The 52875-nt window shown below is 59.5% G+C and carries 43 protein-coding genes (1 of these 43 cut by a window edge); 26 read left to right on the top strand and 17 right to left on the bottom strand.

The genetic code is table 11. The features are described from left to right. The 6 genes from NG895_RS09400 to NG895_RS09375 form a co-directional block, all read left to right on the top strand. Positions 1-910: FHA domain-containing protein (locus NG895_RS09400; protein WP_252852228.1), on the top strand; the 910-nt coding region annotated here is incomplete at its 5' end. Positions 911-1104: 194 nt separating this feature from the next. Then, positions 1105-1539: a zinc ribbon domain-containing protein gene (locus NG895_RS09395; RefSeq protein WP_252852227.1), complete on the top strand. Its 435-nt coding sequence runs from the start codon at positions 1105-1107 to the stop codon at positions 1537-1539. Between the two features lie 49 nt (positions 1540-1588). After that, positions 1589-2296: an RING finger protein gene (locus NG895_RS09390; RefSeq protein ID WP_252852226.1), complete on the top strand. Its 708-nt coding sequence runs from the start codon at positions 1589-1591 to the stop codon at positions 2294-2296. A gap of 268 nt (positions 2297-2564) precedes the next feature. Continuing rightward, on the top strand, positions 2565-3575 hold the full coding sequence (locus NG895_RS09385) for a S1C family serine protease (RefSeq protein ID WP_252852225.1): 1011 nt from the start codon (positions 2565-2567) through the stop codon (positions 3573-3575). After that, positions 3572-4327, top strand: coding sequence for a ubiquitin-conjugating enzyme E2 (locus NG895_RS09380; protein WP_252852224.1), 756 nt, complete (start codon positions 3572-3574; stop codon positions 4325-4327). Before NG895_RS09385 ends, NG895_RS09380 begins: the two co-directional genes overlap by 4 nt. A gap of 16 nt (positions 4328-4343) precedes the next feature. Continuing rightward, positions 4344-4850, top strand: a complete 507-nt coding sequence (locus NG895_RS09375) for a DUF2752 domain-containing protein (RefSeq protein WP_252852223.1) — start codon at positions 4344-4346, stop codon at positions 4848-4850. 91 nt (positions 4851-4941) lie between these two features. On the opposite strand, the gene NG895_RS09370 is transcribed toward NG895_RS09375, so the two are convergent. The 8 genes from NG895_RS09370 to NG895_RS09335 form a co-directional block, all read right to left on the bottom strand. After that, a complete protein-coding gene (locus tag NG895_RS09370; RefSeq protein WP_252852222.1) occupies positions 4942-5463 on the bottom strand; it encodes a hypothetical protein in 522 nt (173 codons plus the stop codon). 70 nt (positions 5464-5533) lie between these two features. Beyond that, positions 5534-6202 (bottom strand): hypothetical protein, encoded by a 669-nt coding sequence (locus NG895_RS09365; protein ID WP_252852221.1) that lies wholly within the window; start codon positions 6200-6202, stop codon positions 5534-5536. A 50-nt stretch (positions 6203-6252) separates the two neighbouring features. Beyond that, positions 6253-9429 carry an efflux RND transporter permease subunit gene (locus NG895_RS09360; protein ID WP_252852220.1) on the bottom strand — a complete coding sequence of 1059 codons (3177 nt, stop codon included), beginning with the start codon at positions 9427-9429 and terminating at the stop codon, positions 6253-6255. A 20-nt stretch (positions 9430-9449) separates the two neighbouring features. Then, the gene (locus NG895_RS09355) at positions 9450-10820 is read right to left on the bottom strand and encodes an efflux RND transporter periplasmic adaptor subunit (RefSeq protein WP_252852219.1); all 1371 of its coding nucleotides are present in this window, start codon (positions 10818-10820) and stop codon (positions 9450-9452) included. A gap of 177 nt (positions 10821-10997) precedes the next feature. Beyond that, a complete protein-coding gene (locus tag NG895_RS09350; RefSeq protein ID WP_252852218.1) occupies positions 10998-11408 on the bottom strand; it encodes a hypothetical protein in 411 nt (136 codons plus the stop codon). Positions 11409-11810: 402 nt separating this feature from the next. Beyond that, positions 11811-14936, bottom strand: a complete 3126-nt coding sequence (locus NG895_RS09345) for an efflux RND transporter permease subunit (protein WP_252852217.1) — start codon at positions 14934-14936, stop codon at positions 11811-11813. A 33-nt stretch (positions 14937-14969) separates the two neighbouring features. After that, on the bottom strand, positions 14970-16214 hold the full coding sequence (locus NG895_RS09340; protein ID WP_252852216.1) for an efflux RND transporter periplasmic adaptor subunit: 1245 nt from the start codon (positions 16212-16214) through the stop codon (positions 14970-14972). A gap of 2 nt (positions 16215-16216) precedes the next feature. Further along, on the bottom strand, positions 16217-16591 hold the full coding sequence (locus tag NG895_RS09335) for a MarR family winged helix-turn-helix transcriptional regulator (protein WP_252852215.1): 375 nt from the start codon (positions 16589-16591) through the stop codon (positions 16217-16219). A 497-nt stretch (positions 16592-17088) separates the two neighbouring features. Here NG895_RS09335 and NG895_RS09330 point away from each other — a divergent pair, with 497 nt between their 5' ends. Beyond that, on the top strand, positions 17089-19143 hold the full coding sequence (locus tag NG895_RS09330; protein WP_252852214.1) for a rhamnogalacturonan lyase: 2055 nt from the start codon (positions 17089-17091) through the stop codon (positions 19141-19143). A 20-nt stretch (positions 19144-19163) separates the two neighbouring features. Here the strand turns inward: NG895_RS09330 and NG895_RS30485 are convergent, their stop codons facing one another. Together NG895_RS30485 and NG895_RS09315 are read right to left on the bottom strand one after the other, a co-directional pair. Beyond that, entirely contained in the window at positions 19164-21179 is a 2016-nt protein-coding gene (locus NG895_RS30485; RefSeq protein ID WP_279676095.1) for a rhamnogalacturonan lyase family protein, read from the bottom strand. Positions 21180-21191: 12 nt separating this feature from the next. Beyond that, positions 21192-24272: a rhamnogalacturonan lyase family protein gene (locus tag NG895_RS09315; protein ID WP_252852213.1), complete on the bottom strand. Its 3081-nt coding sequence runs from the start codon at positions 24270-24272 to the stop codon at positions 21192-21194. 605 nt (positions 24273-24877) lie between these two features. On the opposite strand from NG895_RS09315, the gene NG895_RS09310 reads away from it, so the two are divergent. Next, on the top strand, positions 24878-25249 hold the full coding sequence (locus NG895_RS09310; RefSeq protein WP_252852212.1) for a hypothetical protein: 372 nt from the start codon (positions 24878-24880) through the stop codon (positions 25247-25249). Positions 25250-25320: 71 nt separating this feature from the next. Further along, positions 25321-27351 (top strand): rhamnogalacturonan acetylesterase, encoded by a 2031-nt coding sequence (locus NG895_RS09305; protein ID WP_252852211.1) that lies wholly within the window; start codon positions 25321-25323, stop codon positions 27349-27351. A gap of 7 nt (positions 27352-27358) precedes the next feature. On the opposite strand, the gene NG895_RS09300 is transcribed toward NG895_RS09305, so the two are convergent. From NG895_RS09300 to NG895_RS09285, 5 genes are all read right to left on the bottom strand, one after another. Then, positions 27359-29782: a glycoside hydrolase family 2 TIM barrel-domain containing protein gene (locus NG895_RS09300; protein WP_252852210.1), complete on the bottom strand. Its 2424-nt coding sequence runs from the start codon at positions 29780-29782 to the stop codon at positions 27359-27361. Positions 29783-29813: 31 nt separating this feature from the next. Then, positions 29814-30227, bottom strand: a complete 414-nt coding sequence (locus NG895_RS09295) for an L-rhamnose mutarotase (protein WP_252852209.1) — start codon at positions 30225-30227, stop codon at positions 29814-29816. 63 nt (positions 30228-30290) lie between these two features. Then, on the bottom strand, positions 30291-31649 hold the full coding sequence (locus NG895_RS09290) for a glycoside hydrolase family 28 protein (protein WP_252852208.1): 1359 nt from the start codon (positions 31647-31649) through the stop codon (positions 30291-30293). Between the two features lie 137 nt (positions 31650-31786). Next, positions 31787-31975 (bottom strand): PEP-CTERM sorting domain-containing protein, encoded by a 189-nt coding sequence (locus NG895_RS30855; RefSeq protein ID WP_425267216.1) that lies wholly within the window; start codon positions 31973-31975, stop codon positions 31787-31789. 15 nt (positions 31976-31990) lie between these two features. Then, positions 31991-32344: a hypothetical protein gene (locus NG895_RS09285; protein ID WP_252852207.1), complete on the bottom strand. Its 354-nt coding sequence runs from the start codon at positions 32342-32344 to the stop codon at positions 31991-31993. Between the two features lie 687 nt (positions 32345-33031). Between NG895_RS09285 and NG895_RS30850 the strand changes: the two genes are divergently transcribed. From NG895_RS30850 to NG895_RS09250, 8 genes are all read left to right on the top strand, one after another. Then, positions 33032-33265, top strand: coding sequence for a PEP-CTERM sorting domain-containing protein (locus tag NG895_RS30850; RefSeq protein WP_425267215.1), 234 nt, complete (start codon positions 33032-33034; stop codon positions 33263-33265). Between the two features lie 107 nt (positions 33266-33372). Beyond that, on the top strand, positions 33373-35349 hold the full coding sequence (locus NG895_RS30560; protein WP_252852206.1) for a sulfotransferase family protein: 1977 nt from the start codon (positions 33373-33375) through the stop codon (positions 35347-35349). A 44-nt stretch (positions 35350-35393) separates the two neighbouring features. Next, positions 35394-36284, top strand: coding sequence for a hypothetical protein (locus NG895_RS09275; RefSeq protein ID WP_252852205.1), 891 nt, complete (start codon positions 35394-35396; stop codon positions 36282-36284). A gap of 80 nt (positions 36285-36364) precedes the next feature. Continuing rightward, positions 36365-37609: a purple acid phosphatase family protein gene (locus NG895_RS09270; protein WP_252852204.1), complete on the top strand. Its 1245-nt coding sequence runs from the start codon at positions 36365-36367 to the stop codon at positions 37607-37609. Then, a complete protein-coding gene (locus NG895_RS09265; RefSeq protein ID WP_252852203.1) occupies positions 37587-38768 on the top strand; it encodes a S26 family signal peptidase in 1182 nt (393 codons plus the stop codon). Before NG895_RS09270 ends, NG895_RS09265 begins: the two co-directional genes overlap by 23 nt. Before the next feature lie 236 nt (positions 38769-39004). Further along, a complete protein-coding gene (gene lepB / locus NG895_RS09260; RefSeq protein WP_252852202.1) occupies positions 39005-40861 on the top strand; it encodes a signal peptidase I in 1857 nt (618 codons plus the stop codon). A 120-nt stretch (positions 40862-40981) separates the two neighbouring features. Further along, on the top strand, positions 40982-41722 hold the full coding sequence (lptB, locus tag NG895_RS09255) for an LPS export ABC transporter ATP-binding protein (RefSeq protein ID WP_252852201.1): 741 nt from the start codon (positions 40982-40984) through the stop codon (positions 41720-41722). 207 nt (positions 41723-41929) lie between these two features. Next, a complete protein-coding gene (locus NG895_RS09250) occupies positions 41930-43222 on the top strand; it encodes a Gfo/Idh/MocA family protein (RefSeq protein WP_252852200.1) in 1293 nt (430 codons plus the stop codon). Positions 43223-43243: 21 nt separating this feature from the next. Here the strand turns inward: NG895_RS09250 and NG895_RS09245 are convergent, their stop codons facing one another. Further along, a complete protein-coding gene (locus NG895_RS09245) occupies positions 43244-43771 on the bottom strand; it encodes an STAS domain-containing protein (RefSeq protein WP_252852199.1) in 528 nt (175 codons plus the stop codon). 208 nt (positions 43772-43979) lie between these two features. Between NG895_RS09245 and NG895_RS09240 the strand changes: the two genes are divergently transcribed. From NG895_RS09240 to NG895_RS09220, 5 genes are all read left to right on the top strand, one after another. Beyond that, the gene (locus NG895_RS09240; protein WP_252852198.1) at positions 43980-44765 is read left to right on the top strand and encodes a cyclase family protein; all 786 of its coding nucleotides are present in this window, start codon (positions 43980-43982) and stop codon (positions 44763-44765) included. A gap of 110 nt (positions 44766-44875) precedes the next feature. Next, positions 44876-45361: a hypothetical protein gene (locus NG895_RS09235; protein WP_252852197.1), complete on the top strand. Its 486-nt coding sequence runs from the start codon at positions 44876-44878 to the stop codon at positions 45359-45361. 147 nt (positions 45362-45508) lie between these two features. After that, a complete protein-coding gene (locus tag NG895_RS09230; RefSeq protein WP_252852196.1) occupies positions 45509-46054 on the top strand; it encodes an REP-associated tyrosine transposase in 546 nt (181 codons plus the stop codon). 210 nt (positions 46055-46264) lie between these two features. Continuing rightward, the gene (locus NG895_RS09225; protein WP_252852195.1) at positions 46265-47203 is read left to right on the top strand and encodes a DMT family transporter; all 939 of its coding nucleotides are present in this window, start codon (positions 46265-46267) and stop codon (positions 47201-47203) included. Positions 47204-47285: 82 nt separating this feature from the next. Continuing rightward, on the top strand, positions 47286-48014 hold the full coding sequence (locus NG895_RS09220; protein WP_252852194.1) for a methyltransferase family protein: 729 nt from the start codon (positions 47286-47288) through the stop codon (positions 48012-48014). A gap of 6 nt (positions 48015-48020) precedes the next feature. Here NG895_RS09220 and NG895_RS09215 read toward each other — a convergent pair whose 3' ends face one another. Further along, positions 48021-49988 (bottom strand): SpoIIE family protein phosphatase, encoded by a 1968-nt coding sequence (locus NG895_RS09215; protein WP_252852193.1) that lies wholly within the window; start codon positions 49986-49988, stop codon positions 48021-48023. 265 nt (positions 49989-50253) lie between these two features. Here NG895_RS09215 and pyk point away from each other — a divergent pair, with 265 nt between their 5' ends. From pyk to NG895_RS09195, 4 genes are all read left to right on the top strand, one after another. Beyond that, a complete protein-coding gene (gene pyk, locus NG895_RS09210) occupies positions 50254-51681 on the top strand; it encodes a pyruvate kinase (protein WP_252852192.1) in 1428 nt (475 codons plus the stop codon). Between the two features lie 219 nt (positions 51682-51900). Beyond that, positions 51901-52155, top strand: coding sequence for a GlsB/YeaQ/YmgE family stress response membrane protein (locus NG895_RS09205; RefSeq protein WP_252852191.1), 255 nt, complete (start codon positions 51901-51903; stop codon positions 52153-52155). 121 nt (positions 52156-52276) lie between these two features. Beyond that, positions 52277-52603 carry a hypothetical protein gene (locus NG895_RS09200; RefSeq protein ID WP_252852190.1) on the top strand — a complete coding sequence of 109 codons (327 nt, stop codon included), beginning with the start codon at positions 52277-52279 and terminating at the stop codon, positions 52601-52603. Continuing rightward, positions 52590-52875 carry the 5' portion of an RNA 2'-phosphotransferase gene (locus NG895_RS09195; protein ID WP_252852189.1) on the top strand. It continues 284 nt past the right edge of the window, so 286 of the gene's 570 nt are visible here — the first part of the coding sequence; it begins with the start codon at positions 52590-52592; the stop codon falls past the right edge of the window. The genes NG895_RS09200 and NG895_RS09195 overlap by 14 nt, the downstream gene beginning before the upstream one ends.

Raw genomic sequence — 52875 nt, 5'->3', positions numbered from 1 at the left:
TATTTGCGCGATGCTCGGCGGTCTTGCCGGGTGGGCTCTGCTGGAACCTTGGTTCGACGACAACCGCTTGGACGACGAGCCTGACATTGCCGCCCTCCTGTTGTTCCCAGTAGTGGCCGCCGGCATTGGCTTGTTTCTGGGGGCGGCCGAAGGCATCATCTGCCGCAACCCGCTACGGGCCGCCAAGTGTGGGGCCATCGGCTTGGGAATTGGCTTCATCGGTGGCTTCATCGCTCTGATTCCAGCCGGCATCGTTTTCTCGGTGATGGCCGAAATTGCCTTTAGCCTGGATAAGAACCCCAATGCCGAAGGTATGCCCACAGGCATTGCGTTGCTGGTTCTAATGATGGCCCGTTCGCTGGCCTGGGCGTTGGCCGCCATTCCCGCGGGCATGGGGCAAGGAATCGCCCTGCGCGAACGCAAGGTGGTGATCAATGGCGTAGTGGGAGGTGTACTGGGCGGACTGGTTGGGGGACTCTTGTTCGATCCAATCTCCATTTTCCTCACCACCGCGGATGGGCAGGCCAGTTACAGTCGGGCGGTGGGGTTTGCGGCGATTGGCTGCTTCGTCGGACTATTTGTGGGATTGGTCGAAGGATGGACGAAGACGGCCTGGTTGTTGATGCAGAAAGGCCCATTGGCCGGAAAACAGTTTATCCTGTTCAAGGACACCACCGTGTTGGGCAGTTCGCCCAAGGCGGATGTCTACCTGTTCAAAGACGACGCTATCGAGCCTCGCCACGCCCAGATAATCAATCGTGGCGGGCGATTCGAAATAGAAGACTGCTCCACGCCTGACGGAACCTATGTAAATGGCATCCCCATCACTCGGCACGTGCTCCAGGATGGCGACCAAATTGTGCTGGGTAAGACCGTACTGGAGTTTTCCGTCACGGAGACGTCGAGGTAGTCACATTGCTTTTCAGGCCATTATTCTAATCGTGTTGTTCGCACACTTGCACTGCAGAGTTTCATCAGATCTCGGAGGTTCTCATGTCGATCAAGGTAAGTTGCCCATCTTGTAGCAGTGCTTTTAAAGCGCCTGACAACGCCGCTGGCAAGAAGACCAAGTGCCCACAGTGTGGCGGTACCATCGAAATCCCGATGCCGAAGCCGGCCGACGACATTTTGGATGCTGAGGTCGCCCCCGACTGGGGCTTCGACGACGAGGACTTCGACGTCGAACCGCCTGCCGCCACCTCCTCTGCCGGCGGAGGCGAAGATCGCAAACCCTGCCCCATGTGCGGCGAAATGATCGCGCGCGACGCGATCAAATGCCGCTACTGTGGCGAGGTGTTCGACCCGGCGCTCAAGAAGAAAATGAAGAAACGGGGAAAAAGCTATGACGCCGACGACGAGGATCTGAGCACCGGCGACTGGGTAATCGCGATTCTTTGCTCTGGTATTGGCTGCATCGTGGGCATCGTCTACATGATCCAAGGAAAGCCTAAGGGAGGAAAGATGATCGGCATTTCAGTCCTTGCTGGCATCCTGTGGAATGTTGTCAGCGCCGCTCTCCAGATGATGGCCAATCCGTAACCGAAGTGCACCCGTTGCCGCTTGCTTACTCCATTGCTTGTTTGCGTCTATGGACACCCCGATTGTTTCCTGCCAATGTGGCGCCAAGATGCGCGTGCCTGCCCAAGCGGTGGGGCGGGCCATACGTTGCCCAAAGTGCAAGTCGCGGATTGACGTGCCCGACCCGGCAACGGCGGTTCCAATCGCTACGCAGGCGATCGACCTGAGCGATGCCTCGGAGTGCCCCATTTGCCAGACGAAGATTGCGCCGGGCGAGCCGACCAAGTGCTGCCAAAAATGCGAGCAACTTCACCATCTGGATTGCTGGGACGAAGTTGGTGGGTGCAGCACCTACGGCTGCGAGAATGCTCCCGCTCCCGAGGAGGAAAAGGCCGCGCAGACCCCCCTGTCGGCCTGGGGTGACACGAAGAAGTGTCCCGCTTGCGGGGAGATGATCAAGGCCATCGCCGTACGCTGCCGGTACTGCCAGACCGAATTTGATTCGGTCGACCCGCTATCGGTCGCCGATTTGAGGCGACAAGCTGGCAAACAAGCCAAAACCGACAGCAGCAAGCAAGTTATCGTGGGGATTTTTGTCCTCTCGATGGTTGGGTGCCTGGCACCAGTCATGCTGGCAATTTCGCTTGCGTACGTGCTACGGAATCGCGAAACGTTGGCCAAAGCCGGTCCGCTTTTTGTTATTATGGGATGGATAGCCGTGGCATTGTCGGGAGTCTACTCCCTGCTGATGGCTTTCTTCCTGTTGATTGGAGGGTAAACCGCGAGCCATGAACGGAAGCCTCCCCCGAATCCTGACAGCCGGCGAACGGGAAGCCGGGGGAACATGCGCCCATTGCAGAATGGCCATTCAATACGGGCAAGGGGTTGCTGTCTGCAACCGATGTGGCGAGCTGCACCATGAGTCCTGCTGGCAATTGAAACAGCATTGCGGTTCGTATGAATGCGCGCAAGCCATTCGCTCCACCGACTCCGCGCAGGCTGCATCGCTGGTCATCTCTCGCGACGATCTGAACACCGTCGTCCCCATGCCATCGCGTTCCAGTACGGCTTCGTCCAGCCAAGACGCGTCGGCCGCTTCGGGGGCGAAACGCTGGAATAAGGGAAGCATCTGGGCATTCGTAATCTCGCTGATTGGCATACCGCTGTTTGGCATCGTCACGGGACTGGTCGCCATTCTCGTGGCCTGCATTGCATTAGTAGGGCACCGGCACAACCAGCGCGGCCTGGCACTTGGAGTGCTTGCCATCGTGATTGGCATGGCAGATGTGGTGGGATGGGCTGTCGGCATGTCGTATTATGTCGGTTCGTCCCAAACCATGGTATCGCTCCAGGACATGGCCATCGACCTGGAGTCGCTGGACGATCTGCCCGACCACTTGGCGCGGGCGATGCGGGCGAACGTGGTCGTGCATTCGGCCGTCTCATTGGGGCGCGAGTCGATGGGGAGCGGTGTCGTACTATCGATTCACGACAAGTTGGCCTACATTGTGACCAACCGCCACGTGGTTGATCCCGAATACACAGGCGAAAACTCGCCTCCGCCCGACGATCTGTCGACATTCGACCGCATCTTCATCAGCACACTCGAACACGCGACGCTACCGGCCAAGGTCGAGTGGATCGCGCCTGGTGGTGTCGATCTTGCCATCCTGTCCACCAGCGTGCACGGCGACGGTGTTCGTGCCGCTCGCTGGAGCCTCGACACCACGCCACACATCGGCGACAAGGTATTCGCCATCGGCAACCCCCATGGGCTTGGTTGGACTCATTCGTCAGGCGACATCTCACAAATCAGGGCTCGCTCGCAAGGCGGCTATCGTGTTCGCATCCTGCAAACAACCGCAGCCATTAATCCTGGAAACAGTGGAGGCGGTTTGTACGACGAGAAGGGCCAATTGATTGGTGTCAACACGCTCACGGGCGACAAACGCGTTGCCGAAGGCCTGGGGTTTTCCATCGCCTTGCCGACCTTGCTTGATTTGGCGCCCAAACGGCTGGCCACTCTAACGAAAGATACTGAAGCGAGTTCCGAATGAGTGCGGTACGACGACGTCGCCTGGCGGCTGATTTTGAGAAACTGACCGACTACGTCCGCCAGCACGCCCGCGTGCGGTTGGTCCAATCGGCCGGCGATCCGCCGGATCACTACCAATTGGAGTACCGCATCCGTAGTCTGCGGATGGTGCACGAGGAGCTGCAGCCTGTTGATAAACACCTGGTGGAGATCAAGTTGCCGCTCAACTATCCCCGGGTCCCACCGCAATGCCGGATGCTCTCGCCGGTGTTTCACCCCAACATCGCGCCGCACGCCATCTGCGTGGGCGATCATTGGAGCGCCGGCGAGTCGCTGCAGTCGATCGTTGCCCGCATTGGCGAGATCCTGGCGTACCAAAGTTACAACGTGAAGAGTCCGCTGAATGGCGAGGCCGCACGGTGGGTGGACGAGAACAAAGGCCAGCTTCCGCTTGATCGGGTGAGCATGTTGGTCGAGGAAGAGCAGCGGCAGGACAGCACTCCGCAAAAGAGTCCGCAGGCCACGGCGGCCGCGACCTCGCCGGCAAGAACGGCGGCTCCGGCGCCGACTGCCCCGCCCACTCCGGCTGCTCGCCCGGCATCCGTCGCCGCGCCCGCTCCAGCGGCCACTTCGGCTCCGCCAGCGCCGGCCAACTTGCCTTCGTCGATTAGCTGCCCCGGCTGTGGTACTTCGTTCCGAATGTCTCCGCAGTTATTGGGCAAACGCGTCCGCTGTACCAAGTGTCAAAACCAATTCCAGGTTCCCGAGCAGTAAGCTAGGCCACTTGAAGTTGTCCGGAATTACTCATATCGATACCGACATCGAATTGCGCGCACTCCCTCGCACGGGCGAGGATGCTCGTCGAGAGCGAATTATGCGCGATCGACATCGCTTTATGCTCACCGTTTCGATTGGAGTGATCCTTCTCTCATGCATGTTGCAGGTTGGCGACGGCCAACGCGTGCAGTCGAAGCTGTTGCCGGATATCAAAATGCCAGGCATGTGTGGCAGCCGCGCGTTATTCGGAATTGATTGCCCCGGCTGTGGTCTGACGCGCAGCTTTGTTTCGTTGGCCGGTGGCGACCTGCGCAGTTCGCTGGCCTTCCATCGTCTAGGGTGGTTGCTTGCCCTGTCAGTCGTGGCGCAGATTCCCTACCGCCTGTATCTGTTGCGGGAGCTTCGCTACCGCATTCCCGATCGACGCTGGCCGGTGTGGTACGGCAACCTGCTTATTGCATTGCTCATCGGAAACTGGCTGATCAATCAATCCGTCGCCCTGGGCCTGGTTGCGTTCTGAACGATCCCAATCGCAGCTTTGCCCCCGGGGCGGGTGTTCGTCGCCCTGCAGCGGCGAAGAATCCCAGCCCCGTGAGCGAGCTACCTAACCGCTAGTGATCGTCTTCATGGTCGTGATCGTGCTGCAGGGTCCCACGGAACTGTTTGCCGGCCACGGATACCACCAGTTGGACATCCGCATGATCGTGGTCGAGTTCTTCACCCAATTCCGCGTCGGTTGACACAAACCTGGATGCCTTCCCCGCCGGGTCGCCGGCGTCCGGATCGGCCGCAAGCGCGAATTGCTCGGCCTGTCCATCGTGACTAAGGTTTACCGTGATTTTCTGGGCGTCGATCGGCACCGCCTTCTTGGCAGTCGAGTCGAGTATATAGATTGTGACCCCGCCCGTGTCCTCATTGTGCAACATCTCGGCGTGATACTCATCATTGCCTAACTCTACCAGGCTGCCATGATGGGGCCCTTCAGTCGGGTGGTCGTGAGCACCTGCAGCCGCCGGTGGCGCGGAACTCTCTACGCCGTCGTCGGTCGATTCGGTAGCGCAGCCAGCGATGCCAAAGCTCCCGATCAGGAGCATACTAAACAGGGCAGTGAACTCTCTTCGGTTAGTAGTCATATCTCGATTCTCTTTCAGGTTAAGGTTTCAAGGTCTAAAGAAACGAATTCGGCGGCCCAGGCCGCCCCAACTAGTGACTGTGTGCAGCCGGGCTCGCGTAGGCGTTATGCTGGTGACGTGCCTGGAAGCCGCGACTTGCGAACCACTCTGTCCAGGCTGCAGCAGCTTCGTGTGTTGGAAACTCGACGGCCGTCCATTCCGGGCACCGGAAGCGGACGTCCGTGTGTCCGCTGTGGTCCGCCTTCTGCACTTCGCACCGCAGTGCCTCGGCGATAACGGCAAAGTCCGCGGCGTCAGCCGCATCGCCGACGTGTTGACTTACCCAGCCGGTCGTACGAACAAGAACCACTTCGGCTGGTGCGTGAACGAGGTCGTGCCCCGCCGGGTCCTGATGGACGTGATCAGGGTCGTGACCGTGAAGGGTTTCGAATCCCGACTTCCTGAGCCAGTCGTTCCACGAATGGGCCAGGTCGTCGGTTTTCACGCGCAAGGCCTTCCAGCCATTAGTGCGGTAGCGAACGTCGATATGGCCTTCGTGCTCGTTGATACGTACCTCGGCACCCATTTTCTTCACCGCCTCCGCGTGCTCCTTGGCCTGGTCCGAATCGTCAAAATGCATCGACTTCCATTCGGGTAGACGAAGGGCGACGACAAAGTGTCCCGGGGAATTTTCCGCCCCCACGGAAACGCGAGTCGCGAGGGTGGCCATCAGCCCTACGAGTATCCAACACCACTTCATGCCATTGCTCCTTCCGTTAAAGTTGTTGCCCACGCGGGGCCATTCCATTTTCAGTCGACATCCTCTTCGACCACTAGCGATACTTGCTTCCGTGTATCTTCCACCACTCGACGGGCGGCCTGCTGGCCGAGTTCCCAGAACAACGCGGGCCGCACCAAAAACTCCAGCAGCGTGCTCGTAATCAAGCCACCAATGATTACGGTAGCGACCGGATAAAGGATCTCTTTACCTGGCTCGCCTGCTGCCATTGCCAGTGGTACCAGGCCAATGCCCGAAGTCAGCGCCGTCATTAGCACCGGGGCTAGTCGATCCTTGCCAGCACGAACCACCATCCCGCGTGTCCATTGTTCGCCTTCGTACTTGACCAGGTGCAAGTAATGGTTGATCAAGAGAATGCCATTGCGCGATGCGATGCCACACAGCGAGATGAATCCCACCATGCTGGCAATGGTGAGCGTTTGGCCAGTGAGGTACAGAGAGGCAACGCTACCAATAAAGGCCATTGGCAGTGCTACCATGACTTGCAGGGCCAGGTTCGCCGAGTGGAACATTTTGTAGAGCACCAGAAACATGGCTACCAGCGACACGGCAAAGAGAATGCCAATCATCCTTGAAGCAGACTGCTGGCTCTCGAACTGTCCGCTGTACTCTACAAAATATCCAACCGGCAACTCGGCGATAACCGGTTTGAGCTTCTGTTGTATGTCGTTCACCACATCCACCAGGCCGCGGTCTGATACGTTGCACTGCACGACGATCCGACGCCGCACTTGTTCGCGATTGATCGTATTGGGGCCGGCCGATTTGTAGATATTTGCCACATCCTCCAATTTCACCGTTCCACCATCGGGAAGGTCGATACGGAGTCGACGGAGGGCGTCGATGTCTTCGCGGTACTGCTCTCCAAGTCGCACCATCAGGTCGAATGTCCGCTGACCGTCGAGCACCTGCGAGACAACCTGTCCCTGCATAGCGGTTTCGACGAACGCGTTGACGTCGCTCCGTCGCAGGCCGAACAGCTTCAGCTTCTCGCCATCCGCCTCAATCCGCAATTGGGGTATGATGACCTGCTGCTCGACCTGCAAGTCGCGGATGCCTGGCACGTCGGCAATCGCCCCGCGAATTCCCTCGGCCTGTCGGCGCAATTCGTCGAGGTCGTCTCCGTACAGCTTGATGGCCACCTGGGCTTTCACGCCGGAAAGCATGTGGGAGATCAGGTGGGCGAGCGGCTGTTCAACGGCGGTGACAATTCCCGGCACGTCCTTCAGGGCTTCGCTAATCTCCTTGATCACCTCTTCTCGTGTGCGATCCGAATTCGGGTCGACCGTGGCGACGAACTCCGTGATGTTCACTCCTTCAGCGTGTTCGTCCAACTCGGCGCGTCCAGTCTTGCGCACGAAGGCTACCAGGTCGTCGATCTCCGCCAGGCGTTGCTCAACTCGCCGAGCCACGTCATTCGAGGTAGCCAGTGAGGTGCCCGGCGGCAGGACAACGTTCACCTGCACCGCCCCTTCGTTGAAGGGAGGCAAGAAATCACTTTCCAGCCTCCACATCGCTCCAGCAGCTACGGCCACCGCGATGCCCGCTGCTGCCAGCAGCGGCCAGGAGAACCTCAGGCTGAAACGTATCACCGGATCGGCAATCGCCTTTAGCGATTGCAGCAGCAATCCGTCTCGTTCCTCGCCACCGTCTGCCTTTCCGCTCAGTAGCCAGTAGCTCAGCACAGGTGTCACGGTAAGCGACACCAGGAGCGACGAGACCAGCGATACGATGTACGAAACGCCCATTGGCCGGAACAATTGACCTTCCATGCCCGATAGCGCAAACAAAGGCACAAACACCAGCACCACGATCACGGTGCCGTAGACGATTGAGTTGCGAATCTCGACACTTGCCTGGAACACGACGAGTAGCGGGTTGGCCGGATTGGTGGCCTGTCGGTTTTCGCGCAGGCGGCGGAAGATGTTTTCCACGTCCACAATGGCATCGTCTACCAGTTCTCCTATCGCGACGGCCAGGCCGCCGAGCGTCATGGTGTTGACAGACAGTCCGAACATAGCAAACACGAGCGCCGTGATGACGAGTGACAGCGGGATGGCCGTGAGCGTGATGAGTGTAGTCCGGAAGTTCATGAGGAACAGGAACAGGATGATTACCACCAGGAACGCGCCGTCGCGAAGGGCTTCCTTCACATTGTCGATGGCCAGATCGATAAACTCTTTCTGTTGGTACAGTTCCGGCATCAAGTGAATGTCTGCAGGCAGCGACTCCGTCATCTCGGCCAGAGCAGCGGTCACGTTGTCGGTGACTTCACGAGTATCAGCCTGAGGTTGCTTCAGAATCGTGAGGGCCACCGCTGGCCCCCCCGTCATTTGTCCATCCTCGCCGCGAACGAAGGCGGAACTATCGCCGCGCTTGACTTGGGCGCCTTCTCGCACTTCCGCGATTTGCGCGAGGGTAATCGACTGCCGCTCGCGTTGTTTGACGACAATATCACCGATCTGCTCGACTGTTTTGACACGACCGAGGGAACGTACGAGGAATTCGTTTGGACCTTGTTCATCCAAGTATCCGCCAGCAGTATTCTGATTGCTGTCTTCCAAGGCTGTTTTGACGTCGTCAAGCGTCACGCCAAAGCGCAGCAGCAAGTCGGGGTCGACGAGAACCTGAAACTGCTTTCGTTCGCCCCCCATTACGATGACTTGGGAAACGCCTGGAATGGTAAGTAGCCGCTGTCGGACAACCCAGTCCGCCAGCGTTCGCAACTCAAGCGGGCTCGTCTCTCCATCGGAGGTCATGCCGATGACCATTATCTGCCCCATGATCGACGAAATAGGCATCAGTTGTGGTGTGACGTTTGGCGGCAAGGTGTCCCCAGCCAGGGCTAATCGCTCGGCGACGATCTGCCGATCGTTGTAGATGTCGGTGCCCCAGTCGAACTCCACGTAAATCACCGACAGACCGATGCCCGAAGAGGTCCGCACCGCTTGCACACCGGTCGCCCCGTTCAGCACGGTTTCGATCGGAAACGTAACGAGAGTTTCCACTTCCTCAGGCGCCATGCCTGGCGCCTCGGTCATGACGACCACCCGTGGTCGATTGAGATCGGGAAACACATCGATGGGCAGTTGAATCGCTTGCCAGGTTCCGTACCCCAACAGAAACACCGCCAGCGCGATCACCAGCACGCGGTTGTGGAGTGAGAATCTTATGATGGAGTTGAGCATGAATCGAATCCCCGTGCTTACTAGTGGTTGTGTCCCGCGTGGGGGTCGATTGCGCCACCCGACTTGTTCTTGATCGCCAAATGCAACTGATAGGCGCCGTTGCCGGCGATGACATCGCCTGGGAACAAGGCGCCATCGTTGGCGACGACCACTGCTTTTTGATCGCGCTGCAGCACGTGGACAGGAGCCTGTTCAAAGGTGTCGCCGTTCTGTCGATAGGCGTACGCCTCTGCCCCTTCGTCCACGACGGCCGTGGTGGGTAGCACCAGTTGATTCTCCCAAGTCTCCACGGGCACGCTCAGCTGCATACGCTGACCTGGCTTGTACTTCCATTCCAGAATCTGCTTGCCAGAAGGAAGGGTCTTGTCGAGTGCGACTTCGTTGGGCAAGCGAACGTACACCTTGAAAGCCCTCGATATTGGATCGATCTGGCTGGCAACGTAAGCCACCTGCAGTCCCTCGAGCCGGTGTTGTGCTGGCCTGGAATCGAGCGGGTTGGCGGTAACGTTGCGATTGTTCTCCGCGGCAGTGCGGATCGCAGCAGCGTCATCTTCGAAGGCCAGGGCCTCGATATGCAACTCGCAATGGTCGGCCAGTACGGCGAGTTCCTTCCCCAGGTCGACATGCTCTCCCTTGGCCACGCTCAGGCTTTGAATGGTGAACAAGTGTGGGCCCTGGCAGGCCTCGTCGGCGTTGCCATGTTCGGGTGCACGAATGGTGATCGTCCGAAATAGTTGGCCGGTAGATTGTACTTTTTCAATCTGGTCTTCGTTCAGCCCGTGCAGCAGCATCGCCTGTTCGGCGGTTCGCAGATTTACCTCGATGCGCTGCTTTTCGTACTGCTGTTCAAGGATTCGTTTGCCGGCAACGACCCCTTCGTTCAGTCCCTGCAAGCGGGCGAGTTCCTTCTCCACGATGTTGAGCTTGGCGAGTGACTCGAGAAACTCCTTTTGAGCCGCCACCAGCTCTTCGTGGGTCAGCCGAAGCTCGAACAGTGGTGCGCCGGTGTCGACTGCCTCGCCAGTGACTGCGTGAATGGCCGTCACGATGCCGGTAAGTGGCGCCGTGACGTGGATCTGCGATCTGCCTGGCCGCTCGACCACGATGGCGGGCAGCGTTAAGTCGCGCTCGTAACTGGTTGGAGCGACAACGAACGGTTCGAAGCCGATGTTCTTGAGCCCACGTTCCGTGAGCCTGATGTTCATGGCACTTTCGTGGCCTTCGTGCGTGTGGTCGTGTTCATCGGTAGAGTCTTCCGCCGACTGCTCTGACGGCAGGATCAGTGGAAGCCAACGCGCCCTCGTTGCCAACGCAGCTATGGCTATCGCCGTAACGACGAACAAGCAGACGACCGTGATGAGCAGGCGTCGAGGTGGTTTGGTGACAGACATGCGACAGACTCCTCCCAAATGCGCGCGGCACTTCGGAAGTTGATGTTTCAGGCAATGATTCAGTGAGCTTCAGACGATAGCGACGCATGCCAGCAGGAAGACAATAGAGAGAATGGGTCCCTATTTCCTGCTACGCCTACGCTCGGCGATCGTTACACGATTGGGCCAAGAGATGGCTCAAATCAACAGCACGCTCTTGAGGAGGTGCGAGCGCACTGGTGGCGCAATAGACGAGTTGCCAGCAAGTGCTTCCGGCAACGATGGCGAAGATACCGCGAACGTGCAACCTGCTTCGCACAGCACGGGCAGCGTGACGCAGTCGACAAAGGCGTTTGCCCACCCCGCGCCCCAAACTTCGGGAGCGTGCCAGGCACATCGTGGGTGTTGACAACTATGGGGAGCATTGTGGTTGGTGGTGGCCGCAATGACTGCATGGCAGTTCGAAGCCACCGCGTGGTCGAACCCGGTCTCACCTCGATGGTGCGGGTGCTCTGCATGGTTCGAGCTGCCACCCGCTTCGAGGTGCTCGCAATGGGCATCATGATCGTCGTGGGCAGCGTGCGCACAGCAGCCAAGGATGCTATGCATCGCGATGGCTGCTGCGGTCAGTATGCCTGTGAGCGAAGTCATGAAAATCGGCGAGACTCGAGGGTAAACCAAATGGAACGCCCCACGTCGCACGGGGGACAAATTTTCTTGACGCAAATGCGATGCCTAGACGCAAATGAGATAAGGTGGTCGTCATCAAGTCTTACACATCAGCGCCAAAAGACCAACACCAACCTCGCAAGTTGGCGGATTACTGCGAGCAGAGTGTGGTCACTTTTGCTCACTGCGCCATCAAAAACGCGACACTTCTACTGCATCTTCGTGTGGTTCTACCTCGCCTGGAGGGGGCCAGATTTCCGGCCACGAGCGCCCAGTTGGCCGATTAGGGGGCGGATCAGTTCACATCGCGGAGCTGCGTATTGCGAACGCCGCGGCTCGAATTCACTCAGCTGATTCTGGAGCTTGCCGGTGCCCCAGGAACTCGTCGAGTCGCTGGAACATCACGTAGAAGATGGGGACGAAGAACACGGCCAGCACCGTCGATGCAATCATGCCGCCGAAAACCGCGGTGCCTAGCGCACGCTGGCCAGCCGCTCCCGGTCCGTGAGCAAATACCAGCGGTGTTACGCCGAGAATGAACGCAAAGGACGTCATGATGATGGGGCGGAATCGCATGCCGGCGGCCTGTACGGCGGCCTCGAGAATTGACTTTCCGCTATTGCGCAGATCGCGAGCGAACTCAACAATCAGAATGGCATTCTTACTTGCCAAGGCGATAATCAGCACGATACCGATTTGTGTATAAACATTGTTGTCCATGCCCCGAACGGCCACTGCGACCACTGCTCCAAGCAAACCAAGCGGCACTACCAGAATGACGGAGATCGGCAAAATCCAGCTCTCGTACTGAGCGGCAAGTACCAGGTACACCAACAGGATGGCCACCGAGAAGACGAATATCGACTCGCCGCCGACCTTCTTTTCCTGATACGCCATGCCCGTCCAGTCGTAATCAATTCCCACCGGCAAGGTCTGTTCGGCAAGCCCTTCCATGATCTTCAGCGCGTCGCCCGAACTGTTCCCTGGCGTGGCTTCGCCGGTAACGCTGGCAGCAGGGTAAAGATTATATCGATTGAGCACTTGCGGCCCGAGCGTACGGTGCACTGTGGCGAGGGCGCTCATTGGAATCATCTGACCACTGCGATTACGGACTTCGAGTCGCTGTATGTCGTCTGCCTCGGCTCGGAACTGCTGGTCCGCTTGGACGCGTACCTGGTAAGTTCTGCCGAATTTGTTGAAGTCATTTACATAAGCCGATCCGAGATAGGCTTGCAGCGTCATGAACACGTCGCTGAGGGGTACGTCCAGCGTCTCGACTTTCTCGCGGTCGATGTCAACCCGCAATTGGGGAACGCCAGCGCGGAAAGATGATCGGACGGCGGTAAGTGCCGATTGCGAGTTGGCGTTCTCAACGATTGTCTGCGTCGCGGCCTGCAATGCGTCGAGACCGACATCGCCGCGATCCTCAACCTGCATTTCGAAACCACCTCGCACCCCGAGGCCGCGAATCGCCGGTGGGGGAAAGGCGAATGCTAGGGCTTCCCGGATTCCACCCAGACGTTGTTGGATCGATCCGAGGATCTTTTCCTGAGAAAGTCCTTCTTCTTCGCGTTCGTCGAAGTCGGTGAACGAAACGAACACGGTGCCCGCGTTGGGGGCACTACTGTTGTCCAGCAGCGATAGTCCGCCGATGGTAACCCAACTGGATACGCCGTCTGTCTCCGCCAGAATGGCGTCGATCTTCGACATCACCTCACGGGTTCTTGTTTGCGACGCGGCATCGGGCAACTGGACCGACATGAGAATGTACCCTTGATCCTCCGTGGGAATGAAGCCGGTCGGAAGTTGCACATACCACCATCCTGCCAGCCCTAGCAGCACGGCGAATACCATTAAACCGAGCCAGACAACCTTCACCAAGCGGCGCACAATGGCCAGATAAATTCGTTCGAAAACGCCATAGACCGCTTCGAACCAACGAAAGAAGAACCACTTCTTGTCCCTGGTTGGCTTGAGCCACAAGGCGCACTGAGCCGGCTTGAGCGACACAGCGTTGACGGCGCTGATCAGAGCCGTGGCGGCGATCGTCAGGGCGAATTGCCGGTAGAGCTGCCCCGTGATACCGCCCAGCGTCGAGGCCGGAATGAACACGGCCAGCAACACTAGGGTGATGCCGATAATGGGCCCCAGCACTTCACTCATGGCGCGTATCGTGGCTTCCTTTGGCGGTTCGCCACGTTCGATATGGTGCACGGCGTTTTCGACCACCACAATGGCATCGTCTACCACGATTCCAATGGCAAGGATCAGCCCGAACAACGTGAGCATGTTGATCGAAAAACCCAGCATCATCATGGCTGCGAACGCACCAATGATGGTAACGGGCACCGTGGTAGCTGGGATGAGGATAGCCCGCCAGTCCTGCAGAAATACCAGGATTACCGCGAGAACGAGCAGGCCGGCCTCGAAGAGTGTTTTGTAAACCTCATGGACGGAAGCCTCGACGAACTCCGTAGTATCCAGCGGTATGTCGTATTGCATGCCGGCCGGGAACTGCTGGCTAAGCCGCTTCAGAGCGGACTTCACTTCCTCGGCAACCTGCAGTGCATTGGCGCCGGGAAGCTGGTAGATACCAACGTTGGCGTTGGCCTGACCTTCTTTCTCTGTGAACTGATCATACGACTGGCTTCCAAGTTCGACACGGGCGACGTCTTTCAGGTAGACCAACCGTGTGCCCCGCCCTGATTTGACGATGATGTTCTCGAACTGCTTGGCGTCGCTGTACCGGCCTTGCGTAGTTACCGAGTATTGAAATTGGCCGCTGTCGGGTGTGGGAGGTTGCCCAATCTGTCCCGCCGCCACCTGAACATTCTGTTCGGCCAGGGCGGCATACACGTCGCTGGCAGTCATGTTCCGCGCTTTGAGCTTCTGCGGATCAAGCCAAATTCGCATACTGTAGCTGGCGGTACCAAACACGGTGACCTCGCCGACCCCTTTGATGCGGCTGAGTTCGTCACGCAGTCGCAGGGTGGCGTAGTTAGACAGGTACAGCGTGTCCATTCGGGGGTCGTCGCTGGTGAGCGACAGCACCAGAATAATATTGGTCGATTGCTTCTTTACCGTTACCCCCTGCCGCCGTACCTCTTCGGGAAGCTGTGGCTCGGCGATGGCGACCCGGTTTTGCACCTGAACCTGGGCGTCGTCGAGATTTGTGCCGATTTCGAATGTCACCGTCAGTGAATAGGAGCCGTCGCCCGAACTGGTCGATTGCATGTAGAGCATGCCTTCGACACCGTTGACCTGCTGTTCAATGGGGGCAGCAACGGTATCGGCCACGGTTTCTGCCGTTGCGCCGGGATAAACTGTGCTTACGCGAACGGTGGGGGGAGTGATCTCCGGGTACTGCTCAATGGGCAGTTCCCACAAACAGACGGCACCGACCAGCATGGTGATCACCGCGATCACGTTTGCAAAGACGGGGCGTTCGATAAAGAACTTCGAAAGCATGGAGTAAACCTACTGGTGGATCGTCGTCTGCTGCTATTGCTGTTCTGGGGAAGAATCGGCTTCGACCTCGTCGGCATCGGTCCCTTTAGCCGCGGGCTTCTTGGCGGTTTCCTCCTCCGGGGTAACCGGATTGCCGGGGCGGGCCCTCTGCAGCCCGGCGACAATCACCTGGTCGTCGGCACGAACTCCACTCAGGATGACTCTTTCGTTACCCAGGGACTCGCCCAGTTCAACTGGGCGAAATTCAACGTTATTCTCGGCGTTGACGACAAGCAGATAGTCACCACGTTGATTGGTTCCAAGAGCGTTCTCCGGTACCAGCATTCGCTGCTGGGGGGCGCCCACTGGCACTCGCAGGTGAACGAACAACCCCGGCTGCAGGCGTCCGTCTTCATTTTCGAACGCCGCGCGGCATTCGGTGGTGCCGGTTCCAGGATCGACGCCAAACTCGCTGAAGTCGAAATGGCCGTGATACGCGTAATCGTCGTCCGTGCCAATCGACATGTCGACTGGTATTACTCCTTCAGTCTTGAGCTCACCAGACTCTTGCATCTTGATGAAACGCAGCAAATCGGCCTCGCTCACCGTGTAATAGGCGTGCATCGGAGTGACCGATTCGATAGTCGCCAGCAAGGTAGATGCCGGCTGTACCAGATTGCCGAGGTCGACTTGGTGCCTGCCGATGCGTCCAGCGAACGGGGCGCGAATCTCCGTGTAGCCCAGGTTCAGCTTGGCATCACGCAGGGCCGCTTTTGCAGCTTCTACATCGGCTTCGGCCGCATCGCGATCGGCAATCGCTTGATCGAGTTCGCTCTCGGCGACCGCGTTGCGTGATACCAGCGGCTTGGTCCTGCTGAACTGTCGATCGGCCAGCTCCTTGTTCGCTTCTGCCTTGGCCAGAGCCGCTTCGGCCGACTGCACGGCCACCTCGTATGGTGCCTTGTCGATGACGAACAGTAACTGGCCCTTCTCGACCAGTTGTCCATCTTCGAAGTCGATGGCGTCGAGGTATCCGCTGACACGTGACATCAGTTCGACCCTTTGCGCCGCCCGTGTCTGTCCGACGGCTCGAAAATACTCTTGCACCGGTCGCTCGACTGGCTTTGCAACGGTCACGACCGGTGGGGGCGGCGGCGCGTATTCGTTCGATGCTTCGCAACCTACCATCACCAACGCAGCGATGGCGGACAGCGAAGCGGCCACCCTGCGCCCGCAGTGGCCTCGATTGGGTTGTTGAAGGCAAGCTTCCTCTTGTTCCCGTGATAGTTCGGATTTCATAGTCAGCTGATGCTCTGATGCTCTTCCAAGTTCGTATGCATCCGCTCGAGTAGCGAACGCAGTTGCGCCAATTCGGCTTCCGTCAGCCCAGCAGTGGCGCATTTCTTAACCTTAGCTCCACACTTCACCACACGGCTCCAAACCGGCTCCGCCGCCGAAGTGGGGACAATGCGGTGCTTGCGACGATCATCGGGGCAAACCGTTCGCTCGATTAAACCGTCACGCTCCATACGGTCCACAACTGCCACAATGGTCGAAGGTTCGACGCCGCAGCACCGGGCCAACTCGATTTGCGAAAGTTGTCCTCTTACTGCCAGCCACGCCAATACCTGAAACTGTCGAAATGAAATGCCTTCGCTCGCTAGTTCGGCATTCATCAAGATTTCGAATCGATGGGCGCACATGTGAACCCAGTATCCGACATCGGACAGAAAGTCGTGCTTCAGCACTTCCACCCTCAATTTTGATAGCCTATTTAATAATTAGATACCTAATTATATGCCTGTAATGTGACTCGCAAAGCTCGGTTATCCGCTGCTGACAAACGAGTTGACGCACCTCTCGGATGTCCGAAGTGGCGTCTGGTTCTACTGACTCTTCGAGATTCCGCCGTGCCCGAATCGTGTTCTTGGCGCATATCGATCGTGAGGACTAATTGGGCTTCGCATCGCAGCGCGGGGCGACGTCGGCGCACGCTTCGAGGTGCTGATGACAGAGTGACATCGGCCGGGCCTGCGAAAGAACGCCGCTCGATTGCGGAAATGGTCCCTGTGGCGAGGCGTTCGAAGCGACGCGTTGAAAGTAAGGCAGCTTGGTTTCAGCTAGAATGCACGCTAACGCTAAATGGAGTTGTGGACCCAAAGGTGTTGTGATCATGCCTGCTATCCGTCGCGCGGTCGCGCTTGTCGCCATTACAACTTGCTTTGGCTGTGCATTGGCAAAGTCGGAGCCAACGCAAGCAGAACTGAATCGCGGTGTGGTGGCCGTTCGCCAGGCGGACGGTTCGGTGTTCGTTAGTTGGAGGCTGCTCCCAGCCGAAGCTAACGGGGTCGGATTCAACATCTATCGCCGCGCCTCGAGCGGAGGACCAGAACTCGTGCACCAAGTTCAACCGTCGGAGGCAACGAACTGGGCCGATGATCGCGCGCCGGCAGATCCGTCGCTGCAGTACTCGATTCGAACGGTGGTTGGTGGGGAGGAACGAGAGTCGTCTTCGCCAGCGCACGTTTGGAGCGATGGCTACTTGAACATCGACATCGACACCATCGAAGGGTACCGGCCGGGCGACGCGTCGATCGGCGACCTGGACGGCGATGGACAATGGGAGATCGTGCTCCACCAAGCATCGCGTCCCCGCGACAACGGCTCCCCTGGTGTGACGGGCACGCCCATTCTCGATGCGTATCGCCTGGATGGCACGAGGTTGTGGCGAATCGATCTCGGCAAGAACATTCGCGATGGCGAACACTATACACAGTTCATGGTGTACGATCTCGATGGCGATGGTCGTGCGGAAGTAGCCTGTAAGACGGCCGATGGCTCCGTGGATGGCACTGGCCGGGTGATTGGCGATCCCGACAAGGACTGGCGGACACTGGAAGATGGATCGCTGCGTAACGGTCGGATCCTTGACGGACCGGAGTATCTAACAGTGTTCGACGGGCGAACCGGAGCAGCCCTAAGTACCGTGGACTACATTCCCTCCCGCGATCCGATTGCAGGTTGGGGAGGTATCGGCGGTAACGCCGGAAACGACAATTATGGAAACCGATGCGACCGCTTTCTGGCGTGCGTGGCCTACCTGGATGGCGAGCATCCCAGTTTGATCATGTGCCGCGGCGTTTACGGCCGGATCGCGATTGTGGCCTGGGATTGGCGCGATCAAGTACTTTCGCACCGCTGGACCTTCGACACAGGTGTCAGCCGTCCTCCGTTCAGGAATGCATCGCCCTATTCCGGCATGGGAGGGCACAATTTGTCGGTGGGCGATGTCGATCACGATGGACGTGACGAGATTGTCTACCAGGCAATGGTCGTCGACGACGATGGTACGGGGCTCTATTCCACGGGGCTTCGGCATGGCGACGCGATGTTCATCAGCGATCTCGATCCCGCACGTCCGGGGCTGGAAGTCTTCACCGTGCAGGAGAATGAGGAACACGCCGAAGAATTTCAGACACCCGGCGCTGCTTTTCGAGACGCGCGTACGGGGAAGATTTTGTGGAGTCACAGCCCCGCGATCGATGTTCCCAACGGAATGGCAGCTGACATCGATCCGAGGCACTGGGGATTCGAAATGTGGGGCGGACCCGGCGGGCTTCGCAACGCCCAGGGCGAATCCATTGGGGCCGCGCCGCGCGAGACCCGGTGGAGCATCTGGTGGGATGGTGATCCCTTGCGCGAGCTCCTCTCGCCGGGGCGGGGTGGCTGGCGCGGCCGCTCGCGACGGCGGGCGTCCACAACTTCGCCCGCCAACTCGAATCCTGGCAGTCAGTCCGACAGCAGCAGCCCGCCTGGTAGAGGTCGGCGAAACGACTCGGCCGAGCGACGCGGTCCCCCAAGCTGGCGTTTTGAGCCGGTGCCCACCCGCATATCGAAGTGGAACTGGCAGACACAAACTACCGACACCATCGACGAGCTCGAAGGCATTGCCGCGGCGCGCGGCCCTGCCTTGATGGGCGATCTGCTGGGCGACTGGCGGGAGGAGATTCTGTTGGTCTCGCCGCAGGGAGATTCGCTGCAACTCTACTCGACGACTCATCCCACGGACCTGCGCTTGCCCACGCTGCTGGCCGACCGACAATACCGCTTGGGCCTGGTCTGGCAGAACGTGGTCTACAACAAGCCTTGCTACCCAAGTTATTACCTGGGAGCAGACCGATCGGAAGCATCGGCCGACCCCTCCGCGGACACAACCACTGGCGAGTGACCATCGTGGTGAACGACGGGCTACGCTCGCCCCCAGTCCTCGAAAGCGCGACGTAAGGCTGGCCCCCTAGTCGGATCAGCATGCCAGGCCAAGCGGCTTGGCATTTCGTCCTCCGAGAGTGGAGAACCTTCGGACCGAGTGTCAGGCCTGTGTTGATGTGCCAAGGTGACCGACAGTTCCGCCCGCTGTGGAGCGTCGCTCGCGGTGTCGTCGGGTAGCAGGGTTTTGCCCTCCGCTGGCTGCGCTTTAGTTCTTGCTGTCGGCAACCCAGCGAGGGTGGGCGGCAGATTCGAGCCGGCTGTCGAACTCGCGGTGGCTTCCGTCGTCGACGAGCTTTGGGCAGCGGTGGGATATGCCTGCAGCATCGGGAGTGCCGCGGCGCTGGTGGCTCCAAAGTTCGTTTTCCAAACCAAGTAGTCCCCCTGATCCACGGTACCATTGTGGTCGCCATCGGCGGCCAGGTTCTCCGTGCTGCCAAGGCGGTTGCGCCACACGGTATAGTCTGCCAGGTCCACGGCGCCGCTGTTGTTATAGTCGCCAGCGAGTTCGCCACCAAAGTACAGCGGCGGACGCGGTGCCTCGCCCATGCCGGCGCCAATGAAATAGCTGGGATGCGGCGGCTGGTTGTAGTAGACGTTCTGCCAGGCGACCGCTTCTCGATATTGCAGATCGTGCATCAATGTGGGCAAACGCATATCGGTCTGTATAGTGGTCGACCAAATTTGCAGAGCCGTGTTGTCGCTCCGCCGCCAGACGACTTCCTCGCGCCAATCACCAAACAGGTCGGCGGTGAGAGCCGGAGTCGACTTCGTGCCGTTGTTGCTGGAAAGGGCCGCGCTGTTGTTAATCCCCGAATTTGCGTATGAAACGAGATTCTGCCTGCCAGGATTCGCCCACTCGTAGTCGCCGTCTCCGTCCAGATCGCCAACGCTGGCGTCGTTGGCCGTGTAATTGTGCCACACCCCGTCGGACGTCTGGACGGGATCAGGAATCTGTAGTGGCACCTCGATAAACTGCTGCGCGGGCTGGTTGGCTGGAACGATGTACCGCTCGCTGTAGTCGCCCGCCAAGCCGTTTACCACCGGTTGCACGTAGTACTCGTACTGCACGCCGGTGGTGACGGACTGATCTACGAAATTCGTCGAGTTTGTGATCGGCACCGTCGTGATCCTTGAAGGGCGACCTCCATTTGAAGAGCGATAGACGTTAAATGCGATGTCTGCCGGATCGTTCCCTAGTAGTCGCCAACCGACGTAGATCTCGTTGCTGGCGCGCCGCATGGCGATCACGCCCAGATCGAGCCACTCCATCTGACGCGGCAACACTACCGGATCATCGGGATAGGGGTCGGGCAGGGGATCGTTGGGAAACTCCAATTTGAGTGTGGGTCGGGCAGCGGGGTCTTCGTTCTCTCGTGTGCCGAACGCATAGCCCCGCGTGTTGCCAGCTTGCACGTAAGTGACGAATGTCACCTGGCCTTCGGCGTCGGCTCGTTGGCGAAGAAATGTGATCAGGTCGTCGCCGGTGATCGAGGCAGCACTGCCATTAGCATTGATGACCGATTCGAACACGTTGGCGCCGCTCTCCTGGTCGAGGTTATACAGCCGCGTTGCGTCGAGCCCCTCTGCGGCCAGCGGAGTGTACTCGGCGCCCACGTTCCCTTCGGCCAGGGTGGCCTCGTCCCACGCCTGCGCGGTGTTACCAGGCAAATCGAGCAAACCGTATACATCAAAGCGATCGGTAATAAGAAAGTCGTCGCGTCCGCCCGCGACATTGGGTTGCTTGATGAGTGACAAAGTGGCGGTTTGCAGTTGGTCGAGATCGAGGCCCGAAAGATCGAACCGGATGTAACCGACTTGGTCGGCGAAGGTTGTGTTGCCGTCGAGCAGGTCGAGCACGGGAGCCATCCCGGCGTTTACCCCCGCCTTGGTATAGGTGTCGGCGACCGCTTGTAGCGTGACGGTAGAGAGTACCGTTCGCGGATCCAACGTCTCAAACCGCAAGCGGGTCGAAGTACGGACTTGGGATTGTCTCATGATTTCCAACAGCTACCGGCCGCTCGTGGCGAAACGCAGGGGAGAAATCATGGCCTGTAACACCTCGTCCCAGTCGTGATCCTCGAGCGATCGCCATCCGTGTCGCAGGTCGTTTGTTGTGGTGGTAGATCGTGCCTGATGGCGGATGCCGCGAGAGGTGTCGCCTGCATCCGAATCGCCAGAGCGCGCCAGCAGTAGTAAGTTGGCCTCTTGCTGGGGAGCGGACGCCTCAGCACGGGGGACCGAGGACGACTGGCGGGAGGCCGGCGGAGTCTCGTCTCCCAGCAACGCGAAGGCGACGCCCAGAGCGGTGTCGCCACTCGACGAAGCGGCAGGGGCGGGTTCCTCCGTGGCGAGATTACTGCCGGTGGAGGAAGACGCCAGTGCTGCCGCGGTGGTCGACTGGGGGGCGGTGGCGCCGATGTTGTCTTTCCAGAGCTGGTAGTCACCGACGTCGACCACGCCATTGTGGTCGCCGTCCGCGGCCAAATTCGAGGTGCTGCCTAGTGTGTTTCGCCACACCGTGTAATCGGCCAGGTCGACAGAGCCATCTTCGTTGTAGTCGCCCGTTAGACCGCCAGCGTAGTAGATTAGTGGTTGGTCCGGCGTGGTCATGCCATCGCCGATCCAGAAGCTCGGATGCGAGGGTTGGTTGTACGCCACGTTCTGGCCGACAATCGACTCGCGATACTGGATGTCATGCATCAAGGTCGTGAGGCGCGATGTGGCTGGAATCGTTGTACTCCAGATCTCCAAAGCCGAGTTGTCGCTGCGACGCCAGATGACTTCCTCACGCCAGTCACCCAGAATGTCGGCCACCAGGGCGGGCGTGCTCTTGCTGCCATTGTTGCTCGCCAAGTGCGAGGTGTTGTTCAGACTGTTGTTATCGCCATACCACAGAATGTTCGTGCGGCTCGGGTTGTTCCATTCCGAGATCGTAGTTCCGTCTAGCAGCTCACGTGACAGGTCGGCGTCCCACCACACCAGGAAGTTGTACATCATGTTGCCGGGCGTGGGGTACAACGCCTGGCCCGAGACGTTGTAGATCATCCGCTCCCCTTCGTTGGTGGTGGCCCAGAATTCGTACCCGGGATGGTTGGGGTCGATGTCACCAGCCACACCGCGGCCAACGTCGTTGTTCGAGGGAATCTGGAACAAGAGTTCGCCAGTTTGGGCGTCGCGCAGCTCACCGCCAGCGTCGCGTCCTTGCGATTCATAGGCGTATGGCGACTCGTGGACCATGAAGACTTCCAGCCCAGGATTCGATGGATCCATGTCCGATACATGCAACGCGTCGCCGTGTCCCAGACCGGTGGAATAAAGTGGAGAACCATCGTGATCGAGCGCCGCAGCGCCGTGAATGATCTCGTCGAAGCCATCGCCATCGACGTCGGCCATCACCAGGGCGTTGGAGCCCTGGGCGATGTACTCGGGATAGTCTCCGTTGGTCGCTGCGTTGAATCGCCACACCTGTGAGAGCTCACCGTCGCGCCAGTTGAGAGTGACCACCTCGTTGCGGGCGTTAAACCCCGATTGCGGACCGTAGTAGCCACGCGCCCACACGATGCTGGGGCGGACGCCATCCAGATAGGCAACCCCCGACAGATAGCGGTCGACTCGGTTTCCATAGGAGTCGCCCCAGGTGGAAGCACTGATCCGTTCGAGCGGGAAGTCGATCGTTGCTAATTCGGCGCCGGTGTAGCCTTCGAACACGGTAAGGTATTCGGGACCTGTGAGGATGTAGCCACTGGAGTTGCGATAGTCGGCGTTCGGATCGTCTCCGTCGAGGATCACATCGTTGCCCATTCCGTCCTTGGTGCCCGGCGCGGTTTTCAGTACGACTTCGGATCGTCCATCCCCGTCCAGGTCGTAAACCACCATCTGCGTGTAGTGGGCTCCGGCGCGAATGTTTCGGCCCAAGTCGATGCGCCACAACCGTTCGCCTTCTAGCGTGTAGGCGTCGACGTACACGTTGCCGGTGTAGCCGCCTTGCGAGTTGTCGTGCGAGTTGGAAGGATCCCACTTGAGAATCACTTCGTACTGTCCATCGCCATCCAGGTCTCCCACGATGGCGTCATTGGCGCTGTAGGAGTAATTGTCGCCAATTGGAGTCACGCCGCCGGGCGGAGGACTCAGGGGGATATCGAGGTGTTGCTGGCTGGGCGTGCTTGATGACAGCGTATAGCTCTCGCTGGGATCTTGTTCCAAGCCATCGATTACCGGGCGGACGAAATAGGTGTAGCTTGCCCCCGAGGTAGCCGTGTTGTCCACAAAGTCGGTGGTTTGCGTGATTGGCGTCGCATTCAGCTTAACGATGTTCCTGCCATTGGTGGTGCGATACAGATTGAAGGCAATATCCTGCGGATCGCTGCCCACCATTCGCCATCCAATATAAGCCGTATTGCTGGAGGTCCGCAGGGCGACAACACCGCGGTCGAGTTGTTCCACCTGTCTGGCGAAGCGAATTGGGTTCTCGGGATATGGGTCCGTCTCGGTATCGGCTTCGCTGTAGGTAATGTCCAATTGGGGATGCAGCGAAGAGTCAGCGTGTTCTTTGCTGGCCAGGCCGTAACCGCGCCCATCCGTGGCTTCGACTGGAATAACGAAGGTGACGAATCCATCGTCGTCCACTCGCGCATTTAGAAATTTCACCAGATCGGGGCCAGTGAGCACTTGAGGAACGTTGGTGCCGTTGGTGACCACTTCGGTGACATTGGCGCCATCTTCGGCATCCAGGTTGAACAGCCGCGCGCGATCCACTCCGTTGAGCGCCGCGTCGTCCACCCATTCGCCGCCCGAGTTTGCCCCCCCGACCAGCGTTGCTTCGCTCCAGTTCTGCGGAGTGTTTCCCGCTAGACTGGGCAGTCCATAGACGGCGAAGCGATCGCCGTTGATGCTGTCGTTGCGGGCGCTGGCCACCTTCGACACCGTGAGCGTGGCCGAGCTAACCTCGTCAATGTTCAAACCCGATAGGTCGAATTTGATGTAGGGTACAAAGCTGAAACGCGAGTCGAGCGATGCGTCCCCGCCGCCGTTCTGGCCGCTGCGCAAAAACGTGTCGGCCGCTGCACCGAGCGACGCTGCTGCAAGCATCTGGCGGGTTTCGAGGCACTCGAGTCTCAACCTTCGGTTACGGTCGACGTTATGGCGCGGTGCTGAGAAGGGCTTCATTTAAACCAGTGATGTCAGATTTCAGGCAAGCTCAACCAGACTTGGCCGCGCGGCACTCGTGCCGCGAAGCTACTGGGAGCCGGGTGAAGTTGAACGCGAAGGGCGACTTTGCTGGCGACTCGTGGCCACCTGTGACACGGCATTCCGCAGCAGGTGTCTCGATTGCCCTGAGGCAGGCAAGAGGGGGGAGTACCTGTTCCTTTGAAGCGATCCGCACACTTCCATAATAGCAGCGGGCTGGAATACTAGCTGGACCTTGTAACGCAATCTCGACGTCGTTTGACGCAAACCAAATCGCATCGAATTGCGGGCTTTTTGCCGCTGCGTTAGCGTACGAGATGAGGATGTCGTGTATCGCTTCTACTATTGCCCCGCGTGACCACTCCCCACCCGGCGAGTGTCCCTCCGATTCTGATTGCTCAAGCGGTTTCCTCCCAGGCTGACCTTTTCCAAGTATCGATTGATCGTCTAGATCGTTCCCGGTCGTTTGTGGCTTGCCGCCACTGTTGCCAAGTGTTTACGGAGGATTGCATGTTGCCTTTGCATGCCAGCTTCAACGGAGCCTGTGCCGTATCGGCAGCGGTTTCACGCTGTTCGTGCCCAAGGGGGGCGGGCCGTCGGCCAAGGGCGAAATTCAGCCCGACGGCGCCTATCAACTCAAGACCGAAGACGGCTATCATGGTGCTGTGCTTGGCTCCTATTATGTGGCGGTCATGGCTTTCGAGGAAAAGGGCCGTTACCAGCCAAATTACGACTCTCCTGACATTCCTCGCGGATCGGCTAAAGACTCGGGCGAGCTCGTTCCGGCCCATTACATGGATCCAACCACATCGAACATCACCTACGAGGTGGAGTCGGGCAACAACGACTTCACCATCCGATTGTCGTCCAAGAAGTAGCGATGTCGCCGCGGCCGTTTTCATCGGCCTGTCATAAACTGGCCATCCAAGCCTGCAGGAGTCGCACCGCCATGATTTTGTGCTGTCCTTTTTTCTCTCATCTCCGCGGCCAATTGCTTGCGGGGCTGCTGTCCCTGGCCACCGTCGCGACGTACGCCGAGCAGGTCGAGAGACCAGCGAAGCCCACGCTCTACCTGATCGGAGACTCCACCGTTCGCTGTGGCCGCGGCAACGGCGAAGGAGGAATGTACGGTTGGGGACAGGTGCTGGCACCACATTTCGACACCGCCCAGATCAACGTGGTCAACAAGGCCATCGGCGGGCGAAGCTCACGCACCTTTCTCACCGAAGGTCGCTGGCGGGAGGTGCTGGAGCAACTGCAGCCAGGCGATTTTGTGTTGATGCAATTTGGCCACAACGACGGTGGCGAGATGTTCAACGGGAGCCGTCCGCGGGCTTCCATCAAAGGCAACGGCGACGAAACGCGTGAAGGCGTCGTCGAGGCGACGGGCAAGCCCGACGTCGTGCACTCTTACGGATGGTACCTGCGAAAGTACTGTGAGAACGCCAAGCAGCATGGCGCCACGCCGATCGTGCTGTCGCAGATCCCGCGCGACCGTTGGCAGGATGGCAAAGTCATCCGCGCCAGCAATGACTATGGCAAATGGGCACGCGAGGCAGCCGAGCAGGCGGATGCACTGTTTGTGGACCTCAACGAAATCGTCTCCCAGCGATACGAGCAGGACGGCCAAGTGAAGGTGCATGCCGACTATTTCACACCGCAAGACCACACGCACACCAGCCTCGAAGGCGCGTTGGTGAATGCGGAGTGCGTGGCCGATGGTATCTCTCAGCTAGATTCCTGCGAACTGCGGGACTACCTGCTTCCACCCGATCAGGTGCCTGCGAGAGAGGACGGCAAGTTCACCGTCAAGCGATTCGACTTCGGGGCGGGCGAGGTAGCTCGTGGTTACTATCCAGTAACCGCGGATATGACCTATACGCCCGAGCGTGGGTATGGTTTCGAGCCCACGATCAAAGTCGAGAACGCATCGACGGACGACGATCCCCTCGCGGGCGACGTCTGCCAAAGTGATAAGCCGTTTTATTTTTCGGTCGACCTGCCTGAAGGCAACTACCGCGTCTCCATCGCAACTCCTAGAGTATCACCCAGCAATCCAGTTACCGTAAAGGCCGAACTGCGGCGGCTGATGGTCGAGAGGAGTGCCGAGCCCACGCATGAGATCATTGTCAACCTGCGCCGTCCCGAGCTGCGCGATGGCGGCCAGGTGCGGCTCAAGGGACGCGAGAAGACCACCGAGGCGTGGGCGTGGGATAATCGACTTACACTCGAGTTCAATGGCCCTCAACCGGCTGTCGCGTCGGTGATTATCGAGCCGGCGGATGACGCGCCGACCGTCTTCCTGGCCGGTGACTCGACCGTGGCCGATCAGCCTCGCGAACCCTGGAACAGTTGGGGGCAGATGCTCCCACGGTTTTTCCAGCCGTCTGTCGCCGTGGCCAATCACTCGGAGTCGGGTGAGACGGTGCGGGGTTCGCTTGGTGCCCACCGCTTCGACAAGATCTTCGAATCCGCCCAGCCGGACGACTATCTCTTCATTCAGTTCGGGCACAACGACATGAAGATCAAAGACGCCGATGCTCTGGAGCAGTATCGTAGGTCGCTTGAACAGTTGGTGGAGCGGGCACGCGCCCAGGGAGTGCATCCGGTGCTGGTTACTTCCATGGAACGGCTGGGCGGCGCCCAGCATGAGACCTTGGGCAAGTATCCTCAAACCGTGCGGCAGGTGGCAGCGGATCTGGATGTGCCACTGATCGATCTGAATTCGCAGAGCCGCCTGCTGTACCGTGCGCTAGGCGACAACCTGGACCGGGCGTTCGTCGACAAGACGCACCATACTAGCTATGGAAGCTACCTCCTGGCACGCAAAGTCGTTGCCGACATCCGATCGCAGCTTCCTTCCTTGGCGCCCCACCTGACTCAAGATGCACCCTATGGCGACGAGGGAGTGATTCCGTATGAAGAGTGGAAACTGCCTGCCAGCCCCACGCGTGATCTGGCTGCTTCAGAGAGTTCGTAAGTTTACCCTACGGGCTGGCCCTAAGATTCGTCTTGGCCGTGGCCGGGTTTTCTCCCAAGCCATCGCACTCCGCCACCAAGGTGATTTCGCCTTCTGAGCCCGTTGCTCGAACGTAGGCGAAGCACTGGCCGCCGATCGTTTGGCGTCTCGGCTCATGGAACGATTCGAGGCTCACTATGGAAGCATTATCGACTGCCACCAGCTCGCCGGGGCCTTCGACGCGGAACTTTATATCGTAATTGGCCGTCGGACAAAGCTCTCCCTTGGCGTCGACCACATCAACCTGAATGGTGGCTACCTCGTCCCAATCGGGGCTGAGTTCCTGTTGGTTGCTCGTCAGCTTCAGGGTGACCGGCTCTCCGGCAGTGCGCAGGCGATGCCTTGCCACTTCTTGGCCATCGTTTAATCCTATGGCTACCAGTTCACCGGGCTCGTACTTCACCTGCCACGTGCGGGGACGAGCATCCGGGGGCAACGACTTGGTGCCGAGATCCCGCCCGTTAAGCTCCAGCCGTACTTGTTCGCAGTTGCTGTAAACTTCTACCCTTTCCTCATTGGGTGCGCGATTCTTGTAACTTGGTGTCCAATCGTCGAACAGCACCTTTTTTCGAACCCACTCAGCTACCTCATAGCCAGGATCGGCGGGGGTAGCTTCGGTGGGCGAGGTGCGTCGAAAAGCTCGCACCATCGGTTCTTCACTCCACCAGCTCTGCCGTTCGTAGCCCCGCGGGTGTGGGCGAGCGGTGCGGTCAATCAAGCCGGAGTCGAACGTCGTGACCGGCCAGCGTCGGGACTCGCCCAGGTAGTCGACACCCACCCAAAGAAACTGGCCACTGTGCTGTGGGTTATCGCGGCAGGCCAGCCAGGTGCCCCGCTCGTGCGCTTGCTCCGTACCGACGATGCGACGGCCGGGCTGATCGCGCCAGGCTTGCAGCAATTCTGCATCACGATAATTGGTGCCAATTACGTCGAGCAAGTCGGCTAGGCCATTGTCGTAATCGTGAGTGGTATTTGGTCGGAACAGGCCTTGGGTTACGCACCGGGTGGGGTCAGTGTTGTGGCACACCTCGACCAGGCCGGCGAGCACCTGCTTGGCGTGTTCCGCGCGATGGGTGTCACGAATCTCATTGCCCACGCTGTACAATACCACGCATGGATGGTTGCGATCGCGGCGTATCGTATCGGCCAGGTCGCGATGAGCCCATTTTTCAAAGTAAAGATGATAATCGTACTTCCGCTTACCAACGGTCCAGCAGTCGAAGAACTCGTCCAACACCAGTATTCCGAGTTCGTCGCAAAGGTCCAGCAACTCCGGCGATGGTGGGTTGTGGGCCGTGCGAATCGCGTTGACGCCTAGCGATTGCAGACGCTTCAGGCGGTCGCGCCAAATGCTGGTCGGCACCGCCGCCCCGAAGGCTCCGCCATCGTGGTGCAAACAAACTCCCTTGAGCTTGATGTTCTGCCCGTTAATCCAGAATCCCGTATCGGATTTGAATTGAACGTCGCGGATACCAAACCGGGTTTCGGTCTGGTCTCGAACTGTGTCGCCCACTGTTAGTCGTTGCACGGCCACGTACATGTTGCCATCGCCGACATCCCACCGCTCAGGGTTAGCCACGCTTAGCACGCTTTGCACCGCACGCGAAGCCCCGGCAACTACCTCCAACTGCTGCTCGTCCGAGGCGACCTCCGCCCCGCTTGGATCGAGCACGGTGGTGTGCAGCTTGCACTGCTGTGCCTGCTGGGAATCGTTGACCACGACCGCGTTGATGCGAACGTTGGCTTTGGCCGCGGAGACTTCCGGCGTGGTCACAAACGTATCGAGGTCGTTTAGATGCACTTTGTCGAACACGAGCAGCCGAGCCTTGCGGTAAATGCCGCTGCCCGTGTACCAACGCGAGGCCACTTGCTGGTGGGTATCGGTTTGCACACAAAGGGTATTGGTTGCTGCCGGATCGCTGTTCAGGTGCTCGGCAAGGTCGTAACGGAAGCTGACGTAACCATTGGGTCGGTGTCCCAGGTGATGACCATTCAGCCAGACATCGCTATTGGCCATTACCCCATCGAATTCCACCAGCACCTTCCGCCCCTCGGCACCAAGGTTTTTGGGAAGCTCGAGCCGATACCAGCCAATTCCGGTCGGCAAGAAGGCCCCGTCGCCACCGGCGGGATTCGATTTCTCGAAGGGGCCCTGAATGCTCCAGTCGTGCGGGATGCGGACATCTCGCCATCCGGAATCGTCGAATTCGACGCGCTCGGCGCTCGCTTGTGGCCCGCGAGCGAATCGCCATCCTTCCGACAGCTCGATCGACTGTCGTGGCGGGGCAGCGGATGCTTCCTGCGATGGAAAAAGAGTGACAAGTAGTCCGAGCGTCAGGAGCAGTGGCATCCCGGCCAGCGGGCGGCAGAAGAGAGGCGAGGAGATGGACATTCCTATCCCAGTCGGTTTGAGGTGTCGTGGTTCAAGGCAGGTGCATCACCATTTCGCCGGGCAACCATTGTTCCCCTTCGGGTGTGCCCTCGATTCGCGACTGGCAGGCGTCGGTAATGGGCCACCACTCATCGCGCGTCGTTGGATCCTGGCCAATACTTGCAAAGTCGCGTTTGGGGTCGTCGCCCACGTACTCGAAATACTGAAACAAGTACTTCTTGCCACCCAATTCGAGCACGTGAATGCTATAGTTCTGGATGTTGGCCCGCTTGAGTGCTGCTACCACGTCCGGCCAGACACTGGCGTGCAATTCGCGGTACAGTTCTTCTTTCTCTGGCAACAGTTCGACCGCAGCGCTATAGCGCTGAACTCCCTTTTCGGCTTGTTCGGCGGGCGAAGGATTTGTGGAGCCGTACTGCGGCCGCGTGGCATCGGAGAGAGACATCGTGAAACCTCACATATCGGAAACGGGCAGTGTTTTTCACATTCCAAGCTACCCGATTGCTGGCTAATCTTCCACACGGTAGGGCTCGCCGTTGACCGTGAAATCGGAAAAGGCCAAGTTGTCGATATCGGCATGACGAAACGAGTCGTGCTGCGCGCGGACGTCCACGTCCTGGACAAAGATGTTTCGAATCATATCGCCGGAGTTTCCCCGTAGCTCGCCAATCGAACGAGCCGTCCCCTGGATGTTACGAAGCACTACGTTTTGCACCACCGACGCGGGAGGTTCATGCTCCCCCAAATCAAAAAATTGCGTCCAAGGCTTTACGTCGAACAGCGCTTGTGCGCTGTCGAGCTTCAGGTTCTCGAACACGAAGTTCTCATAAAGCTGAGGGGTGTCGGGGCGGAGCTTAAAGCGAACCACCGGCACACCATTGCCGACAGTCGAGTTGCGAACAGTGACATTCCGAATCACGGTGGCTTCGCTACCGCAGGTCAACATGCCATGACCATTGAGGAAGTTGCAGTTGGTGACCAGCACGTTCTCCACCGGAGGGCTCGATTCGTCCCGCATGGCCAGCGGCCCCTTCGATCCCTTGAGGGCAATGCAGTCGTCCCCCACCGATATCGTGCACTTGCGAATGGTCACATTGCGGCAACTATCGATATCAATTCCATCGGAACTAGGCGCGCGGTCAATCGAGAGCTCATCCCACGGTTGAGCCACGTCGGTAATCTTCGGCGGATCGCCGTGCGGAGCGGTGATTGTGAGGCCTTCTACTAACGCGCTTTGGCAACGATAAAGGTGCAGGTTCCAGAAGCCGGAGTTCTTGAGGTGAATACCACTGATATGAACTTCACTCGCCCCATCGATATAGATCAATCGAGGTCGTTCCACCTCCAGGTTGGTGCATTTAGGATTCTCCTTGCGACGTTTCCAGAAGGCCGCCCAGAATGGTTTTCCGTTGCCATCCAGAGTCCCACTGCCACTGATGCGGACGTTCGGTACCTCCTCGGCGTTGATTAAGGCGGGACGCCACGGTTCGAAGTGACCCTCGATGCGCGTCATCCGTTTGGGGTAATCTTCCAATTCGGTCGAGCCGAGCAACACGGCTCCTTCAGCCAGATGTAGTTCAACTTTCGGTTTCAGGTGGAGGGCTCCCGTCCGGAAGGTGCCGCTCGGCACCACGACCCGACCTCCACCGGCTGCGGCGGCCTGGTTGATGGTTTGCTGAATCGCGTGGGTGTTGACCTCGTTGCCGCCTTGCTTGGCCCCGAAGTCCGTGATTAAGAAGTCGTCGGCGCTGGCCGATTGAAACAGCGAGGCGGCTCCCAACGCCACAAAGGCCAACAGCCATCGCGCGATGGCAGGTATGGTCGGCGCTATTGGGCAAGTGGAGATTGATGACTTGTGAGTCTGCATTATTATCCTTCCAAATAGGCAGCTACGCGACGGCCGATCGACCGTCGCGTAGAAGGGTTGGTCATGATTGAGGAGCGGGCGACCGACGAGCGTGCTGCCCTAGACTCGCCGGCCGCCACTCCGAGTTGTCTTGATTGCTACTTGCGTCGCCGCGTGGCCAGTAGCCCGATGCCAGCCAGGCTGCAAAGTGCAATGGAAGTTGGTTCCGGCACTTGAGCGGTGTACTCGATGTCCAAGCGTGGATGCCAATCGGAGGTCGTGTGTTCCTTGCAAGCGAGACCGGCGCCTCGGTCTCTTTGCTCGAAGGGGAATACAAACGTGACCATACCGTTAGCGTCGGCTCAATCGTTCAAAAAGTCAACCAATGCCTGCCTGGTGATCGCGATGGTGGTCTCACCACTTGCAGCGCCCGGAGCGGCGGCGAAAGTCTCCACAACATCAGCGGTTCCACCTTCGGGATCCAGGCTCAACACGCGACTGCGGTCGACTCCGTCATTCGGATCGAAATCTGCCAACTCGTCCCAGTATTGCAGCGTGCTATCTACCATATCCAACAAACCGTAGGTGGCGAAACGTGCGCCGTTGACACCATCGTTCCGGGCACTGGATACCTTGGTCACCGTAAGGGTGGTTTTCGAGATGCGGTCGACCATCCGTCCCGACATGTCGAACTGGATGTAAGGCACGAAGGACAAACGCCAGTCCAAAACGGCGTCTACCCCGTTCGCGGCATGGCTGCGATCGTTGCGGATCCACGTGTCGTAACTAGCCGGCAAGTAACAGGTTGGTCCAATTCATTAGCGCTACTCCGATAGGTCAAATTGCAAATCGCAATAAAGAAGTACTGTGATAGAGGGCGTATTCCCTTGGTAGCTGGTCATGAACGTGGATCTTCCTGCTGATGTGGGTTCTAGAGAGCAACGTGGGCCCCTAGAAAGTTGAGGCGCCAATTGCTGGGCAGAGCAGAACTGATTTCTCAAAGGAGACTTGAAACTTGGCTAGCAACCTGCGGCTAACCAGATGGAAAAGATGGCGATTGCCGTGTTGAATCGTTAAGCGAACCGAGGTCCGTGCAATCGCTGCAATCCGCCTCAACGGATCTAAAGGTAATCGCTCCAAAGGTGTGGGCAAGGCAGTGGCATGATTTTGCAACTATTGCCATTCTCTTTGCGGAGAAGGGGGCGGAGCGTGCAAAGTGCTTGCAGTGGGGGCGGAAAGCGTTAGGGAAAGGCACTACCGACGCGGACGATAGCTGGCCCCAATCAACCTGCTGGAAATCGCGCTGTCACATCGGCCGATTCCCCCCTCCAGGGGGATGAGATTTCACGCCAGGAGTCCTGCGGTACCATCTGCTGGTGAGCATCCATCAGCGCGGCTGACCTGTGGCAGCGCCGCCCCGTCGAAAGAGCAATGGGGCTGGGCACAAGATAGCGCGTCCCAACGGGAAAGACTACCGCCTGTGGGCACAAGTCTACACGGCACTGGGAGGGGATCTTCGCCAAGTGCAGTCGCCGGTGCCGGAACCGGCCACGGCGACGCTATCCTGCCTCGGGGCAGCAGCCTGCCTGGTCATGCGGCGCCGCGGCAGGGGAGCTGCGCCGTGTGGTCCAGGATAGCTATCACCGCTAGCCCCCTGCGGGGCTTTCTATTGAGCCGCTGGAGCAGAATCGCTACAAGCCCCAAGCTCGTTCGAGAGCTTCTCGTCTGAATCTGGAAAGCTGCTGTGTTTGCTGTCCTGGCAAGTCGGTTCCGCGCGCTTGGCCCCTTGGCAAAGCTGGCCATGTGGGCGATGTCTATCGTCGCGCTGGTGGTGCTGGGCGAGCTACTGCAGTACAGCACGGGCCTGCCCTGCTCGCTGCTCACTAAGTCGCCCGGTGGCGTGATACTGCTGGTCGTGGCGTTGGTGTCGCTGCTGGCGGTGCTGGCCAGTGAAGCCCGCCCGGCAGCTGAGTACGGATTGGTGATCCCCGCCACGTGGCGCCGGCAGGCCTTGCTGGGCATAGCCGTAGGAGCGGCCTTCTACGGTGGCTATCTGATGGCATGTCACCGACTGGGTGTGTTCGCCTGGCATACCGACGCCATTACACCAAGCCGGTACGCCAAGGCCGGGCTGGCCATGTTCAGTTCGCTCCCGGTATCAGCCGTGCAACAGATCATCTTCGCAGGCCTGCTGCTGGGTATGCTCCGTCGCGCAACCTCGCCCGTGTTGGCGGTGCTCGTACCGGCGGTGGTTTTTGGAGTGTTTGCCGCCGCGAGCCGACACGATGGCACCGCGGTGCCGCTGTTCATCGGGCTCACGCTGCTGGCCATCCTGCTGGGCCTGGTACGACTGCGCACCGGGACGATTGTGGCTTCCACGGGACTGTTGGCAGGCGCCATTGCCGTGCGGCGGCTTATTTCGAAACTTCGGCTGGTGGAGTTCGACTGGACGAACCCCTGGTCGCCATGGCTCGCTCCCGAAGGAGATCCTCGGCTAGCGCCCGCGTTCTGGGCATTGATCCTGTTGGCGGTTGCCGCTACGACCGTGTTGGTCGCTCGCTACGGAACGAGCGAGGTCCGTGAGGATTCGGCGGCCGCGGCCAGCTTTAAGCGCGTGATGCCTCTGTCGAACCTGATGGCGTTCGCCCCGCTTGATCGCTGGATGGTGGAACTCGCCCGCGCGCGGTTTGCAGTGGGGGTGTTCTACTTGCCGCGACTGTTGTTCACGCTGATTGCCTCGGGACTGACAACATTGGTCACACTGCCCGAACGGGTACTGGCGCCACGGCTGTTGAACCACGAAGTGCCCTCGCCGGTGTTTATCGTTGGGATGCACCGTAGCGGCACCACGCATCTGCACAACCTGATGGCGCTTGATCCTCAGTTTCGTTCGCCCCGCAACTTCGAAGTGCTCAACCCTCACGGCTTTCTAACTGGCTGGCTCACGACCGCAGCCATGGCGCCGCTATTGATGTGGCGCCGGCCGATGGATTCGGTGCAAATGACGGTGCTCAGCACACAGGAGGAGGAATTCGCCCTTGCCGCTATGGGAGGCGAATCGCCCTACTGGATGTTCTGCTTCCCGCGTCGCACCGGCGAACTCCAAAAGTACTGGTGGACCGAACGGTTCGACTCCGGCGAGCTCGCTCGCTGGCAACGCCATTACATTCGCTTTCTCCGCAAACTCACCTGGCGATGTCGGCGTCGGCCGCTGCTGAAGAATCCGGTCAACACGTGCCGGGTGTCGATGCTTCGCGAGATGTTCCCGACGGCGCAGTTTGTCTACATCGTCCGACATCCATACAACGTGTATCGCTCGAACCTGCACTTCGCCGAGCACGGCTTTGCGGTGTTCCAACTGCAGGACGCCCACCCGGAGGACAACTACGCCGGGCGGTTCCTCGATCAGTATCGCCACGCCACGGACGCTTGTGAGCACGACCTGCACGCGCTACCGTTCGGCACCACGGCGCGCGTACGATTCGAGGAGCTGGAGCGAAATCCTCGACACTGCATTCAGCAGATCTACGAGCGTTTGGGGCTGGAATTCAGCCCCGAGTATCGCGCCGCGCTGGACGATTATCTCAATCGCAACGCGGGCTACCACAAGAATCGCTTTGGAAAACTCCCTCCGGCCGAAGCGGCAAAGGTGGATGCGGCGATGGGGCCTTATCTGATAGAATGGGGCTACGTGCACCCCGACCTTCGCAAGGCGGCGTAGCCCCCTCCCCACCGCGTTTCCCTCCCTGCCCCGCTGGCTCGCTTGTGTCCGACGACAACAAGACCATCGATTGGCTATTGCGCTGCGGCGTTGCCCTGCAATGCGCAGGATATGCGTGGCTGGTAGGCGTTGTGCTCGAGACCCCACTGCTGGCATGGTTGTGGGAGCCGGCTGACGTAGGTGGACTGGGGCTCGGCGAAGCCCGCGGCATGGCCATCGTTCGCGTGGTGGGCGTCCTGCTGACGCTGGCCGCGGTTTCGACGATAATGCGGCCCTCGCGCGTGCTACTGGGCCTGGTGTTTCTGTTTCAGCTGCTGCTGGCCTATGCGGCCTGGCAAACCTACGACGGCTTTCCACTGGATGTGGCCTGGCTGGGAGGTGGCCAATTGCGGGCGTGGGGCGAAACGGCGGTCCGACTGTTTCCGTTTGCCGCCGGTGCGGCAAGAATCGCCGCCCCACTGGTATTGCTATTGGTGCACTGGTCGAAAATCCGCAAGCTGATGGGCATTGCCATCACGCCCACCGTGGAATGGTTGCTCCGCGTCAGCATCGCTCTGACCTTCGCTGCTCACGGGCTGGAAGCAATGCAGCAACGTGGCTCATTCCTCGACATGCTGATCGTTACGGCGCATCGACTGTTCGACGTGCGTCTCGAAGAGTCCACCGCGCAAACCATGCTGCTGATTATCGGCGTGATCGACCTGGTGGTCGCCGTACTGATTGTCGCCCGCCGCTGGCGGCCAGTGGTCGGTTACATGGCGGCCTGGGGTTTGATCACGGCGGCAGCACGTTTTTTTGCCCTAGGAGTGGATCGCGGTTGGTACGAATTCGCCATCCGCTCGGCTCACTGGGTATTGCCTTTGGTGTTAGTACTGGCCTGGCGATTGGTGCCTGTGCCGGACGCTTTGTTAAGATCCATTGGCTCCGACGATTGACCCTTCGCACAACTTCGACAGGAGATCTTATGCACCGCTATTGGAATTCTCCCTTGCAGGATGCATCACTACGTGGACTGATGGCAATCGTCGTAACGATGGCGCTGTCGGCGCTGACGTCGTGCGTATCGCAGGCCGAGCCACCCCACACACTCACTCCCCGGCACGTCCGCGTCATATGGCACGACGATCCGGCCACGTCCGCCATCGTTTCCTGGACCACTACCGAGCCGGGCACCAAGCACTTGGTAAAGCTGCGTGCCGATGGGCAGGAGGATTGGACATCCATCGAGAGCGATCGCAACGAGCAATTCCAAGGCGAACTGGGCGGCGACACGGTTCCGTACGCCCACCATACGACGCTCACCGATTTGCAGCCAGCCACCGAGTACCATGTCGTCTGCCAGACGGACGATCACCCCTCGCGGGAGTTCTACTTCATTACCGCCCCGAACGACGATCGCCCGATTTCCTTGCTCTTTGGTGGTGATAGCCGCTCGGGAATCGACGAGCGCCAAAACGTCAATCGCATGATGGCCCGCATGGTGGCCGAACAACAGGTGGCCGAGCGTCCGCCGATACTTGCCCTGGCCCACGGTGGCGACTTTATCCGCAACGGCACCGCACTCGACCAATGGCTGGCGTGGCTCGATCATCACGAACTGACCACCGGTGACGACGGACGGTTGCTGCCCATCATTCCGGCGCGTGGCAATCACGACATGGGCCCGATTTTCAACCAGGTGTTTGCTTTTCCAGAGCGCGACGAGAACTACTACGCGGTGAGCCTCTCCAGCTATGTCCGCCTGGCGACACTCAATACCGAGACTTCGACGGCCGGCGACCAGCGCGATTGGCTGGCCGACGAATTGGCCGCCGAGCGGTGGAACCACCGTTGGTACATCGCCCAGTATCACAAGCCGGCGTTTCCCGCGGTGAAGATTCCCAGCGGTGCGCTGACGAACTGGGTGCCGCTGTTCGAGCAGTACCAGGTGAACATGGCTTGCGAAGCCGATGGCCACGTGATTAAGCGCACGCCACCGCTGAAAGGCACCAAGGTCGATCCCGAGGGGGTGGTGTACATTGGCGAGGGTGGCCTGGGCGTCGGACAACGCACGCCCAAGACCAGCCGTTGGTACCTGCAAGACACGGCCGAGCATTGCGGATCGGAACATCATCTGCACCTGCTGACCTTCCGCCCTGAGCGTTTTGATTGCCGAGTTGTTACCATGGATGGGGAGGTGTTCGACGAGTTCACGCTCGCGCCTCGCACGCCACCGCAAGTATCCGCCAGAACTCCCGATGCAGCATCCGTTACGAACTAAACCGCCGGCAGCCTACGGCTGGTTGCGAACCATCGTCGTTGTGGCAATTGCGCTGCTGGCGAGCGAGTCGTTCGTCGTTTTGGGTATTGTCAAGCCGTTGCGCATCGAAGGCAGTTCCATGGCGCCCACGCTGCTGGGCCCCCACGTGAAAGTCGTCTGCCCGCATTGCGACCACCGCTTCGCTGTGGCCGCCGATCAGGTGCCCGAATTCCGGCCCTATGTTTGCCCCGACTGCCGCGAAAAGTTCCACGCTACGCCCACCGAGGTGAAACTCGGCCAGCGAATGTGGGTAAACCGAATTTGCCTGGCGACTGGCGACATCGGCCGCTGGGACGTGGTGGTGTTTCGTTGTCCCGAGCGGGCGGGTACGCTGTGCATCAAGCGAGTGCTGGGCCTTCCGGGCGAGCATGTCGACTTCTCATCGGGCGATCTGCTGATCAACGGTCAGGTGCTCCGCAAGTCGCTCAAGGAGCAGATGCGTCTGCGTCAGCTTGTGCATCGCGAACGTGAGGAATTGGCTGCCTGGCACGCAGACGACGACGGCTGGCATTTTGCCGACAACGCCTGGCAGCACGGGGGCGAGGCCACCCGTCTCGCGTTCCAGCCGGCCGGCGGCACCGTGACCGACGACCTGGGCATCAACCAGACAGCCACGCGGCCCACCTACGCCGCACTCGACTTGATGGTCACCACCAACGTACACCTGGCCCCCGGAGCCACGGTGGAGTTCGTAGCCCAATTGGCCGATGGACGCGTGCTCACGCAAACCATCGACCGTCCGGGCGAAACGCAGGTCGTCTGGTCGCTGTTCGACCGCCAGGCGTTGCTGGCAGTGGACGGGCGGGTCGTGTGGCGCGAGCCATCCGCCAGCGCCTGGCCCGATCAACCGCGGCTCGCGGTGGTGGCGACCGGCATCGTAAAGCTGGGCGAACTGCAAGTGTGGCGCGACGCGTATTACCACACCCGGCCGGTGGACCGCTGGCCGCTAGCGGGGGTCACGCTGGGGCCAGGGGGACTTTTTGTCGTCGGCGATAACGTGGCGATATCTGAGGACAGCCGCACCTGGGCCAGTCACGCCCTGCGGCAGGAGCTTCTGATTGGGGTGCCGCTGGGCGAATTGCGAGATTCTCGCCTAGATTCTCCCGCGGCAAGCGAATAGATTGCCTCTGTACTTGTGCCCCCACGCCCCCAAACTGGCAAAAAGTCACGGATGATACCGATTTCGCGGATCCCGGTGAGCAAAGGCGACTAGCCAAACACGTCTAAACGACCCAAATTACTCCACCTGCGTACTGAATCCAAAGCGCTCCATGCCGCCGTTGGTTCTCGCTGAGCGCGGAACTAGCGAGCGTCCACTCGGTAAGATGACAACGGGGCCACCCAGCGAGGAACTTCATGGCGAAGAAGAACAAGAACAAGAAGAAGTCGGGCGGACAGGTGCCGCTTCCCACGGGGCGCAAAGAAAAGGAAGTGGAAAAGAAAGAGGAGCAGCACCCCACTCACCCCTCGCACAATGCCACTCGCGAAACCTTCGAGTCGCTGGCCATTGCGTTCATCCTGGCATTTCTCATCCGCACCTTCGTCGCCGAGCCGTTTGTTATCCCCACCGGCTCGATGTCGCCATCCCTACAGGGCGTCCACAAGGACCTGGAGTGCCCCCATTGTGGTCAGCGTTACCGAGTGAACGCGTCCACCGATGACAATCCGAAGGTCAGTAAGTTCGATCAAGAGTGCGTCGCGGGCATGTGCCCGATGTGCCGCTACACGATGTCTTATGACGAACAGCTTTCCCGTGTGGCTCCCATTGCTCCCAAGCTGACGCGGAACGAGCGAAGCTACAGCGGTGATCGCATCGTGGTAAACAAGTTCCTGTACTCGTTCCAGGATCCCGAGCGATGGGACGTAGTTGTGTTCAAGTATCCGGGCAATGCCACGGACAATTACATCAAGCGTCTGGTGGGGCTGCCGGAAGAAACGCTCAAGGTATTCGGCGGCGACCTGTTCGTCAAACACGAGGGCGACGACGACTTTCAGATTTCGCGCAAGCCGCCAACCGTGGCCTACGCCATGCGAGAACCGGTGCACGATACGAACCATGATCCAGCCGAACTGCATAAAGCGGGTTGGCCACTGCGGTGGGAACTGGGAGAGGGCTGGAAGCTGAACGAATCGATCGCCGGCAAGCTGCTCCACCAGCAGTACACGACCAGCGGCGCGGGCGAACACTGGCTGAACTATGTCCACACCCCGCCCGATGAGCAGGTGTGGCCCACCATCGAGCAAGGGAGCGTCGCGCCGTCGTCCAGGCCTCAACTGATTAGCGACTTCAACCCCTACAACACTCGGCTGCATCGCCGCGAGATAGTGCAACGGTTGAATCGCCGGGAGAAATATCCTTTCTACCTTCGGCAAGACCAGCTTGGCCTGCATTGGGTCGGCGACCTGCACGTCGAAGCCGACATGGAAGTCGAAGGAGATAACGGGCAGTTTCTCTTGGAGTTGGTCGAAGGGGGCAACCGCTTCCGCTGCACCATCGATGTGGCCACCGGCAAAGCCACCCTAAGCATCCTGCCCTACGGCCAGGAGCAGGCGGTGGCCGAGTTTGCCCCCACTGCCAATACGGTTGTCGACGGCCCCGGCAAGCATCGAGTGACGTTCGCCAATGTGGACGACACGCTGCTGCTGTGGGTGGATGACCGGCTGGTGGAATTCGACGGTGCCACGGCCTACGATTGGGATGCGCTGCTGGGCGACCGTCGGCAAATGAGGCCGCAATCGTCCGCGGACGCACCGGGCGATCTGGCGCCCGTACGCATCGGCAGCAACGACGCAGCCGTGGCGATCGATCGCTTGCGTGTTTATCGCGACATCTATTACATCGCGGACGATGGCACAGGTCATTCGGACCGCGATGGTGTCGTGCGAGATTTCCTAAATGACTTAGAGCCGAGCGATCTTCCGAACGATCTGCTCTGGAACCCCTCGTTGTGGGACACATACACACGGCGTAACGAAGTCGTATTTCCGCTGGGCAAAGACCAGTTCTTTGTCATGGGCGACAACAGCCCTCAGTCGCTGGATGCCCGGCTGTGGAACGACAAACGCGGTGGCGAGGATCGATTGACAGTCAGCAAGCCGGGCGGTAACTACCTCGAACGCCGGTTGCTGGTGGGCCGAGCCATCAGCGTCGTATGGCCACACCCCTGGAACTACGTCATTCCCAGCTTCACCGATATGAGGCGGATTCAATAGCGCGGGCAGCCGGTAGCAGTGCTAGCAGTCCGCGGGTGCTGTTGGCTAGCTCGGCCGATTTGGCTACAAGAATGCCGTTCCCCCGTCTCTCGCTTTCCGCCCTCCGCTCGCATTCCCACCATGTCGCTGCTCGAAACCAAAGGATTGGTCAAATCGTACGGTCGTCGCCGGGTTGTAGACGGCGTGGGATTTGAAGTGCACTCGGGCGAGATCGTCGGCCTCCTCGGCCCCAACGGTGCAGGCAAGACAACCTCGTTCCGCATGACCTGCGGCATGGTCAACCCTGACGCGGGCGAAGTACGCCTGACGGGCAAAGTGGTCACCGACTGGCCCATGTACCGCCGCGCCCGCGATGGAGGCATGGGCTACCTGGCACAGGAATCGAGCGTCTTTCGCAAGCTCAGCGTCCAGCAGAATCTGGTTGGCATGATGCAGATGCTGGGCATGGATCGCCGCACGCGAAAACGGCGGTGCGAGGAACTGCTCGAACAGTTCGGCATCACCAAGTTGCGCCGGAGCAAGGCCATGAGCCTTTCCGGTGGCGAGCGGCGACGACTCGAAATCGCCCGCTGCTTGGTGAGCGATCCCAAGATCATTTTGCTGGATGAACCGTTCACCGGTATCGATCCAGTGACCATCGATAATATTCAGGAGATCGTCCGCCAACTGCGCGACCGCGGCATCTCAATTCTCATCACCGACCACCAAGTCCGCGAGACACTCGAAATCACCGACCGCAGCTACGTGGTCAAAAGCGGCCAGGTACTGTGCCACGGGACGCCTCGCGAAGTACTGCAGAACGAAGAGGCTCGCAAGTACTACTTCGGCGATGGCATGGACGTGAGCCTCGGCGCAGCGTAGCAGAACGCTGCGGGGGTGGCCGTCTGTCGCACCGCAATAAATTGCACGGCTCCGGCACGCTGGCGTTCTCGTGAGGATATCCGAGCGGCATTTGTCCTTCGCGGATTATGGGCTCGGGAGTATAATTGAAGCGATATCTGATTGGCGGAATAACGTGGGACAGGTTGCCGCCATGTATTTGCACTCTTCCGCTGGGAACCAGCACTGATGACTGCCATCGATCGCCGTACGTTTGTCGCCGCCTCGGGCGCCGCCACACTGGCCGCCACCACCACCCGCGCTCAGACCGACCGCAACAACACTGTCCGCTGCGCCGTGCTGGGCGTTAACGGCCGCGGCAAAGTGCACATCGATGCGATCGAAAACGTGCCGGGTGCGGAAGTCGCGCTGCTGTGTGATCCCGATGCCAAGGTGCTGCATCAGCGAGCTGGCGAGTTTGAGAGAAAATATGGCCGCCGTGTCGAGACCGAAACCGATCTGCGGCGCGTGAATGATCGCAGCGATATCGACGTGGTCAGCATCGCCACGCCCAACCACTGGCACGCCCTCAGCTCGATCTGGGCCTGCCAGGCGGGCAAGGACGTGTATCTGGAGAAGCCCGGCTCGCACAACTTGTGGGAAGGTCGCAAGATGGTCGAAGCGGCCCACCGTTACCATCGCATCGTGCAACACGGTGTGCAGTTGCGTTCCAATCCCAAGCTTCAGGAAGCGGTGCAGCTTCTCCGCGACGGGCTCATTGGCGACGTCTACATGGCGCGGGCCTGCGTGTTTCGCTGGCGGCCCTCCATCGGCAGTCAGCCCAACAGCACGGTGCCCGCCACGCTCGACTGGGACATGTGGCAAGGTCCCGTGGCGGAACGGCCATTTTCCACTCGATACGTGCACTACAACTGGCACTGGCACTGGGACTACGGCAACGGCGACATCGGCAACCAGGGCGTTCACGAAACCGACATGGCGCTGTGGGGCCTGGATGAAGGGCTGCCTACCGAAATCACTGCCATGGGGGGCAACTTTCTCTGGCAGGACGATCGCGAGACCCCCGAGGTACTCAGCGCGATGTGTCGCTTCGGCGACTCGAACAAGATGCTGGAGATCGCCGTGCGACCCTGGTGCACGAACCTTGAACAGGGGGTCGGCGTTGGCAACCTGTTCTACGGCTCCAAGGGCATCATGACCATCGACAACTACAACACCTACAAGACCTACCTCGGACGCCGGCGCGAACCGGGCCCCAGTGGCACCTCGGGCGATCCGCTGCAGGCCCATTTCGATAACTTCTTTACTGCCGTTCGCCGGCGTGATCCTTCGGAGCTCAACGCACCGATCGAGACAGGCCACACCAGTTCGGGCATCGCCCACCTGACGAACATCTCCTCGCGTCTTGGCAGGCAATTGAAGTTCGACCCTCAGAGCGAGAAGTTCGTCGGCGATGCCGAAGCCGACACGATGCTAACCCGCATCTACCGCGCCCCCTACGTGGTGCCGGAAAACGTGTGAACGAACGGCGCCGTGGGCGGTTCACTCGCCCAACTGCGAGTCGTGCTCTTCGAGCATGCGGTCCATGTCTTTTTGCTCGATCTCGGTCGACAGCCGGTCGACCACGCGGCGGAAGGCTTCCCCGTCGGTGCCGCCGCGGTCGGCTAGTCGTTCGTGGCACACCAGCACGTGGCGCGTGAGTGCGTCGGTATCGAGTCCTTCGCGCTCGATCTCCATCCAGTCGGTCGAAACCTGGGGGCACTCGTCGATGAAGTCGAAGAACTTGTCGAGCGACGAGGTGGTGAACAGTTTCACCTGCCGCGGCTTGTCGGCCACGATGACCATCTGTCGTTTGAGACGCTCGGCTTCTTTACGCACACCGATCAAGCAGCCGAGCATCGTGCTGTCGAGGTATTCGCATTCGGACATGTCCCACACCAGGTGGTGCGAGTCGATGGCCATCTCGGCTGTCTTGCGCAAGGCGGGGCTGTCCTGCATGGTTGCCCGCCCGACGATTCGAATCACCACCTGATCTGCCGCCCTGGCGACCTGCATTCGATCGTCCGACATCGCGGCCCTCCTGTGAGAAAGTGGGAGAAGAAAAGAAGCCCACACCGTAACGGCCGATTCTACCGCCAATTGGAGGCCGATGCAAAAAGTCGTCGCTCCGATTGCGGCAACTATTTGTGGCGATCGTCACAATATCCTAGGCTTAAGTCACGTGCGGTACTTTGGTTAAGTAGAAAATGGATCGAGAACCACCCGGGGGACGTTCGCCATGCGCGCCATCACTATCGCTTTCGCCTTGCTCTGCTGCGGTGCGCCGCTAGCAGTGGTCGAGGCCGCTTCGCCCACTGTTATCGACCTGACACACACGTTCGACACCAACACCATCTACTGGCCTACCGAACCGGGGTTCGACTTGAAGAAGCTCGACGATGGATACACCGAGCGAGGCTACTACTACGCCGCCAACCGATACGATGCCCCCGAGCATGGCGGCACCCACATCGACGCGCCGCACCACTTTTCGAAGCCAGGACAAACCGTCGAACAAATCCCGCTCGACCGTCTGGTCGGAGAAGCGGTTTGCGTCGACGTGACCACCCCCTGCTCGGTGGATCCTGATTACCTGGTGACCATCGACGATCTGAAGCAGTGGGAGAAAACGAACAATGCCTCGCTGGCCGAGAAGATCGTGCTCTTGAATACCGGCTACGCCGAACACTGGCCCGATCGCCAGAAATACCTGGGCACCGCCGAAATGGGACCGGCCGCCGTGGCGAAGCTGCACTTCCCGGGCCTCGATCCGGCCGCGGCTAGTTGGCTTTGCTCGGCTCGGCGGATCAAGGCCGTGGGCATCGATACAGCGAGCATCGACAACGGTCCGTCGCGAATGTTCCAAAGCCACGTGAATTTGTTCGAGCATCAGGTGCCCGCGCTGGAGAACGTCGCCAGCATGAAGGATCTGCCCGCCACCGGGTTTCGCGTGTTTGCGCTGCCGATGAAAATCGCCGGCGGCAGCGGCGCCCCATGCCGCGTGGTGGCGGTGCTGGAGGAGTAAGCCATAAAGGCTTCGTAGAAATTCCTAACCACAAACACGTTCACCGAATTCAGCCGATGCGAAAGTGGCTCGTCATCCCGATAGTTCTCCTTGTCCTGTTGGCAGTACTCGTGACTGCAAGACAGGTGTACGTGTGGCATCGTTACCCCTACGGCCCCAGCCACTCCTGCGACAAACAGTTGATGCTGGCCTTGGATCAGTACGCCAAGGATCATGGCGGAACGTACCCGGCCGGAGAAGTTTCCGCCGAGGCATCACTGAGCCTCTTGTATCCCAAGTACGCCGACGCGTCGGTGCTTTGTGGCAAGATTGTTCCCGTGAAAGTGACGCAAGCACGCCTTGCAAGCGGCAAGCTACTAACACCTGAGACTTGTGGTTGGCATTACGTCGAAGGGCTGACTCTGTCGGATGACAAACGCCTGGCGCTGCTGTGGGACAAAGCAAGACTCGGGCACAACGGCGAGCGAACTTCAGATGGAGGCACGGCTGTCTTGTTTGTCGACATGGGCTACGAGCAGGTGACGGGCAGCGAATGGGATGGATTCCTGGCGGAACAGGCCGCGCTGCACGCTGCCAGGAAGTCCTACGTGGAGTAGAATCGCGCATTACCGCGATCGCTGAATTGTGCCAGGAGGTGTTGAAGATCCGCCAGCAGCGGGTAGCACGGACAGCCGGCCGGAGTTCGTTACGCCATTTGGCAAGCTGACCACGGCCGGTTGTCCGTGTGCGCAGCACAAGAGGTTGTGGCAGCCACTTCTGGTAGCCAAAATACATTCATGCCAAAACGCCAGATATATGATCAAGAGCAGCACGCCCAATTCGTTACCTTTTCATGCTACCACCGTCGCCGGCTGCTCGATTGTGAGCCGCTGCGAGATGCGTTAATCGAATCATTGGCGGAGAAAATCACCAAATACTCCGGCATTTGCTCAGGCTATGTCATTGTGCCAGACCACGTCCATGCCATCGTTTGGTTTGAGGCCAAGGGTGAATTGAGTCGTTTCATGAAGAGCTGGAGGCAATCTACCAGCCAGGAACTCAAAAGGATGCTGCGAGGTGTTGCTCCGGAGTACGCAAAGATAATCCCACCAGCCGATCTACTTTGGCAGCCAAGGTATCACCCCTTTAACGTCTATTCGCAGAAGAAAGCAGAAGAGAAACTTGATTACATGCACAAGAATCCCGTTACGGCGGGGTTGGTGGAACGTGCGGTCGATTGGAAATGGAGTTCCGCGAGGCACTACCTGCTAAATGAGCCAAATGTTGTTCCGTTGGAGTGGATATTCTGACTACCTCTTGTGCTCCGCACACGGACAATCGGCCGAAAGGAGTCTCCTAAATGGCACAGACCTTTCCGGCCGACTGTCCGTGCTACCCGTTCACAGACCCACTTGAAGGATTCTGCCTAATCGCGTCCCCTAAAGCCGTCACGAACCTTCCCGCCTTGGGCGCTGTCCCTCCCGCGTCCCCCCTGAGTCACCGCCAACTGGAACGCTCCCTTGGAAGCCGCTGCCGACGAAGCCTGTCCCACCGCGCCCAGCGCCCGTTATGCGTCGGGCGTGGTGCTGGCGATTGGAGGCACGTTTCTGTTCGCGCTCAAAAGCATCTTCATCAAGCTGGCCTTCGCAGCGGGGGCCGATCCGACCGTGCTGCTTACGTTGCGGATGGGTATTGCGCTGCCGCTGTACCTGGCGGTGCTATGGCATTCGTGGCGTACGATCCCGAACACACGCTCCACTTGGCGGCGTGATGTTCCGCTTGCGCTGGTGCTGGGTTTTCTAGGCTACTACTTGGCGTCGTATCTCGACTTGTGTGGCCTCACGTACATCAGCGCGCAGCTCGAGCGGCTGACGCTGTTTACTTATCCAACGATGATTGCCGTGCTGGCGGCGCTATTTTTGGGTGAGCGCCTCACACCGCGCATTGTGCTCGCCATTGCGCTCAGCTATGCAGGCATCTGGCTAATGTACGGCCAGGAGAGGCTGATCGCCGCGTCGCAGTCGAATGGCGACGTGACACTGGGCGTGCTGCTCGTATTGGGATCGGCGCTGAGCTACTCGTTGTATGTCCTGTTCGCCAAGCCGATCATGCAGCGGATCGGCAGTCGGCAGTTCACCAGCCTCGCGATGATCGGCAGCACCGGCTTCGTGGCGGCGCACTTTCTGGCGACTCGCTCGCCGGCCGTGTTTGCGGATTTGCGCCCGGTGGTCTACTTGTACGGCGTGGTACTGGCTTTTGTCTGTACGGTGCTGCCGAGCTTCATGATCAACGAGTCGATTCTGCGCATCGGTGCTACGCGAACTACGGTTATTGGCACTGCCGGGCCGGTGCTCACGGTGCTGCTGGCGGTTGCTATTCTGCACGAGCCAACGAGCGTGTATCATGCCCTCGGCATGTTGCTGGCCATTGCTGGAGTGAGCCTGGTGGCGGTGAAATAATTTTCTCGCCCGGGGCTGTAATAGCTGCTACTTTGAGGCGTAAGAGAGCCGTCCCTTACCCCGAAATTCAGGAGGTTTTCTCATGGCTCGCGTCGCTGCACTAGTGTACGGTATCCTCTCCTACGCTATTGGCTTAGGGGGTTTAACCCTGTTTATGATCTTCGCCGGCGGTTGGGGCATCCCCCAGGACATCAACGCCACGGCGTCCGTGGCTTGGCCGCTGTCGCTGGCGATCAATATCTCGCTGCTACTAGTGTTTGCAGTGCAGCACTCGCTGATGGCTCGGCGACCGTTCAAGGATCGGCTGGCGGAGGCCATTCCCGCCGGCGTCGAACGCAGCACCTATGTGCTGATGTCGGGCGTCGTCTGTTTGATGATTTGCTTCCTCTGGCAGCCGATGAATGGCATGATCTGGAACATCGAAATTCCCGCGGTGCGAATCGCCCTGTTCACGCTGCAGATCGCGGGCTGGCTGTTCGCCGTGTCGGCGTCGTTCATGATCAATCACTTCGAGCTGTTCGGCCTGCAGCAGGCGCACGCTTACGCCAACGGTCGCGAGGTAACGATCCCGGCGTTCACCACACGATTCGGCTATCGCCTGGTTCGCCATCCCATTCAGCTTGGCATCTTCATCGGCATGTGGGCCACGCCGACCATGTCGCTGGCGCACCTGGTGCTGGCCCTCGGCATGACCGCCTACATTCGCTTTGGGCTGATGCTCGAGGAACGCGACCTCACCGAGACCTATGGCCAGGAGTACCTCGACTATAAGCAGCGGGTACCGATGATGATTCCCATTCCGCGAGGCTAGGAGACGCTACAGTACCTTGGCAACGACGAACGTCAGGTCGTCGTCCTGGCTGGCCTCGCCACGGTGCGTGGCCAGCGACTGGCGAATGGCCTGGCTGATTGCTTCGGCTGGCTTCGAGGCATGCTTGCGAAGAATATCCCGCACGCGATCGACACCGTACTGCTCGCCTGCGTGGTCCATCGTTTCTTCCAATCCGTCGGTCGATACCAACAGAATGGTCCCCGGACGGATGTCCTTCTGAATGTATTCCTCATAGTGCTCGCCATCCATCAGGCCAAGCGGCAGCCCGCCACCATCGAGTTCGGGAAACGTGTCACTGACCGGATCGTACACCACGGGCGGACCATGCCCGGCGGAGGCCCACCGCAGTTGGTCGCGACCGCCGGAGAGCGTGACCAGCAGCATGGTCATGAAGCGTTCGCCCTGCGTGTCGACCACCAGCATGTCGTTCAGGTGCGTCAAGAAGTCGGCCAGCGAACCTGGCTCCGCGCAGCGACTGCGCAAGATGCCCCGCGCGGTGGCCATTAGCAAAGCGGCTGCCACGCCGTGGCCCATAACGTCGCCAATCACCAGCACGGCGGTGTCCTCGTCGGTGCCGGAGACATCCAGGAAGTCGTAGTAGTCGCCGCCGGTTTCGTCACAGTAGGTGCTGTGACCGGCGATGTCGAGTTGCCTCATCTCTGGTGCGTCGGCCGGCAGCAGGTTGCGTTGCACCTCCATGGCCAGCGACAACGACCGCTGCATCCGCATGCGGTCCTGCAGGCCCTCGGCCATCTTGTTGATCTCGCTCGCCAGGTTCGAATACTCCGGCGCGTGCTGGATCTGGATGCGAGTGTCGAGGTCGCCTTGTCCGATCCGTCTGACGGCGGTTACCAGTCGCGTGAGCGGATCGACCAGCCACCGGGCGGCCAGGAAGCCGAGCGCCACGGCCACCGCCACCGCCAACAGGCTGGTTAGCCAACTTCGTGCAAAGGCCGCTTCGATGCTGGCGGTAAAGTCGCTCTCGGGCACGATGGTCAGTAGCGTCCAGTCGAGCCCCACGTCGCCACCCACTTTCGATGCGCGGAGAAAGTACGTCTGGCCATTCAAGTCAAAATGGCTACGTTCTTTGTCCGATAACTCGCTTCCGGCAGCCTTCTCGCCAGCGGCGGCCACCAGTGGGTTGTCCGAGTCCTGCGTGAGCACTTGCTTGCTATCCTCAGTCACCTTATCGACACCGCCGGAGGTCGCCAGCAGGTGTCCGTCGCCGGCCACCAGCATCGCCATGCCCGTCTTGCCAACTTTCAACTTGCCCAAGTAGGTCGACAGGTCGTTAAGCGAGAAGTCGGCGTCCACCACGCCAATCAGTTGATCGCTATCGTCGAACATGGGGATGCCGTACGAAATGCCAAGCGTGGTGCCTTGGCTATCTTCGCCGCCAACCCATACGTAGGGTTCGCACCAGGTGGGCTGTTTGGCATTACGAGGCGTCCGAAACCAGGGCCGGGTTGTCACATTGAAGTCGAAACTACTTTTGGTGCTGGTAACCGGGTGACCTGTTGCGTCAAGCTTCCACTCGTCCATTGTGGAACCATCACCATCCGACTTCACCGCCCAATAGATGCTTCCGTCGGCGTAGCGAATCACCCAAACCGCTCGCCCATCCGTGCCACCCCAGGCGATGCAACTCAGTTCGTCGAATGCCTTTGACTCTTCGACCAACGTCTCCCGCCACTCGGTCAAATCGTCCACCGCCAGCACTTCGCTGTTGACCAGATGTTCGTTTACCTGGCACACCCGAACCGGGATCGACAGGACGTCCGTCACTTTCGTGGCGATGGTATTGTGGATTTGAGCGATATTCTGGTCGGCCAATTCCGCCACTGCCTGCTGCGATTGCCGGTTCCATTTCGTCGAAAGCCACAATCCCACCACCAGTACGGGAATGCCAAATAACAGGGGGGCCAGTACTCGGATCGGCAGGCGGGTGAGCATAGTCCGGTTGCAGCTGCGAGAGGATTAGGCCTGGGCGGAATGGTTCGGGCCTTAGAACATCACGTTACGCGCACACATTCACCCACCTGCAATTCAGCGGCAATCCACGATCGACCAACGACAACAAAGAGACTAAACTGTCGGGCGTGCGAAATCCGTATCGCACGAACGATTGTCCAGCAGGCGAACTTCCCCCCGAGGTGATTTGTCGGCTCGCTCTTTCAAGTGAATGTAGCCGGCAAGATGCCAAATCGATGAGTGCAACATGAAGTCGCCGCGTTACTACCGACATACCAAAATCATTGCCACGCTGGGGCCCGCTACCGAGTCGCGAGAGAAGCTCGAGCAGCTCATTGCCGCGGGTGTCGACATCTTGCGGCTTAACATGGCTCACGCCAGCCGCGAGTGGGTCACCAACACCGTGAGCCGTATCCGCGAGGTGTCGCGCCAGTTGGAGCGGCACGTGGCCGTGATGATGGACATCAAAGGTCCCGAGATTCGTACCGGTGACGTAGATGGTTTGATCGACCTTCAAGTTGGCGGTCTGATCGATTTTCATAATCGCCACGCTCCGCCGTCGGACGACGACGTGTTGAGTGTCTCGGTGAACTATCCCGATCTTCCCAACGACGTGGAAGTCGGACAGGTGGTGTTGGTGGATAGCGGCTTGCTGAGGTTGCGCATCGTCGGCAAGGACGAGCATCGTATACGTTGCGAGGTGCTCACGCCTGGTAAGCTCGGTTCGCGACGGCACATCAACCTGCCAGGCGTACACGTCAGTTTGCCATCACTGACGGAGAAGGACCGCGACGACCTGGCCGCTGGTGTCGAGGCGGGCATCGACTTCGTGGCTTTGTCGTTCGTTCGCCAGGCCAGCGACGTGAAGATACTGCGGGACTTCCTCGACGAAATGGACTCCGACGCCCGGATCATATCGAAGATTGAAGAGCAGGCTGGCGTGCGGAACATGCGCGAGATCATTCGCGAGTCGGACGCCATCATGGTCGCCCGCGGCGACTTGGGCATCGAGATCGAATACCACCAACTGCCGCTGGTGCAGGCTCAATTGGTCCGCGCTTGCCAGGCCGAAGGCAAGCCGGTGATCATCGCCACGCACCTGCTGGAATCGATGGTCTCGGCCCCCATGCCGACGCGGGCCGAGATCTCCGACATCTCCAATGCCGTGCGCGAACAAGCCGACGCCGTGATGCTCTCGGGCGAGACCACCACGGGGGCGTATCCGCTCGAATCGGTCGAAGTGTTCAAGAGCATCATCCAGAGCATCGAGCCCTCGGTCGACGCCGAACTGAATTCCTGCATCGTACTCCGTGAACCTAAGGCCAAGATGCTCCGATCGTCCTGCACCCTGGCCCAGGAACTCGGCAACTCAGGCATTGTCGTTTTCACCCGCAGCGGCTTTTTGGCCTACGTGCTGGGCGCGCTCCGTCCTAGGGGGGTGCCAATCTTCGCCTTCACGGACATCGAAACTGTCTTTCGGCAATTGCTGCTGCCGTGGGGCGTGGAACCGTTTCTTATGGAGTTTTCGGACGACCCCGAGCAAACCATCCAGGACGCCATGGCGTACCTGAAACGCAAGAATTGGTGCGACGGCGGCAATTGGTTGGTGGTGATCACCAACGTACTGGTCGGCGATAAGGTGATCGACAGCCTGCAGTTAAGGCAAGTGGAGTAGTGTGGGGCCAACGTTCCGCCGAGTCGGCCGAGTGCGGGTCTTGGACTCTGCATTGCGGTGAGAGGCTGCCAGTCCCGAGATTCTCGCCTCTAGCTTTCGCACGTACTTGCAAACTTTCGCCGACCGGTCGAAAATGCAGGTCGGACGCCTACGGGTCAAGGAGGCGTTCTCCTCCTACCTGCGCTGGGCGACTCCTCTTCTCTTTCTGCGAGGCGAGTCATGAATATCATGGGTTTGCTGGTTGCTCTGTTGATTGGCGCTGTATGTGGTTTCCTGGCAGGGCAAATCGTCAAGGGACACGGCTTTGGGCTGCTGGGCAACATCGTTGTTGGTATCGTCGGCGCGCTGGTGTTCGGGCTGCTATTCGGCAACTTCGGACTATTCGGCGATACCATCCTCAACGAAATCGCCGGCGGCACCCTGGGCGCCGTAGTTCTGCTGTTGGTAATTGGCCTATTTAAGAAAGCCACGTAACATCCACTGAGTCGATCATCTCGGCGCCGCATCGTCGCCTGAGCCTGAACTGATCGAAACGTCACGCGCAGGGCACTTGATTGTTGGCTTGCTCTTCGCGGTGAGAGGAGAGACTGCAAAGATGCGATACCTGATCTCTATGCCACTGCTGGGCATTGGAGTCGTGCTGTTGGGAGTGGCGGTTGTCGCCTACATGCAACTCAGGGCGATGGCGACTGAGGTTCAGGCTCCCAAGATGGGGGACTATCCAGCAGTGAACCTCGTCGCTTCCGACCTATGGAATGCGGCCATTGCTCCTAAGAAGGGTCCGGCACCGCATCCCGCCGAACTTGCCATGCAAACGATGCGACGCATCAAGCTGATCGGTTTTGCTGGCTTAATCACGGCCGCAGTCGGCCTGCTGACGCTCGCGATATGGCCCAAGGCTCGCAGACGTGAAGGATCGTAGTCGACGGATGGATCCAAAGGAACTCAAACAAAACAGCAAGCGGCTTAGCTATGTGCTGCGGCATCGTCCCGACTCGGTCGGCGTCGAACTCGAGGCCGGTGGTTGGGTGGCCGTCGACATATTGCTCGCCGCGCTCGCCCGCGAAGGCCAAGCCGTCTCGCCCGAGGTACTGGAAGCTGTCGTTCGCGATAACGACAAACAGCGGTTCGAGTTTTCAGCGGACCGCCAGCAAATCCGCGCCCGGCAGGGGCACTCCACCCAGGTCGATCTCG

It is taken from the genome of Aeoliella straminimaris, assembly GCF_024054565.1.
Lineage (GTDB): Bacteria > Planctomycetota > Planctomycetia > Pirellulales > Lacipirellulaceae > Aeoliella > Aeoliella straminimaris.
The sequence above is the reverse complement of the archived record's forward strand: the minus strand, read 5'-3'. Positions and strand labels throughout refer to the sequence as shown.

Bases quoted from the DNA above. Each gene is read 5' to 3' on its own strand.
- NG895_RS09395 (WP_252852227.1), top strand. From the start codon at position 1,105: ATGCCGAAGCCGGCCGACGACATTTTGGATGCTGAGGTCGCCCCCGAC.
- NG895_RS09390 (WP_252852226.1), top strand. From the start codon at position 1,589: ATGGACACCCCGATTGTTTCCTGCCAATGTGGCGCCAAGATGCGCGTG.
- NG895_RS09385 (WP_252852225.1), top strand. From the start codon at position 2,565: ATGCCATCGCGTTCCAGTACGGCTTCGTCCAGCCAAGACGCGTCGGCC.
- NG895_RS09380 (WP_252852224.1), top strand. From the start codon at position 3,572: ATGAGTGCGGTACGACGACGTCGCCTGGCGGCTGATTTTGAGAAACTG.
- NG895_RS09370 (WP_252852222.1), bottom strand. From the start codon at position 5,463: ATGACTACTAACCGAAGAGAGTTCACTGCCCTGTTTAGTATGCTCCTG.
- NG895_RS09365 (WP_252852221.1), bottom strand. From the start codon at position 6,202: ATGAAGTGGTGTTGGATACTCGTAGGGCTGATGGCCACCCTCGCGACT.
- NG895_RS09360 (WP_252852220.1), bottom strand. From the start codon at position 9,429: ATGCTCAACTCCATCATAAGATTCTCACTCCACAACCGCGTGCTGGTG.
- NG895_RS09355 (WP_252852219.1), bottom strand. From the start codon at position 10,820: ATGTCTGTCACCAAACCACCTCGACGCCTGCTCATCACGGTCGTCTGC.
- NG895_RS09350 (WP_252852218.1), bottom strand. From the start codon at position 11,408: ATGCATAGCATCCTTGGCTGCTGTGCGCACGCTGCCCACGACGATCAT.
- NG895_RS09345 (WP_252852217.1), bottom strand. From the start codon at position 14,936: ATGCTTTCGAAGTTCTTTATCGAACGCCCCGTCTTTGCAAACGTGATC.
- NG895_RS09340 (WP_252852216.1), bottom strand. From the start codon at position 16,214: ATGAAATCCGAACTATCACGGGAACAAGAGGAAGCTTGCCTTCAACAA.
- NG895_RS09335 (WP_252852215.1), bottom strand. From the start codon at position 16,591: ATGAATGCCGAACTAGCGAGCGAAGGCATTTCATTTCGACAGTTTCAG.
- NG895_RS09330 (WP_252852214.1), top strand. From the start codon at position 17,089: ATGCCTGCTATCCGTCGCGCGGTCGCGCTTGTCGCCATTACAACTTGC.
- NG895_RS30485 (WP_279676095.1), bottom strand. From the start codon at position 21,179: ATGAGACAATCCCAAGTCCGTACTTCGACCCGCTTGCGGTTTGAGACG.
- NG895_RS09315 (WP_252852213.1), bottom strand. From the start codon at position 24,272: ATGCTTGCAGCAGCGTCGCTCGGTGCAGCGGCCGACACGTTTTTGCGC.
- NG895_RS09305 (WP_252852211.1), top strand. From the start codon at position 25,321: ATGATTTTGTGCTGTCCTTTTTTCTCTCATCTCCGCGGCCAATTGCTT.
- NG895_RS09300 (WP_252852210.1), bottom strand. From the start codon at position 29,782: ATGTCCATCTCCTCGCCTCTCTTCTGCCGCCCGCTGGCCGGGATGCCA.
- NG895_RS09295 (WP_252852209.1), bottom strand. From the start codon at position 30,227: ATGTCTCTCTCCGATGCCACGCGGCCGCAGTACGGCTCCACAAATCCT.
- NG895_RS09290 (WP_252852208.1), bottom strand. From the start codon at position 31,649: ATGCAGACTCACAAGTCATCAATCTCCACTTGCCCAATAGCGCCGACC.
- NG895_RS30855 (WP_425267216.1), bottom strand. From the start codon at position 31,975: ATGGTCACGTTTGTATTCCCCTTCGAGCAAAGAGACCGAGGCGCCGGT.
- NG895_RS09270 (WP_252852204.1), top strand. From the start codon at position 36,365: ATGGCAATCGTCGTAACGATGGCGCTGTCGGCGCTGACGTCGTGCGTA.
- NG895_RS09265 (WP_252852203.1), top strand. From the start codon at position 37,587: ATGCAGCATCCGTTACGAACTAAACCGCCGGCAGCCTACGGCTGGTTG.
- lepB (WP_252852202.1), top strand. From the start codon at position 39,005: ATGGCGAAGAAGAACAAGAACAAGAAGAAGTCGGGCGGACAGGTGCCG.
- lptB (WP_252852201.1), top strand. From the start codon at position 40,982: ATGTCGCTGCTCGAAACCAAAGGATTGGTCAAATCGTACGGTCGTCGC.
- NG895_RS09250 (WP_252852200.1), top strand. From the start codon at position 41,930: ATGACTGCCATCGATCGCCGTACGTTTGTCGCCGCCTCGGGCGCCGCC.
- NG895_RS09245 (WP_252852199.1), bottom strand. From the start codon at position 43,771: ATGTCGGACGATCGAATGCAGGTCGCCAGGGCGGCAGATCAGGTGGTG.
- NG895_RS09240 (WP_252852198.1), top strand. From the start codon at position 43,980: ATGCGCGCCATCACTATCGCTTTCGCCTTGCTCTGCTGCGGTGCGCCG.
- NG895_RS09220 (WP_252852194.1), top strand. From the start codon at position 47,286: ATGGCTCGCGTCGCTGCACTAGTGTACGGTATCCTCTCCTACGCTATT.
- NG895_RS09215 (WP_252852193.1), bottom strand. From the start codon at position 49,988: ATGCTCACCCGCCTGCCGATCCGAGTACTGGCCCCCCTGTTATTTGGC.
- pyk (WP_252852192.1), top strand. From the start codon at position 50,254: ATGAAGTCGCCGCGTTACTACCGACATACCAAAATCATTGCCACGCTG.
- NG895_RS09205 (WP_252852191.1), top strand. From the start codon at position 51,901: ATGAATATCATGGGTTTGCTGGTTGCTCTGTTGATTGGCGCTGTATGT.
- NG895_RS09200 (WP_252852190.1), top strand. From the start codon at position 52,277: ATGCGATACCTGATCTCTATGCCACTGCTGGGCATTGGAGTCGTGCTG.